45 protein-coding genes, 2 pseudogenes and 1 riboswitch (1 of these 48 running past the window's edge) are annotated in these 57,671 nt (G+C 47.8%); of the genes and pseudogenes, 6 read left to right on the top strand and 41 right to left on the bottom strand.

From position 1 onward, the window contains the following. The 13 genes and pseudogenes from DP091_RS14235 to DP091_RS14175 form a co-directional block, all read right to left on the bottom strand. A protein-coding gene (locus DP091_RS14235; RefSeq protein WP_113058917.1) for a PTS sugar transporter subunit IIC crosses the window boundary here: on the bottom strand, positions 1–829 show its 5' portion. The gene continues 413 nt to the left of window position 1, outside the view; only the first 829 of its 1,242 coding nucleotides appear in the window; the start codon lies at positions 827–829; the stop codon falls past the left edge of the window. Positions 830–1,035: 206 nt separating this feature from the next. Further along, entirely contained in the window at positions 1,036–3,534 is a 2,499-nt protein-coding gene (locus tag DP091_RS14230) for a GH39 family glycosyl hydrolase (protein ID WP_306438119.1), read from the bottom strand. Positions 3,535–3,691: 157 nt separating this feature from the next. Beyond that, on the bottom strand, positions 3,692–3,892 hold the full coding sequence (locus DP091_RS14225) for a hypothetical protein (RefSeq protein WP_113058915.1): 201 nt from the start codon (positions 3,890–3,892) through the stop codon (positions 3,692–3,694). 176 nt (positions 3,893–4,068) lie between these two features. Beyond that, entirely contained in the window at positions 4,069–4,746 is a 678-nt protein-coding gene (locus DP091_RS32260; protein ID WP_181469805.1) for a CD3324 family protein, read from the bottom strand. An 11-nt stretch (positions 4,747–4,757) separates the two neighbouring features. Further along, entirely contained in the window at positions 4,758–5,462 is a 705-nt protein-coding gene (locus DP091_RS14215) for a hypothetical protein (RefSeq protein ID WP_113058914.1), read from the bottom strand. A 148-nt stretch (positions 5,463–5,610) separates the two neighbouring features. Next, entirely contained in the window at positions 5,611–6,762 is a 1,152-nt protein-coding gene (gene nagA, locus DP091_RS14210) for an N-acetylglucosamine-6-phosphate deacetylase (RefSeq protein WP_113058913.1), read from the bottom strand. Between the two features lie 17 nt (positions 6,763–6,779). Then, the gene (locus DP091_RS14205; RefSeq protein WP_113058912.1) at positions 6,780–7,547 is read right to left on the bottom strand and encodes a DeoR/GlpR family DNA-binding transcription regulator; all 768 of its coding nucleotides are present in this window, start codon (positions 7,545–7,547) and stop codon (positions 6,780–6,782) included. A gap of 240 nt (positions 7,548–7,787) precedes the next feature. Continuing rightward, positions 7,788–8,261: a GlcG/HbpS family heme-binding protein gene (locus tag DP091_RS14200; RefSeq protein WP_113058911.1), complete on the bottom strand. Its 474-nt coding sequence runs from the start codon at positions 8,259–8,261 to the stop codon at positions 7,788–7,790. Positions 8,262–8,353: 92 nt separating this feature from the next. Further along, a pseudogene (locus tag DP091_RS14195) lies at positions 8,354–8,602 on the bottom strand (alpha/beta hydrolase); the annotation flags it as partial. Positions 8,603–8,664: 62 nt separating this feature from the next. After that, positions 8,665–9,534 (bottom strand): hypothetical protein, encoded by an 870-nt coding sequence (locus DP091_RS14190; protein WP_113058910.1) that lies wholly within the window; start codon positions 9,532–9,534, stop codon positions 8,665–8,667. Positions 9,535–9,932: 398 nt separating this feature from the next. Further along, positions 9,933–10,292, bottom strand: a pseudogene (locus DP091_RS14185) (short chain dehydrogenase); the annotation flags it as partial. Between the two features lie 19 nt (positions 10,293–10,311). Then, positions 10,312–12,585, bottom strand: a complete 2,274-nt coding sequence (locus DP091_RS14180; protein ID WP_113058909.1) for an FIMAH domain-containing protein — start codon at positions 12,583–12,585, stop codon at positions 10,312–10,314. Between the two features lie 292 nt (positions 12,586–12,877). Beyond that, the gene (locus DP091_RS14175; protein WP_113058908.1) at positions 12,878–14,248 is read right to left on the bottom strand and encodes an extracellular solute-binding protein; all 1,371 of its coding nucleotides are present in this window, start codon (positions 14,246–14,248) and stop codon (positions 12,878–12,880) included. Between the two features lie 245 nt (positions 14,249–14,493). Here DP091_RS14175 and DP091_RS14170 point away from each other — a divergent pair, with 245 nt between their 5' ends. After that, positions 14,494–15,366 carry an AraC family transcriptional regulator gene (locus DP091_RS14170; protein ID WP_113058907.1) on the top strand — a complete coding sequence of 291 codons (873 nt, stop codon included), beginning with the start codon at positions 14,494–14,496 and terminating at the stop codon, positions 15,364–15,366. 110 nt (positions 15,367–15,476) lie between these two features. Here DP091_RS14170 and DP091_RS14165 read toward each other — a convergent pair whose 3' ends face one another. The 10 genes from DP091_RS14165 to DP091_RS14115 form a co-directional block, all read right to left on the bottom strand. Further along, the gene (locus tag DP091_RS14165) at positions 15,477–16,406 is read right to left on the bottom strand and encodes a dihydrodipicolinate synthase family protein (RefSeq protein WP_113058906.1); all 930 of its coding nucleotides are present in this window, start codon (positions 16,404–16,406) and stop codon (positions 15,477–15,479) included. A gap of 40 nt (positions 16,407–16,446) precedes the next feature. Further along, entirely contained in the window at positions 16,447–17,415 is a 969-nt protein-coding gene (locus DP091_RS14160) for a phosphoglycerate dehydrogenase (protein WP_113058905.1), read from the bottom strand. Continuing rightward, entirely contained in the window at positions 17,415–18,242 is an 828-nt protein-coding gene (locus DP091_RS14155; protein WP_113058904.1) for a carbohydrate ABC transporter permease, read from the bottom strand. Before DP091_RS14155 ends, DP091_RS14160 begins: the two co-directional genes overlap by 1 nt. A 12-nt stretch (positions 18,243–18,254) precedes the next feature. After that, positions 18,255–19,178 carry a carbohydrate ABC transporter permease gene (locus DP091_RS14150; RefSeq protein ID WP_113058903.1) on the bottom strand — a complete coding sequence of 308 codons (924 nt, stop codon included), beginning with the start codon at positions 19,176–19,178 and terminating at the stop codon, positions 18,255–18,257. A gap of 107 nt (positions 19,179–19,285) precedes the next feature. Further along, positions 19,286–20,611: an ABC transporter substrate-binding protein gene (locus tag DP091_RS14145; protein ID WP_258394509.1), complete on the bottom strand. Its 1,326-nt coding sequence runs from the start codon at positions 20,609–20,611 to the stop codon at positions 19,286–19,288. A gap of 202 nt (positions 20,612–20,813) precedes the next feature. Then, positions 20,814–22,463, bottom strand: a complete 1,650-nt coding sequence (locus tag DP091_RS14140; protein WP_258394516.1) for a response regulator — start codon at positions 22,461–22,463, stop codon at positions 20,814–20,816. Beyond that, on the bottom strand, positions 22,438–24,174 hold the full coding sequence (locus tag DP091_RS14135) for a sensor histidine kinase (protein WP_113058900.1): 1,737 nt from the start codon (positions 24,172–24,174) through the stop codon (positions 22,438–22,440). Before DP091_RS14135 ends, DP091_RS14140 begins: the two co-directional genes overlap by 26 nt. A gap of 34 nt (positions 24,175–24,208) precedes the next feature. After that, positions 24,209–25,513, bottom strand: coding sequence for an ABC transporter substrate-binding protein (locus DP091_RS14130; RefSeq protein WP_113058899.1), 1,305 nt, complete (start codon positions 25,511–25,513; stop codon positions 24,209–24,211). 509 nt (positions 25,514–26,022) lie between these two features. Then, on the bottom strand, positions 26,023–27,399 hold the full coding sequence (locus DP091_RS14120) for a sensor histidine kinase (RefSeq protein ID WP_113058897.1): 1,377 nt from the start codon (positions 27,397–27,399) through the stop codon (positions 26,023–26,025). Beyond that, complete coding sequence (locus tag DP091_RS14115; protein ID WP_113058896.1) at positions 27,399–28,112, bottom strand: response regulator transcription factor; 714 nt, start codon at positions 28,110–28,112, stop codon at positions 27,399–27,401. Before DP091_RS14115 ends, DP091_RS14120 begins: the two co-directional genes overlap by 1 nt. Before the next feature lie 159 nt (positions 28,113–28,271). Here DP091_RS14115 and DP091_RS14110 point away from each other — a divergent pair, with 159 nt between their 5' ends. From DP091_RS14110 to DP091_RS14100, 3 genes are read left to right on the top strand one after another with little or no spacing between them, the layout of a single operon-like run. Continuing rightward, positions 28,272–29,189 carry an ABC transporter ATP-binding protein gene (locus DP091_RS14110; RefSeq protein ID WP_113058965.1) on the top strand — a complete coding sequence of 306 codons (918 nt, stop codon included), beginning with the start codon at positions 28,272–28,274 and terminating at the stop codon, positions 29,187–29,189. Continuing rightward, positions 29,189–29,938 carry an ABC transporter permease gene (locus DP091_RS14105; protein WP_113058895.1) on the top strand — a complete coding sequence of 250 codons (750 nt, stop codon included), beginning with the start codon at positions 29,189–29,191 and terminating at the stop codon, positions 29,936–29,938. Before DP091_RS14110 ends, DP091_RS14105 begins: the two co-directional genes overlap by 1 nt. Before the next feature lie 11 nt (positions 29,939–29,949). Continuing rightward, complete coding sequence (locus tag DP091_RS14100; protein WP_113058894.1) at positions 29,950–30,681, top strand: ABC transporter permease; 732 nt, start codon at positions 29,950–29,952, stop codon at positions 30,679–30,681. A 240-nt stretch (positions 30,682–30,921) separates the two neighbouring features. Here DP091_RS14100 and DP091_RS14095 read toward each other — a convergent pair whose 3' ends face one another. The 6 genes from DP091_RS14095 to DP091_RS14070 all read right to left on the bottom strand — a co-directional run bounded on the left by DP091_RS14095 (position 30,922) and on the right by DP091_RS14070 (position 41,527). Continuing rightward, a complete protein-coding gene (locus DP091_RS14095) occupies positions 30,922–31,746 on the bottom strand; it encodes a GNAT family N-acetyltransferase (RefSeq protein ID WP_113058893.1) in 825 nt (274 codons plus the stop codon). A 204-nt stretch (positions 31,747–31,950) separates the two neighbouring features. After that, positions 31,951–36,390 (bottom strand): S-layer homology domain-containing protein, encoded by a 4,440-nt coding sequence (locus DP091_RS14090; RefSeq protein WP_113058892.1) that lies wholly within the window; start codon positions 36,388–36,390, stop codon positions 31,951–31,953. 153 nt (positions 36,391–36,543) lie between these two features. After that, entirely contained in the window at positions 36,544–39,138 is a 2,595-nt protein-coding gene (locus DP091_RS14085; RefSeq protein WP_113058891.1) for a winged helix-turn-helix domain-containing protein, read from the bottom strand. A 76-nt stretch (positions 39,139–39,214) separates the two neighbouring features. Further along, positions 39,215–39,817 carry a histidine phosphatase family protein gene (locus tag DP091_RS14080; protein WP_113058890.1) on the bottom strand — a complete coding sequence of 201 codons (603 nt, stop codon included), beginning with the start codon at positions 39,815–39,817 and terminating at the stop codon, positions 39,215–39,217. Positions 39,818–40,070: 253 nt separating this feature from the next. Beyond that, complete coding sequence (locus tag DP091_RS14075; protein WP_113058889.1) at positions 40,071–40,724, bottom strand: M48 family metallopeptidase; 654 nt, start codon at positions 40,722–40,724, stop codon at positions 40,071–40,073. Positions 40,725–40,726: 2 nt separating this feature from the next. After that, on the bottom strand, positions 40,727–41,527 hold the full coding sequence (locus tag DP091_RS14070; RefSeq protein ID WP_113058888.1) for an AraC family transcriptional regulator: 801 nt from the start codon (positions 41,525–41,527) through the stop codon (positions 40,727–40,729). A 116-nt stretch (positions 41,528–41,643) separates the two neighbouring features. Between DP091_RS14070 and DP091_RS14065 the strand changes: the two genes are divergently transcribed. Next, positions 41,644–42,903: an MFS transporter gene (locus tag DP091_RS14065; RefSeq protein WP_113058887.1), complete on the top strand. Its 1,260-nt coding sequence runs from the start codon at positions 41,644–41,646 to the stop codon at positions 42,901–42,903. Positions 42,904–43,145: 242 nt separating this feature from the next. On the opposite strand, the gene DP091_RS14060 is transcribed toward DP091_RS14065, so the two are convergent. The 9 genes from DP091_RS14060 to DP091_RS14020 all read right to left on the bottom strand — a co-directional run bounded on the left by DP091_RS14060 (position 43,146) and on the right by DP091_RS14020 (position 51,403). Next, positions 43,146–43,937, bottom strand: a complete 792-nt coding sequence (locus DP091_RS14060) for a DUF2935 domain-containing protein (RefSeq protein WP_113058886.1) — start codon at positions 43,935–43,937, stop codon at positions 43,146–43,148. Positions 43,938–44,096: 159 nt separating this feature from the next. Then, on the bottom strand, positions 44,097–45,014 hold the full coding sequence (gene hprK, locus DP091_RS14055; protein WP_071218491.1) for an HPr(Ser) kinase/phosphatase: 918 nt from the start codon (positions 45,012–45,014) through the stop codon (positions 44,097–44,099). A gap of 245 nt (positions 45,015–45,259) precedes the next feature. After that, positions 45,260–45,706, bottom strand: coding sequence for a nitroreductase family protein (locus DP091_RS14050; RefSeq protein ID WP_181469804.1), 447 nt, complete (start codon positions 45,704–45,706; stop codon positions 45,260–45,262). Continuing rightward, positions 45,703–46,287 carry a nitroreductase family protein gene (locus DP091_RS14045; protein WP_113058885.1) on the bottom strand — a complete coding sequence of 195 codons (585 nt, stop codon included), beginning with the start codon at positions 46,285–46,287 and terminating at the stop codon, positions 45,703–45,705. The genes DP091_RS14050 and DP091_RS14045 overlap by 4 nt, the downstream gene beginning before the upstream one ends. Positions 46,288–46,362: 75 nt before the next feature. After that, positions 46,363–46,839 (bottom strand): MarR family transcriptional regulator, encoded by a 477-nt coding sequence (locus DP091_RS14040; protein WP_113058884.1) that lies wholly within the window; start codon positions 46,837–46,839, stop codon positions 46,363–46,365. A gap of 402 nt (positions 46,840–47,241) precedes the next feature. Beyond that, positions 47,242–48,405, bottom strand: coding sequence for an MFS transporter (locus DP091_RS14035; RefSeq protein WP_113058883.1), 1,164 nt, complete (start codon positions 48,403–48,405; stop codon positions 47,242–47,244). Positions 48,406–48,474: 69 nt separating this feature from the next. After that, positions 48,475–48,574: riboswitch (purine riboswitch) on the bottom strand. 33 nt (positions 48,575–48,607) lie between these two features. Beyond that, positions 48,608–49,033, bottom strand: coding sequence for a VOC family protein (locus DP091_RS14030; RefSeq protein ID WP_113058882.1), 426 nt, complete (start codon positions 49,031–49,033; stop codon positions 48,608–48,610). A 120-nt stretch (positions 49,034–49,153) separates the two neighbouring features. Further along, on the bottom strand, positions 49,154–49,966 hold the full coding sequence (locus DP091_RS14025) for a helix-turn-helix transcriptional regulator (protein ID WP_113058881.1): 813 nt from the start codon (positions 49,964–49,966) through the stop codon (positions 49,154–49,156). 168 nt (positions 49,967–50,134) lie between these two features. Further along, entirely contained in the window at positions 50,135–51,403 is a 1,269-nt protein-coding gene (locus tag DP091_RS14020; RefSeq protein WP_113058880.1) for an aminotransferase class I/II-fold pyridoxal phosphate-dependent enzyme, read from the bottom strand. Between the two features lie 132 nt (positions 51,404–51,535). On the opposite strand from DP091_RS14020, the gene DP091_RS14015 reads away from it, so the two are divergent. Beyond that, positions 51,536–52,741, top strand: coding sequence for an MFS transporter (locus DP091_RS14015; protein WP_113058879.1), 1,206 nt, complete (start codon positions 51,536–51,538; stop codon positions 52,739–52,741). 833 nt (positions 52,742–53,574) lie between these two features. On the opposite strand, the gene catA is transcribed toward DP091_RS14015, so the two are convergent. The 3 genes from catA to DP091_RS13995 form a co-directional block, all read right to left on the bottom strand. Further along, complete coding sequence (gene catA / locus DP091_RS14005) at positions 53,575–54,228, bottom strand: type A chloramphenicol O-acetyltransferase (RefSeq protein WP_113058877.1); 654 nt, start codon at positions 54,226–54,228, stop codon at positions 53,575–53,577. Between the two features lie 400 nt (positions 54,229–54,628). Then, positions 54,629–56,839: a stalk domain-containing protein gene (locus DP091_RS14000; protein ID WP_113058876.1), complete on the bottom strand. Its 2,211-nt coding sequence runs from the start codon at positions 56,837–56,839 to the stop codon at positions 54,629–54,631. A gap of 182 nt (positions 56,840–57,021) precedes the next feature. Continuing rightward, complete coding sequence (locus DP091_RS13995) at positions 57,022–57,636, bottom strand: histidine phosphatase family protein (protein ID WP_113058875.1); 615 nt, start codon at positions 57,634–57,636, stop codon at positions 57,022–57,024. Positions 57,637–57,671 lie beyond the last annotated feature (35 nt).

Genomic DNA, 57,671 nt, shown 5'->3' with positions numbered 1-57,671 from the left:
TCCCTCCGATTCCAAGCCATCCGGAGAAGAATGTTTCAAAGGTATTAATGTTAACGGGATCCAGTCCCTGCGCCACCAATGCGGCATTTTCCTCAATCGCCGGAATCCATATGGCATACCAGATGGGCATAAGCACCCATGGGCTAACCCCGAAGGAATACAGGACAACCCCAATAAAGTTGAACAGAACAAATCCAAACAAGCTTTGACCCATAGCATTAATAGGCTCAAACACACTCACAATCAGTCCAAAGATATCAAAATGGAGCTGATACACAAGAACCCAGCCTATGCCCATAATCACGGCAATCGGAACCAGGAAGTCAAACCAATCCATAATAAACTCTGGCATGGAAGACCCTTTTTTAAAGAATGAGAACTTACCGCAGACATTCATGATGACGGCGATGAACACGCCGACAATAAGTGCCGTTACCATGCCCGCAGGACCGAAACGCTCAAGAACGAACTGAACGGTTCCGTCCTCGTTTACGACGGGATTAAGCAGCATGAGGAATAAGGATATGCCGGTCATTCCCGCCAGCAGCTTGATCTTGTGTCTCTCCTTTTTCTCCATGACCGTATACGGCGTTAGAAATGCAATAAACAAACCGAGAAGACCGAAGCTGAATGTTGTAATTGGCGTTAAATCCGGCATTCCAGGTATGAAGTCTTGCAAAATTGAAATCAAAGTAATAATGGAACCAATAAAAATCATCGGGATGGCAACCATAATGGCTTCTTGAATCGATGCTATCCAAATGTTATTTGTAATCGCATCCAATCTTGGCGCAAAGGATTCCGTCATCCATTTCATGAAACGCTTCATCTGTTTATTCCCTCCTGTGTTTCTGTTGTGGACATAGCTATAGTATAGAATTCATTGTTAACGCTTACTCGTTGTAAATTGCCTCGTGTATGGTCGTTTTTTGTTCATTTCTCGTCTTTGTAGCCGGCAAATTGAAGCGACCTGAAATGGACAGCAAAAAACACCCCTCTCTTATAGAGCGGTGGTGTTCTTGAAGGTTCCAGTGTTTAAAACTGTTTCTCTAAAGTGAGCAATAGGACACCATGAGGTGGAAGAATGAGCTCTTTATACCAACCCTGATTCTCTAATATCTCCGTCCGGATGACCGGGCCGCTTCTTCCGCGAAGATACGCAAGTTCCTCCTCCGTCAAGATTTCGGGTGCCCCCATGCGAACCCACTCGTCAAAAACGGAGCCATGATCCCGGTCCATCTGATAAGTTGTGCATTTATAGGTTCCTGAAAGATTTGGAATGTTGACTTGGAACACCTTGCTTCCCTTCTCTTCGAACACGCCGTAACGGTTAAGATTGGACATCTCCGACCAGTCCCCGCTTGAAAACATATGATCCATATGGACGTAATGATACAGCAGAAGCTGCATGCTCCCATCTTGATTCTGAGTGCCCACATAACCATCACCCTTAACGGTGATCTCTTCACCCAGCTTCTGGAGAAGCTCAAAGGCGTAATAGCTCGGCTTCTTAAGTCCATCCCGATTCATTAAACCAAAACCTCCGTAGAACGGAGAGGAGGGAACAAGACTTTCCTCAAACACATCCGTAAAGCACCAGAAAGCCATGGCCTTTACGTCTCCCAATGTATTCATCGCATGATACATCACAAACGGGGCCATAAACATGGTATCGTGCAGCAGATGCCGGTCATAGAGCGAGAAGTTCCATTCGGTAATATGCAGCTCCAGATCGCGGAAAGACGCACGCGCCATTTTGTCCTGCAATCGATGGATACTCTCCTTATAGAAGGTTGGCGGCATCATCTTCGTCAATATGTTCTGCTCTGCTTTAAGCTGAGGATATTCCGAATAGATATGAAAGGAAAAGAAGTCTAGGGGCACCTGACGTTTATTGCAATATGCCATAAATTCCTCGGCCCAGCTGTCGTTCCATATTGAACCATAACCTAGAGCAGGTCCTCCTGTTTTTAGTTCTGGAAGAACCGACTTGATCACTCGAACGGTAGATTCATAAAAAGAAAAGTATTCCTCCTTGCTTCCTGCCCAGCAGACGCCTGATAAATCCGGTTCGTTCCAGACTTCAAAGTACCATTGTTTTACTTCCCGAGCCCCATAGCGATTTAAGCAATGCCGAACGAACGCACGAACAAGCGCCTCCCATTTTGCCTGATCGGCTGGTGGGGAGATATTCCCTTTCCACCAGAATACCGTTTCGTTGGAACGGCTAAGCAGGGTCGGCATGAAACCAAGCTCCACGAACGGCCTGATGCCCAGCCCAATAAGAAAGTCATAAAGCTTGTCGACATATGCCCAGTTATAGCTGGGAGTACCGTCATCCTCTTCGTTATATATCATCATCTCATCATTAAAGATGCCATGGAAACGTATGTATTCAAAAGGAATTCGTCCTTTAAGCTCGGTCAGCTGCCGACGCCAGTCATCGCGCAATCCTTCTATTGCCCTGCCCGCTGTTGTAGTAACATTCCAGTGCTTTTTGTACCTTGCTGACGACATTCCTGGCCGAATCTCAATTTGCTCATGATCCGTAACCACCGCTGTTAAAGGGTTTGCCCTCTTCTGTTCCTGAACTGGCTTCACTTCCAGATATCGATATAACGACCCCATCGCATTGATCGTATCTAATTCATAATAGTCTCCACTCGAGGACTCTTCATAGGTAAGCGGTTTTCGATTAGGCTTATCCTGAAGCGAAGCAGCGGCTTCACGATACGAGCCTGGTGTGCAGCCGTACTTTTCTTTGAAGTACTTATTAAATAACTTTACGTTCGCAAAACCGCAATCCATGGCAATTTCGGTAATGCTCTTTTCGGTTCCCGATAACTCCGACTGGGCTTTCTCCAAACGGATCAACGTTAAATATTTTTGGAAAGGAATACCGATTTTATCGGTGAAAAAGTGAGAAAAGTAATGCAAACTTAAGTGCTCCTGTTCGGCCATCGTCTGCAGCGTTATCTTCTCTTTGTAATTTTGATCGATATAGGTAAGAACCCGATTCAACCTTTTATAGTCATAGCTCTTGCCGCCTTCTTCAGCTTCCGGGTTGATTCCTTCCGCAAAATACCGTAATAAATGACCGCATAACGTTTGCAGCCTTCCCATGGTAAAGCTTCGATAGCCTGGAGACTTCTTGTTCATCTCCCATACCATCTTAGCAAGCTCTTGCTTGATCGTATCAAATCGGAAGCCGATCGGCTCGGCCTCAGTCGCTGAGTTGCAAGAAATAAAAACGTTATTATGCAGCCACTCCGGGCCAAACTGAAGCGTTAATAATATATTGTCATGGTTATTCTGCTCAAACTTATGGATCGACATGCTGTTCACCACAATGACATCGTCCTGATGCAGGGTATACTCCTTCTGATCAAGATGCACGATAACCGAACCTTGGAGCACATAGACAATCTCCACCTCTTTATGCCAGTGAAATGGAACCTGCTTCACGCTGTTGACAAACAGCTTAAAAGGTATATCCTCTTGGTGCTCGATAAATTCATATAGGTAACGCATCATTTGCCCTCATTTCAAATGAACTGAAAACGATATATCCTTATTTAACATATCGAATGCATTATAGAGTCTCGCTCAGATTATTAAATTATAGAAGCTTATCATTATAGCATGTATAGTTTACGACTTTTACATACATTAGAAAACAGGCTACCCGGTACTAGATTCGTTGCATTGTAAAAAAAATGCCTGCGGAGAAGTTTTTAAATGCTAGAATCACGCCGTACATCGGGACATAGTTGTTGATGAACAAGTAGTCAATCCCCTGCAGTGTCATTAGCAGCAGCCACCTATACTTCTTCAGCCTCTCTTCCTTAAATGAGACGATCCCCTCTGTACCAGTCCCTTCTTCTGATAACACAATGGTGACTTCTTCTCATCCGGCTTCCCCCATTCCAAAACCATAGAAATACTATTGACGTTATTCATTGCAAAAAAAGGGTGTCCCAAGAGGTCCATTGACCTGGGGCACCCACTGTCTGTGGTATGATGCTGTTCGTATGATTTCTTCCTCCACTCGCTGTTAGCCCAGCAAAGTCATGCTTGATTGATATAAAACAAAACGTTTTCATAGTATCTCATAAACCTTTTATAATCCGCTGTTTCTTTCAGTACAATTATGGTGGGATAAGCATTCACTTTGCGTTGTTTTAGTGCTGCTAATACGTTCTTCTGTTCAATGCAATGAAATTTGCCTTCTATATACTGAATAAGAAGCGGTGGATCTTCATCGGTACAGTCATTCCCAGGCATGCTTTCATCAAGTTCGATGAGACGCAAGGGAAACTTAACGACACCGAAGTACAAACACTCTTTACTCATACAATCATGTAAACCAGGAACTGCATTTTGGGTATGGAGCATATAACAATAAATCCATTCTTCGAGCATTCCGATATTCGCATACTGCACAGCGGATAGCACAGTTGGAGCATAAGTGAATTGTCGGTCATCTTTCTTCGAATAAATGATTTTCTTAATGGAATCCAAAGATAAAAAGTACTCGTCCGCAAGTTCCGAAACCGTTACCCCATTGGCATACTTGTTGCGAATCATAATATTACGCCTCTGTAATTGGTTTCGGTAACCCGACTTCTCCCCCCAGCCCCTTTTTTCCTCTCCAGTAGGGATATAAAGAAGTTTTCCAGCAGCGTATTTCTGAATTTCTGTCAATAAATTCTCAGGTATGATATCGCTGGCATTTTCATAATTCATAGGATCACCCTTTATAAGGCGTATATTCGATCCTTCAGTTGACCGATAGATTTCATAATAGATTTGCAAGATTCTATATCATCGATCGATGCATGCCACCGCAAAACATCGATTCCCTTATAATAAGCCATACATAAAAATCTCTCTTTAAAATCCGGTATGACAATGTTCCTTTTTTTGCAATACTCGAATAACAATTCAGGTATGTGCAAGTAAGGCTTATTTAAGTCCATAATGGCAAAATCTAAAAGGAAGTCGCATATTCCCGATCTGCTCCAATCTGGGAAACCAACCGTCGTTTTTCCATCTGTGATCATGATTTCAAAAAACGTGTTATTGTTTACCAAATAACGTTTTCCTTCACAATAATCAATTCTGGCGTCCATTTCCATCCAGTACTTTTCGACAAAGTCACGGTCTAAAATGGTTGTATCATAGAGTTCCTTCCAATTAAACCAATATCCTTCTTTATCTTCTGCAAATGTGTCGATTAGAAATTGCCTGCAGGTACTATATTCCGTTTTACAATCCTCGTTGAACTCACCATAGCCTTCTACTGCCGTTATGTCCGATGCACTAATTTCCAAGACTTTGTCAAAAAACAACTCGTAACAATCTGCAAACTGATCGGGGCTTAGTTCATCTGCGACAAATCCATTGGGTGTCATGCTTACCTGATCCGAAAGCAGGGACTTGATTATACTGTCTTTACTCATGCTCGTATCTTCTCCTTCACACCAACAATTGTTATGCACACATCAGCTGCGCACCTGATATGGGGTAATGATAACATTGGCCATGGATCGGATATAGGTAACGAATAGGTTTAGTCAACTTTACACCCGCCGCTTGATCACTTCCATACTAACAGTAAAGTTTCCCCTCAATCATCGTCCATTGCACTTGATACCTTTTATCCATCAGCACAAGATCCGCATCGTATCCTACCTCGATTTTTCCTTTGTGAGATAAACCTAGAATACGGGCCGGCGTTGTTGAAGCCATGTACACGGCATCCTCCATTGAAATACCGTTAGCTTCGGTCAGACGTAACGCTTCATTCATAGTCACGGTACTCGATGCTAAGGTGCCATCCGCAAGCCTTGCAATCCCCTCGGATACGGTGACGTGATGACCACCAAATATATAATGACCGTCGCCTAATCCCATCGCCTGAAGCGCATCCGTAATAAGCACCATGCCTTCAGGCCCTTTGAGACGATGCATTAATCGGACAATGGCTGGATGTAGATGGACTTGATCAACAATCGCTTGGAGGCTTACATGCGGCTCTTCGAACGCAGCTACAATCAGTCCGGGATCTCGATGGTGAATCGGTCTCATGCCGTTAAAACAATGGGTTACATGACTCGCACCGGCTGCAAAAGCCAGCTTGGCTTCCTCGTATGTGGCATCGGAATGAGCCACGGCAATCACAACACCCTGCTCTTTCAGAAAGGATATGAGATCCAAGCCTCCAGGCAATTCGGGTGCGATCGTTACCATTTTAATGAGCGATCCCGCTTCCTGAAAAATGATTTTCATTTCATCCAGATTCGGGTGGCGAAGGTATTTCTCATTTTGCATCCCTTTGCGCTTCGGATTCAAATAGGGTCCTTCCAGATGAATGCCGGCGATCCTTGCCCCTTGTTCTCGTCCGATTACAGATTTGACACTGCGAATCATGTTCAGCAGGTCTTCTATCGTCGAACTCACAGAAGTCGCCAGAAACGAGGTGCATCCGGTTGCCGCGCAAGCGCGTGATACTTCTTGAATGCTGTACTCGGTTCCATCCATCATGTCATAACCATTGGCCCCATGAATATGAACATCGATCATTCCTGGTATGAGCCACATTCCGTTCCCATCAATCAGTTCAGCATCACTTTCGATTTTATTGAGCTCTTGTGTCGGTTCTATTTTCTTCAGCTTTCCGTTCGAAATCCAGACCGTTGCAGAAGGAAGTATTTGATGAGGCAGGTGGACTTTGACATGTTGAATGATTTGGTTGTTCATTACTACAAGGCTCCTTCCTATTGGTTATGAGTCAGACATTCTATAAGCGTAATATTTTTTTGATCTAATATTTCTTGGATGTCAACGGGAATCGATTGATCCGTTACAATAATATCCACATGATCAAAGTCTAACTTGAACCTCGATTTCACCGCGAATTTGGTATGATCCGCAACAAGGATGACCTGATCTGAGCGCCGAGCCATTTCCCTTTTCACCCGAACATCTTCTTCATATGGATAATAGAGTCCGTCTGGCTGGATTGCCGTCGCGCCGATGAACGCCTTGTCGGCACGGATTTCACTGATTTTATCGATGACGGAAGGACCGTATAATAATCGATTATGGGTATGCAGATAACCGCCGAGCACGTAGATGCTCAGATCTTCTCGTTTGGAGAGGATCCCTACATTATCGATGGAATGCGTAACCGCTGTTATCTGTTTCGCTTGAATATGTTCCGCAACGAATTGTACGGTCGTAGATACGTCCAAGAAAACCGTTTCGTTTTCCCGAATCAGTTTAGCGCCATGCTCGCCGATCACGTTCTTGCTCGTCGGCTCATCTATAAGCCGTTCCTGGTAAGAAGTCAGTTCCTTTTGCAGTTCAGGCAAGGCTACCCCTCCGTGCGTTCGAACAACTACTCCTTCTTGAACTAATCTGACAATGTCCCTGCGTGCGGTATCCCTCGACACTTGAAAGAACGAGCATATCTCTCCAACACTCATCGTTTTATGTTGTTTTAAGTAATCCAGAATTTTTACTAATCGTTCCTCTTGGAACACATCCTATCCCTCCTTGATTAAGCATTTATATCTTAGTTATAAGTATATATAAGTAAATTGCTTCATTCAATAAGTATATGTAAGTTTATTCTTGTGTTACAAATAAACATATGCAGCCCATTGACCTTTCTATTCCGACTATCATACCGTGAGGCTAATATTCGCTATTAGATAGAAAACAGGCAGGCCGCTTCTTGCAAAGAAGCAGCCTGCCCTTACAATCGATGCATGAGAGCCAACTTAATAAGTAAACGACTGTTGTACCGTGCCAATTCGTGCGTTTGCATACTGAATATTATTACGTCTCATACTTTCAAACGCTTGTACTGCTGCATTGGCAACGTCAATATCTTGTGCGCTTGTTCCTCCGCTAACGCCAATGCCACCGACAACCCTTCCTTCATGAACCAGGGGGATTCCGCCGCCAAGGATCACGATTCTCCCCTGATTCGTCGTATTAATGCCAAATGTAGCCCCGCCCGGAAGCGCGGATTGCGCTAAATTCGCTGTCGGCATTTGCATTGCTACGCTGGTCCAAGCCTTGCCGATGGCAATATCGATACCTGCTATTCTGGCATTGTCCATTCGGTGAAAGGCAATGAGGTTCCCCCCTTCATCGACGATCGCTACATCAGAATTCAGACCCATTTGTCGAGCCTGATGTTCAGCAGTTTCCAATAACTTCTTTGCCGCAGTTAAAGTGAGTTGGTACATGGTAGCTCTCCTTTGCATAAAAGAAATACTACATTATATTTCCATTGCCTATATAGGTGAATTGCCCAATTCCAATACTTGCGGAATGCATGCTAAAGAAATGTCTCGGACAACCATTCAAAAAATTTTTCCTTCTCTTCAAATTGCGGATAATGCGCAGATTGATCAAACGCGATAAACTCCTTCTGATCGGCTTCAAGCCTATCGAATAATTCTTTTGCTGCATGGGAGGACGTCATATAGTCATAATCGCCCATGATAAAGTAGCACGGTATTTCAAGTTTCGTTACAAGCGTTGGCAACGGATGTTCTATAACTTCCTGGAACAAAACCTTTTGAGAAATTCGAACAAAGCTTCCACAAAAAAAGCCGCTGATCTGGATACAGATCGGCGGCGTAGCAACTACCAGGAGGAAAGTTCGGTCCTTTTCCAATGGTTTTGAGCAACGCAAACATATACATATTGGTCGTCCCAAGAGATCTGTCCCTGGCTGCAGGCAGCAGTGGACGAAGCGGGTGTGTACTTTTCACGAAGACGCAGCATATCCCCGTTTACATCGAGCTTGGTATCGGGTTCGCTCGTGCCGATCCCGATATTACCGTCGCTGCGCTGCAAGGTGAGCGGAGAATCGAGCACTTTTCCGTCATCTCCATAACGGACGAACTGCAGGTTGGCTCCCGTATTGTCGCCCGCTTCCTCTAAGCTGTCGGCCCGGACGGCCCATCTGGGTGTCGTCTCATTATCCTTGCCGACTGCACTTAACTGGATGTCCCGGTTCGTTCCGCTTTCGCCCGCTACCCGCAATATACCGCTCATTACATTGAAATTGGACGAATGAGTACGGATCTCGCTTATATCGGTGTCGAACGGAATTTCAAACCGGGTAAACAACTGGTTAGGGTATTGACCTGTCGGGGACATGGTCGTCTCGAACGAGATATGCTTATGATCCTGCTGCTCCGGATTGTTTGCCTTATCATGGGAAATGATCGCCGTCTTGTCCTTGCCATTCTCGTCAACCCAGACAATCGCCGGCTTGGCCCTTTCCGCCGTCCATTGCAATCGAATCAGATCAGACTGATGCCCTTCTTCCTCGATCCACTTCTTGTCGGTGGACAAATGAAGCCGCTCGTTGTGCGGAACGCGTATATCGTCGCCTTTCTGTTCTGATTGTCCAAGCTTCGTTGCCACTCCCTGTTCCTGATCCGTGCATCCTATGCCGAGCAAGAAGAAGCTCCCCACTACAATCATAATGGTCCCTAATAATTTCACAGTGTTTCCCTCCGTTTATATTCGTGTTTCGAATTCATTCGTAGTAATGAATAAAAATACTTTGTCTGATCGTATTATATCCAACACGCAGCGTACACCCATTTCATTAAACTTCCCGGAAAAATGATGCTTTTCGTCTATAAAGTTTTGACGGAGCTCGTCCGAAAGGTGTGCTTTGGTGAGTCATACTAAATAGCCCAAACTTTGATTCTTTTGTAGGCTCAGCAAGAGGGACTTTTGGGTCATTTGGTAGTGACTGGCTGGTTTGAGCTTAGAACATGAAGTCATGGTCTTCCATGATTTTCGGCATCGTCAATACAAAAAAAGCCGCGATTTCCGCGACTTTCGATGACTGCATATACTCATCCCCGACCAAAAATTCACAAAAGAAGATTTAATTAATAGACTTCATAATTTTGTCCAGTTTGAGCTCCTTCTACGCTTTTTTTGAAAGCAAGGGCTACGCGACTAGCAGGAACAGCTTCAAAGCCCGGAAAAAACTCGCCATATTTTCCCAGTGATTCTTGTAAGATATTCGGGCTTACACTATTGATACGGATTCCCCTAGGCATTTCAATCGAGGCGGACTTCACGAACGCTTTAACACCGCCATTTGCCATGGCTGCCGATGCACCTAGAGGAATTGGGTCATCCATCATGATACCCGTTGTTAAAGTAAAGCTTCCCCTGTCATTAACATAGTTCATTCCCAACAGGACTAAATTGATTTGTCCTTTCAGTTTACTTTCAATTCCTAGACTTTTATACGTGCCAAAATCAGGACCATTCACCAATGACCGCTTGTATGCGCTGCTCCACTTCCAAACGTTTCTCTTCCGTAATACTTTCCGCCTTGGCTTTATTCAGATGTTTAAGTGCATCGTTCAGATGCTTTACGGCCTGATCATTCTTGCCCTGCTTCTGCTTCAGCTCCGCTTGCTTCAGCGCATTGCCGATCTGCTGACTAAGCGGATGGCTGATATCCCCCTGCGACTTCCAGGACTGAATATCGTCCATCAGGGAGCCCAGCTTATCCGGTGTCACCGCATCAGACACTTCAATCTTCATCAGCTGCGTATCGTTCGTGTAATAAATGTTGCCGTCATGTCCTAAATTCACGTGTTGGGATTCCGCCAGCGTCTTGTACTCCATCGTTTCCGGATCGACCACGGTGACATGACCGGCAAGCGTCAGATACATGAGGCCGTCCGCGCTCCAGCGAATATAGACCGGACGCCAATTGCCGTATTTCTCAACACCTTCGTAAATCGTTTTGCTTTTCACAATTTCCTGGGTGTTCGGATCCACAGCGAATAACGTTCCGTCAAAAGCCGCCCACAGCAGACCGTCCGGACCAAAACTGGTACCGCTAATGATATGGGGCGTAGGAGAAGCGCCTTCAATGGAAGGTACCCATTCCTTCTCCACTTTACCGGTCGCGATGTCCCAGATAAACAATTTGGCCGCCGGTTCTGAAGGAGTGATGCCCAAACCGCCTGCAACGGTAGTGGAACCGTAAACCTTGCCGTCTTTCATCGCAATGCCGACAATCGACTGATTGTTGATGACGTTCTTGTATTCGGTATAATTGCTGCCATTGGCCGGATCATAAATGGTCAGGGATCCGCCGAGTTTGCCGTAATCCGGAATGGTACCGATAAACAGCTTGCCCTCCGCAGCTCTCATGATGAACGGACGGTCCTGCCCGGTAATTTTGAACAGACTCTTGCGCTGCGTCGGATTACCCGCATTGTATTCAAAGATATCCGCGCCAGGATAAACGCCCATATACATCTTGCCGTTCATGGACACCATCCCTTCCGACTGACCCATAGGGAAGGTCTCGTAGGTACCGGTCTCAATCGAATACGCAGACCCAGTTCCGCCGGGGTATCCGCTAATGAACAGACGTCCATCCGGACCGTTCTCCATCGTCTGGACAGGAATCGGGTTGCCCTTCACCGGATATGGAATCGCCTTGACCTGCTTGGTTGTAAGATTCATGAAGGCTACGCTGCCGCCGAATTGAACGGTTGCAAGAGAAACACCTGGCAGATCCGGATCGTTCGGAACCTCCACCCAGGCCGTATTACGCAGAAACGTTCCGTACACCACACCAGTGTCAACGGCAGCAAGGGTATTCAGATCCACTTCCATCAGATGGTTATTCTGCACGAAATAGATTTTATTGCTGCCATCTGGTCCGTGAGAGAGACGAATGCCTTTATTGTTCAAGTGGTATGTCTCGCTCCACTGCTGCAGCTCCAGATCATAAAACAGAAGCGCGTTGTTTCCTTTGCTGATGCCCGCAACCAAATATTTGCCCGCGACATCCAGCTGGTTCACCATGCCGATGTCAACCGCTCCGTTGTAGCTCGGAAGGTGGATGGTCTGCTTCTCGCCAGATTCCACATTGACCTTCACAATGCTCCCTTCTATCCCGATGCCGACATACAGATATCCGTCATGATACGCAGTGGAGCGGCTGTAGCTTTGGCCCGTGCCTACGATGCCGTAGTCCTTCATTTCCCCTGTAGAAGGATCATAGCGGCCCGCTTTCGCATTGGGATAAGAACCGAAGTAGACCCGGCCCTCCTCATCGTGAGACAAGCCATATACGACCTGCTCACCGATGCCGCCCAGAACTGTCAATTGTTTAGTCACCGGAGAGTAGGAGTACAGTGTGCCGTTCCCCCCGATATACACCGTCCCGTCAGGGGCCGTTATATGCGTCCAAGAGCTTTCGGATCCTGTTAACGGGTGCGTGCTCAGCACTTCTTTGGTTTTCAGATCAATGACATGAAAGATAGCCGGCTTGCCGGATACCGTTGTATACATAACCTCGCGCCCGTCCTGAATTCCAAATGCCCCGTCATAAATCGCAACGCTTTGCATCGGAGATCCCAAATCGATAGGATGACTGTACTTTTTTACAATGTCTGCTGAAGCGCTTGCCGGAAAGAAAACCGCCGTCAGTAACGTGACACAAATCGCAAGGCACAGGCGATGGAGTCCCTTCTTCACGTGAGGCTTGCTGTGGGTTACGTTCATTAATTCATCCTCATTTCTATAATGGAATGTACTGTAGACAAAACAACTTTCCGACCTGCAGCGATATAATTGATCGTTTTACCAAGTAAGGATCGCGGCATCCCTCCCCGTTTATGAATGGGTACACCATGATGTTCTGGTACCTATGTAGTTCATATATTTGCAAAGAATTTAGCATATCCCCTCTATAGTGTCAATTGGTTCTTATCTGGTCATTATCTTAAAAATAATAGAATCGTTCAGCATCGCTAAAACTTGTATGATTTTATAAAAAAAGCCGTGACCAAGGTGGTCACAGCTTATGAATCCATTTGTCTCTGGTTTTTACTTCAAGCACGGACATCAGCTCTTCCTCATCGATCAGATAAGAGAAGTATTGCTTCAACTGGTCACGGAACAACAGCATCTCATCCAGGCTTAGTGGTATATCTTTGCAGGTCTTGAATAGATGAGCCATTTCACGGTGCAGGTTGAGACGGGATGGCCGTCCCTCCAGCTCCGGATCCACATTCTCGGTAATATAGCGGTTTGCCGGTAGGCTGTACGAATGCCTGCGGATGTATTCCTGCACCTCGTCGGAGGCCAGAAAATCAGCAAAGCTTTGGGCCAGAACCCGCTCTTTGGAGTGGGCGCTTACCCCGATCCCGGTGCCCAATAGCAAAGTTGCCCCATTATCAAAACGCGGCAAAGGCGCCACGTCATAAGTAAAGGACGCCCCCTTCAGCTGGTTGAGCAGATAATACGTCGTCAGAATGACGGAGACCTTCTGCTCGCGGAACAGATTCTCCGCTTCAAAAGCACCTTGAGCCAGCGCTAACGGGAACATGCCGTCTTCATGAATCAGCCCGCGGAGCCAGGACAGACCCTCAATCGCCCGGCTCCAAGACGAATCAATCTCCATATCGCCTCTACTCTGCATGAGGAAGATGGGCCATCGGTTCAGCGAATACAATTGCAGGGCCAGACTGTAACGTCCGGGGCTTTTCAACTCCTGCAGCATTCGCTGAAGATCGTCCCAGCTCCAACCACTGTCCGGCTCAAACTGGCGTTTTTCCCGAAGATGCTCTTTGTTGTAAGCCAAAATCACAGGAGAATGAATGAACGGCTGTGCCGCCAGCCGGCCTTCAGCATCCACGAAGGGAGCATGCAAAAAAGTGTAGGTTGACGCATAGGGCTGCTGCGGAAGAAACAGACCGGTATGTCCGCTCTCCTGAAAGTGCATCATATCCTGGATGTTGACGGACAGCACGTCCACAATACCAAGCCGCATCAGGTTCGCGATGCTTTCCGCATGTTCATAGGGCAAGTCCACGATTTCCACTAAAATATCCGGGTGCCGCTCCTGAAATAGGGAAAGCAAGGCTTCCATTTCCGCCTCTGCATATAGAGATGGATACATACCGAAACGAATCTTACGGACTTGTCCGGTAGAGGCAACCACTTGGGTGCCCACACGGGGCACTTTAACGATCACCCCTTCCTGGACCAGCTGGTCCAGCGCTTGCCGGACTGAATTTTTGCTTAGACCGTACAGCTCAATCAAAGATATTTCCGACGGAAGATAATCGCCCTGAGCGTAAATACCGCCTTTAATTTTTTGGCGCAGGTCGGTCACCATACGCTTCATTTTATTTTGAAAAGTATACCGGTCGGATTTAGCCATATGTGTCCACCTTTATTTACCATATCTGGTTTACTACATCAATCCATTCTTATAGTATACTCACTCTACCGTTCGTTTGGCAAAATGAAATCCCATGGAAACGGTATCTGAGCAAATCATCGTTGAATTAATATCAGCAAAAAAAGGATTTATCCATATCCTCTCGAACATGATATTTCGGTGCAAGGATTGCAAGGTTTCATGGGTTACCATCCGCTATACTCAAACTTGAAAGGATGGTCTGTATGGATTGGCTGGATCGTATGAACAACGTTATGGAATATGTAGAAAGACACCTGTCCGATACGATTGATTACGATATCGTGGCTAGAATTGCCTGCTGCTCAACATACCATTTTCAGCGAATGTTTCCGTTCATAACGAATGTGACGCTTTCAGAGTATATTAGGCGCAGGCGGCTGACCCTTGCCGCATTTGAACTGCAGCAGAGCCGCACAAAGGTCATCGATATTGCTTTAAAGTATGGTTACGAATCGCCTGAGGCATTTTCCAGAGCGTTTAAAAAAATGCACGGTGTGATGCCAATGTCAGCGCGCGACAAAGGGGTTACCCTGAAGGCCTATCCTCGGTTATCCTTTCACATTTCGATTCGAGGAGATGTTGAGATGAATTACAGAATAGAGGAAAAACAGGCTTTTGAGATGTTCGGCGTATCAACCTTGGTGAATAGCGATGGCGATCATCCTTTTGTTGATATACCTGCTTTTTGGACGAAGTGTATATCCGACGGCACCGTTGATCGAATCCGTACAGCTGCGGGGCTGGGGGAAAATGGTCAGATTCATGGGGTATTATACAACAAGGAAGGTGGAGAATTTTCCTACATGATCGGTTACTTTATACCCCAGAGTGGCATACCGGAAGGGTTTGAAAGGCTATCTATCCCACCTCAAACCTACGCGATATTCTCAACCGGCCTTTATCCCGACGGGCAAAGCGGGATCCATGCATTGTGGAAGCGCATTTGGGCAGAGTGGTTTCCAACCTGCCATTACGAACCGGCAAATGGGCCTGAGTTTGAAATGACGTACGATAGAGGCAATAGCATGTATGAAATGGAGGTTTGGATCCCTGTCGTTAAGAAAGCAGGGGTTTAGAAGGAGAAAAGCAGCACGAGGGTCAATCACTCGTGCTGCTTTCATCATTCACTGCGTGATTGAGCGCCTGTAAAAAAGCCGCCATGATAGGCGACTCTAACTCTTCATCGTTAAGTGAAAACGGGATACTTCCGGGCATATTGTTTGGACACCCGGTACAATTGCTCGACCTCCAATCGGTTGGTGGCACTGAACTCCTCATGATTTTTCGAACGGCAGCGATAGTTCGTCAGTACGCCCTCCAGCATGAGATAATACTTGGCGTTCACCGGGTAGAGCTGCCTTTCAAGAAATGACGACACACTTAGAAAATCGGACAGTTCCCCTGCCGCTTCCGGTTGACTTTCCCAATTTCGGAACAGCCACGTATACAACTCAGGGTGGAAGTTGGCCATCACGCCGCTGAAGCCGAAAGCGCCGATCCGGTAGCTGTCCAGGAGCGTAGCCGTGTTGGCGTTGAAGATTTTCAGACTCCCGCCCTGGACCGCCTCGAGTTTATCCCCGATCAGCTGCAGGTCGCAGCTCACGTCCTTGATAAACCGAAAGCGTCCGGTATCCGAGCATGTCTTCAGCATTTCGGGTGTCAGAAGGCGCCTATACGGGGCTGGACACTCATACAATCCGAGAGGTACGTGTTCCGGAATGCGCTCGAGCAGCTTATTGAGATTCGCCAGCCACACATCATCGGATTCCTCAGCCGCGGCGAGCCGGTTCGTGATTAGGACCACGGCGTCGACGCCGGTTTCCGCGATTGCGTTCAGCTCCGCTACTTGATCATCAAACGCATCCGATACATGACCCGATGCAATGACCGGTACCCTGCCGGCCGCCTTCGCTTTGACGAAGGCGGCGATCAATACGCGCTCCTCCAGGGTCAATGTATACATTTCGCTGGATTGACATACGGCAAACAGGCCGTCGGCCCCCCGCTCGATATACCAGTCGATAAGCCGCTCTAAGGCCTCGTAATCCACTTCGTTCTGCTCCGTAAACGGCGTTAGCATAACCGGCCAGTTGCCGTCGGTAATGATCTGATACATATGCGTCCCCTCCCAAGTGGTTCGTATCAATGGTTGAACATTATTCTTTTGCTGTGAGTATATTTTGCGGTTCCCTTCCTTCGAATATATCCAGCAATGCCTGAGCGGTTATCATGCTGACCCGCGTATACGTCTCGAAAGTTTCGGCTGCGGTGTGCGGTGTCGTAATCAGGTTTCCGATCTGCAGAATCGGATGGTCGGCGGATACGGGCTCGAACTCGTAGACATCGATTGCCGCTCCAGCGATAACTCCGGAAGACAGCGCCCGCGACAGCGCCTGTTCATCCACGACGGCTCCTCTCGCGGTGTTTATGAAAATGGCGGATGATTTCATCCTCTCAAAAGCCTTGTCATTCATAATATGGTGCGTCTCTAGCAGGCTAGGTAGATGCATGCTGACGATGTCGCTATGCGCCAGCACATGCTCGAAGGTTGTCAATGTAACGCCGTATTCGGATGCTTTGGCTTTATCTGGATATTTATCATAAGCGATAATCTCCACATCAAAGCCCTTCAACTTCTTCGCGGTGAGCTGGGCGATATTACCGAACCCTAGAAGGCCTATCGTTCCCCCGGCAAGCTCGGAGCCGACAAAGCGTTCCCAGCCGCCGTTCTTCGTCGATCGATCCAGTGCCGGAATGTGTCGTCGGACCGAGATCATCAATCCGATCGTAAGCTCGGCCACTGCATTGGCATTGCCCCTTGGTACATTGGTCACTTGTATTCCATATTTCCTTGCAGCCTCCAAATCGATATTGTCCACGCCGACGCCGAAACGGGCAATGCCTTGAAGCTGCGGCGCAAGCTTGAATACCGCCTCATTCCAAGTGTCCACGCCGGCAATGACGCCGTCGACCGATCCTACCACTTCCTTCAGCTCCTCGAACGTCAGCGGACGTCCGAAATGATTCTCGATAATCTCGCATCCATGGCTCTCGAGCAGCCGTTTCGCATCCGCACACAGTTTGGAATAATTCGTAGCCGTTACTAATACCTTTTTCGCCTTCATTATTTAACTCCTCCTACCGTCATTCCGCTTACCATATATTTCGATGTGAACAGATACATCACGATGACCGGAATCGATGCAATGATGGAGCCGCCCATCAGGGGTCCCCATGCGAATACGTCGCCGACGATCATATCCGACAGCCCCAGCGTGATCGTCTTGTCTGCGCCTTTAGTGACAACGACCAAAGCGTACAAGTATTCGCTCCAGCATAACGTGAACGAAAAAATGAAGGTAGCCGCAATGCCTGGCGCCGATAATGGAAAAATGATGTGGGTCATCGTACGGATTCGCGAACATCCATCGATCATGGCCGCTTCCTCGATTTCATCCGGGATGGATTTGAAATAGGAAATGAGCATCCACGTAGCATACGGAATCGTGATCGTCGGATAAATCAGCATGAGGCCGTAAATGGAATTGTTAATGCCGATTGCCGTCACCAGCATGTACAGCGGGATAAACAGAACGGCTCTCGGCATCAAGTATGCATAGAGAATGCTCTTAGAGATGAAGCTTCTCCCCCTAAACTTGAGCTTGGAGATCGCATACGCTGCCAGCATGCTGACCGTGATCGAGAACAAGGATACGATCAATGAGACGAACAAGCTGTTTTTGATATTCGTCATGAAGCCCTTTTCGTTGATCAGCTTATCGTAGGCAGTGCCGAGAAATTCCTTCGGCCAAAACGAAGGCGTCATGGAATAGATCTCCCCGTTGGATTTGAAGGAGGTAATCACCATCCAATATAAGGGAAAGAGCGCGAATATTAGCAGCAGCGCGAGCGTCGAGTATACCGTAATTTGTTTGCCGAGCGAATTCTTCATCAAGATCACTCCTTACTTGTCGGACGCTAGCGAACGCTTGGTCACATAATGGATCAGCATGATCAGCGGCGGCAGCGTAATGAGGGATATCGCAATGGCTTTACCGAGACTCATGTTCAGAAAGCCGACGGTATAGCTAAGCGTGGACAGCACCTGCGTGCCGTTGTCCGGGCCGCCGCGTGTCAGAAGCCAGATGATCTCGAAGTCGTTCAGCGTCCAGATGGTGGTGATGACGGAAGATAGAATGGTCACTTCTTTTACCGAGGGGAGCGTCATGTAGAAAAACCGCTTGACTGCTCCCGCTCCATCCAGCATGGCGGCTTCATACATCTCTCTGGACACCGTCTGCAGGCCGGCCAGAATGGCAATGCCCATGAACGGAATGCCGCGCCACACGTTGACGAGAATGACGGAGAACATGGCCAGGTCCGGTGTGGCCAGCCAGCCGACGGGACTGTCGATGAGCCCTGTTTTGAGGAGAATGGCATTCAGCACACCTCCGACGTCGGAATAAATCCACTGCCAGGTAAATACGGAAACAATGGTCGGAATGGTCCATGGAAGAAACAGCATCACCCTAAAAAAGTTTCGGGCAACGATATTCTCGTTGAGCACGAGCGCCATAATCATCCCGAACACCGCTTTCAGAATAACCGCCACCATCGTAAAGACAGCCGTGTTCCATACCGCCTTCCAAAACACGGAATCGGTAAACAACTCCACATAGTTCCGCAGCCCGATGAATGTTTCGGGAACGCCGACCACTTTATTCGTCAAGCTAAGATAGACCGCCCAGCAAAAAGGGAGCGCCATAACAGCCAGCAAATAAATTAGCACCGGACTCATAAGGAGGTAGGCCAGCCTGCTGCTTGTATCGCCTCGTTTCCGCCTCGGCGGAATCTTCCCCGGTGTTGTTTGGACTTCCAAGCTTTTCATTGAGAGCACCTTCTTTCTGTCGCTTCAGGATCGTCCGCAGCCACGGACCTTGCATCGATGCCTTGTATTCGGACTGCGGTAACCTGATGCGCGGCTAAGTCATAACCCTACTTCGCGTATACCGCCTCGATCTTACTCTGTAAATCGTCCACTGCTTGCTGAGCCGTGAATCCTGAATCCAGCAGCATTTTTTGGAAGACGTCGTTGACATATCGAAGATTATAAATCTCTCCAGCCTTCGGATTATACTCCCCTGGGTATCCAAGGAAAGCGAAATGTGCGATAGAGTCGACGAATCCCTTGTTCTTCTCCTCCTGCCACACGGATTCCTTTGCCAGATCCGTGTAGATCGGACCGGTCAATGGAGCCCCGTTCTGCACCCACTGGCCGTACCACGTTTTGTCCGTCATATATTCGATGAAGGATTTGGCGAGCTCCTTGTTCGGGGATGTCTTGAATATGCCCAGATTGTTGCTAATGCCAGGCACTACCGCTCCCTTCGGTCCTGCAGGCAGCATGGCAATCCCCGTGTTCTCGTACAATTCGGGATTATCATTCTTGATCGTCGCAGCCAAGCTGCCAACGTTGAAGATCATGGCCGACTGGCCGCTTAAATACGATTTGTTGTTGCCGCTGTCATCCCATCCGATGGAGCTTGGAGGCGTAACCTTATCTTCGATGAAAATGTCCCTGATCAGCTGAATCGCCTGAAGTGTTTCGGGCGACTTCACCGCCACGCTCTTGCCATCCTCGGTATCGAGAGAACCTCCGTAGGACCAGATGATCGCCCGGGTCAGCCATTCGGCATCCGAATTGCCTTTCCCGTAACCGAGCCCTGCACCGTATATCCCTTTGGAAGAATCCGTGAGTGCCTTCGCCATTTCACGGAACTCCTCCCAGGTTCCAGGCGGCTCGCTGTACCCGGCAGCCTGAAGCATGTCCTTGCGGTAATATAAAGCCGTGGACTCGGTCCAGAACGGCACCCCATATAGCTTGTCTTCGAACGTTACGGAGGTTTTCAAGCTGTCCTGTATTTCCCCGTTGGTGTTCTCCACCCTATCCACAACGTCGGTAACATCCTCGAGAACGTCCTTGGCGTAGAATTGTCCGACTTCCTGGTAGCCGAAGAAGGAGACGTCCGGCGTTGTACCCGACTCGATGGCTGCCGACCACTTCGGATAAAAGTCCTCGTACGCGATAAACTCCACGTTGACATTCACGTCATGCTCTTCCCCGAACTGCTTTGCCCTCTCTTGGATCATCTGGTTTTGCTCTTCGAACATTTGCTTCTTCATCCAAAATGTAATTGTTTCCTTCCCGGGATCGGCATTCCCTGATCCGCTGCCTCCCGTTCCCCCTACACTGCATCCTGCCATCAATATCATAGCTAAAGCTGCCGTTACCCATCGTATGGAGTTTTTCTTCCTCATCATCATGTTCACCCCTCAGCATATAGTGGAATGTCCTTACACCATTCATTGTAAGGGCTTCATAAACAGGGTTAAATGATATAGGCTTAACATCCGCTCTCCTTACTTAACATGATGGCCCAATCGAAAACAGCGGCCGAATAAGACAAAAAGGTCCGCTTCCAGCGCAAACGCATGGCTGGAAACGGACGGTATACAGTCTTTATTAGGGCTTTCCGGCTTCCAAGCTGTTTCGGTATTCTTGGGGCGTCACGGAATAATACTTTTTGAACACCCGAATAAAATAGTTCGGGTTGTGGTATCCCAGCTTCAGGGCAACTTCGAAGTTCTTCAAGGAGTGATCGGCCAGCAGCTCAGCTGCTTGCTCCATCTTTAGCCGGAGCACATAATCACTCAAGTTCGATCCGGTCTCCATTTTAAAGAGGCGGGACACGTGAACCGGATGCATATACATATGATCCGCAATGGCTTGCAGGGAAATATCCTGAGACAGATGGTCCCGTATGAACCGTTTCATCCGGGACACGGCAGCGCTCCGGTCGCTGCTCGTTGCCTGTTCGGCGCTCGACTCCAGTAGAGGCAGCACTTGGCCCACCCATTTGCCGAGCGTGGCCGCTGTCGTGCATTGCGACAGTCCCGTTACGTCCGCAAGGGACGCTCCGACGATATCGGCCAGACTGCGTCCGTTCTTGTGCGCATAAGTGCTTAGAGAGGAATATATAAAGAAAAAGGCCTCGATTACATGCGCCTGCGATTGGCTGTGCGCGAGCGACAATTCCTTCAGGATCTGCTCAAGCTTCTCTTTGACTTGCTTCCAACTGCCGGATTCCAGCAGATGATGGAGCAGCGGAGGCTCATAACACTTTTGCAGGGAACGGACCGGATGAAGCTCCTCTACATCTTCTGCGTAAACGAACATATCGCTGTGGCTGCCGATGTGGCGGCGCAAAGCGAAAAGACTGTCCTGATACAACTTTCGGACATCTTCCGGAAAGGAACCTCGTTTTCCTATCAGGACGGAGATCGTTCCTTTCAGGTAACGGCTGACGTTCATCTGTAACTGCGCCGCCAGATGCTTGAGTTCATTTTCCTGCGCATGCTCATGGGCGTGCATCCTATCCGCGGAATCATCGTTTTCAAAAATAAAAAAGACGAGATATCCGTGTATGTCCCTGCATCGCCACAACCGAAACCGTTCCCCGAAGATCTCGTCCGCCATGTTACCGATCGCGTACTCCATGATGGAGGAGTCATAAGGACTCATTTCCGTCAGACGGTCCTCCATCCGTACGAGCATCAAAGCCGCTTGATTCCCGATGGCGGATTTCATTTCAAGCAGCTCCAGTTTTTCGGCCCAAACGTTCTTTGGTGATTTCATGCCTTGAAGCAGCTGATTCAGAAATTCGCCTCGAATCTGAGGCAGATTAGCCCGAAATGCCTGGACCGCACGGTTGTAGGCTTCGCTGGACTCACGCTCCTGCCGCAGCGATTCCACAGCTCCGCCTACTTTTTCAAGAACGACTTCGTCGCTGACAGGCTTAAGCAGGTACTCATAAGTGCCAAGCGTTATGGCTTCCTTCGCGTAAGCAAACTCGGCATAACCGGACAACAGGATCGTTTTGATCTTCTTCCATCTCGATCTCGTGATTTCGACAAGCTCGAGGCCGTTCATCCGTGGCATCGTGATGTCGGATATCATAATGTCGACCGGCTGCGTCTGCAGTATTTCCAGCGCTTCGAATGCGGAGTATGCCTTGTGCACCCCTTCGATCCCGATTGTCTGCCAAGGTATCGTATGCGCCAACCCCTCTACCACGCTTGCTTCATCATCAACGATCAGCAATGTATACAACATCATCCCCCCTTGCCCTACTTGGATCTTCCCAGCATAATTCTACGCGAAGCCCCCCTGACGGCGATTCCGAGAAGGTCAAGCCCGCATGTTTGCCGTACCGGGTAATCAGTCTCTGATGAATGTTCCATAGACCGAATCCCCCGCTTTCGTTCAAGGGCTCCTCGACCTGCCGCTTCAGCTTGTCGATGATGCCGACATCCATGCCCTGACCGTTGTTGTCAATTCTAATTCTGCATCGACTCCCTTCGGTTTCTCCGGAAATATGAATCATCGCGAAATCCAATTGATCCTCGACGCCATGGATGACGGCATTCTCCACGATTGGCTGGAGCAGTAAGCGCGGAATCTCGAGCTGCATCATACGTTCGGGAAACTCGATCTCGAAGGTCAGGCGCTGAAGTCGCAGCATCTGAATCGTTAAATAATTGTCCACCAGCTTCACTTCCTCTTCAAGCGGCGCGGTCGGCTTTTCTAATCTCGTCGTATACCGGTAATACTCCCCCAAATTCAGGGCCATGGCCACGACAGCTTCCTTCTCACCGAGATTTGCCATGTTTTTGATGTAGAACAGGCAGTTATACAGGAAGTGAGGGTTGATTTGCGATTGGAGCTGCTTAAGCGTAGCTTCCTTGGATCGCAAAGACTCTTTGTATACCCGTTCGATGAGCTCCTCGATTTGTTCCGCCATATTATTGAAGGAGTGAAACAGATACATGAATTCGTTTTTCGGCGGATCCTTCAGGCGTGTCATATATTGACCATCCCTGATCCTTCTCACCGCATGAAGCAGGCGGGAAATCGGACGCTGAACATTGCGGTACAACAATAAGGTCAGCAGTAAGACGAGAACAAGCAGGAGCGATACGGAAATGTAAAAGAGGGTGCTGCTTAAGGTAATCGGGGAATATACGCTGTCCAGGCGGACGAAATCTACCAGATACCAACCCAAACTGCTGGACAAAACGTAATTCATTACATATTTGCCTTGCCCGGATTGCACGATACGGCTGCCCTCTTCCCCAAGCTGCATCTCGTTCAGGATGCCGGCCGCCATTTGAATCGTCTCCTCGACCGATGTGCTGTTGGTAATAACGGTTCCGTCAGATGCATACAGGAATGGCTCGCTATCCCCATCCTGCTTCAACCGATTCAGCATATTGACAAGATTCTGGTCGGTGAAACGGACCTCCACGATCAGATCTTGCGATGAAGCGGACGTTCTCATCCAGCTGAAAAAAGATTGTCCACGCGAATCCCGATGATAAGACCAGCTCTGCTCATGGGCATGAGCCAAGTATTCGGCATCATACCTTGCAGACAAATCGGTAGTCAGCAATTCTTGATGCTGCATCAGGTACATTAGGATTTGGCTGTCCCAGCTGCTAGTTGCAATCTGCATATTCAACATATCCGTGATCCGCTGCTGGCTGTCGATTCGTTCCATGAGGGTGCTCCGTGAGTACTCCGTCAGATAACTCTTGATCCCGTCATCATTGCTCGCAATCACCGAATATTTGGTAAGCTGATCGATCATGTTGTCCATCTGACTCATGAAGAACGTCAGTCGGTTCCGCTGGCCCTCCTCCACAGCTGAACGAACGACGTTGATGCTGACCTGATGGGAGTAGGCATACAGCAAAATAATCGGAATAACCAGGACCGCCAGCAATGTTGTTAGCTTCGCAAACGTACTTGTTCTTAACCGCTTCATCAAAAAACATACCCCCGTGTCAGAGCGATTCGCTCTACTTCTCGCTGTCGATCAGTTCTTGCAATTGAACGTTTGCCGACTCGGCAGCAACTCCGACATCTTCGCCGATGAGTCCCTTCACCACGATGCCGCCGATAATGTCCCTTGCTTCCTTCACGTGAATGACTTTTGGACGGTCGTAGCTCATTCCGATCGGGATGGATTCATTGATCACCGGAATCAGCTCCTCCGGAAAGCCGGAGATGCCTTCCTTGTCATGCCACAGCGAGCCCCGGGCTCCCGGGTTACCGATCTTCTGGGCTTGCAGCACCATGTCCCGGCCCGAAGCCCACTCGATGAAAGCCCAGGCCGCATCCTTGCGGGCCGATTTCGCATTGATGCCTATAGCCCATGCAGTGGTGCTATACGGCTTACGACCCGCATCGCCTGCCGGAAACAGCGCATACCCAATCTTCTCCTTCGCCAATCCTGATTGCGTGAGCATGGGGTAGATCGCGCTGGCATCGGTGAAAAAGGCCGCTTTTCCTTGAGCGAACAAATCCGCAGACTGAGTCCAACTGTAGTTCAGGGCATCAGGTGGACCATATTTTCCAAGCAGCCTTACATACCGTTCTATTCCCTTGACCGCTTCCTTTGAGTTCAGTACCGCCTGATCTTCGTTCGTAAAATTTCCGCCTTCGGAGTAAACGAAGGACGAGAGCTGGGTGACGAGAGCGCTTCGCTGCCCTCTTGCAACAAATCCGTAGACGCCACGCTCGGGAACGTGCACCTGCCTGACCGCCGCTTCCAGCTCGTCCAAAGTCTGCGGCACTTCGATTTCTTTATTCTCCAGCAAATCCTTGCGATAAAATAAAATCTGCTGCTCGGTTGAAAGAGGGACGGCAAGCAGCTTTCCGTCCACCGTTACCGATTCCAACGCCGTTGACGAAAAATCGGCAAAGTCGTAACGTGGATCCGATACGGCATACGATTCCAAGGGCGTTAGCCAGCCATTGTTCTCATACAGACTCAGCTCTTCCAAAGGCCGGATCATGAACACGTCGGGACTTTCGCTACCTACCGTCATCTGCACAAACATCTTTTGGCTGAGCTGTTCATTGGTTAACGCTTGAAAATCAACCTTGATGCCCGTCTCCTTCTCGAATTCGGGAAGATGGGCGCGAAGGATATCCGCAACCGGGTTTTTGGCCATATATGCGGTAATCCGCACGTTGTCAAACGGTCGTTCCGATTCGGACATTCTGCTGTCGGCTCCGTTCCTCCCCGCCATGCATCCAGCCGCCGACACCATCATGACGACGATCCATAACACCTTGCAGAAACGTCCTGCAACCTTCATAACTCCCCCTCCTGTTCAGTCGGTCATAAATCGATATTAAAGCGTTTACAATGAAGAAGACACTGAAAAAATTTAACATTTGGTACACTTATTTAGCATTTCATGCAAAGCGGCCAGAAGATTGGCCCCCATCTTGGCGAATAATGGCCCAGATCCATAAAGATGTAGATACTCAACTAAGCGGATAAGAAAGTACGCGCGCTTGTCTTCCTCGGCTGATGATAAAAAAAAAACCGCGATTGTCGCGGCTTCTTAACGTCTTTGACCCATTTTATTCTTCGTTAATAACAAGGTATCCTTTAATTCCTCCAAAGCTATTCTTTGTCTCTATTCTTTTTACGTACAATTAATAGAAGCAACGATGCCCAAAATAAAAGGTTCGAAACCTTTACCAACCAATTATATCCTCCACTTTGGGATCCCAAATCAAAGAGAATATGAGCGATACTAACTAACGCCGTCATGATAAATATAATGAAAATCATTTGAAACATGGCTTAATCCCCCATCTAAGAAGCCGGCAGTTTTACAACAGCTGTAAGTCCTTTCCCTCGATCACTCTCCAGTATCAGTTCTCCCTGATGAGCCTTGGCAATTCTCGCCACCATGGGGAGTCCCAGTCCATGTCCCTGTCGGGCCGGGGGAGTTCGTCCAGAACTATAGGGAAGCAAAATCACGCATTTAAGTTCTTCTTTCGGGATGCCTTTTCCGTTATCCGATACCACAAAGCTGTAGAACATCCCGTCTGCCGGACCCGTTTTCATTTCAATTTCACATCCGTCCGGATTATGCCTGATACTGTTCTGTACCAAGTTCGTTATCGCCCGATACAGCAGCCGTTCATCCCCACTCACGATCAGACTCTCGTCCATCTCCTGAAGAGAAATGTCATAGCGCTCATCAAGGCCGTTGTTTAAAAAGTCGGATACGACCTGCCTGGCCAACGCGGAGAGACGGATCGACTTGAACTGTAATGGCTGCATTTCATATTCCAGCATCGATACCAAATTCAGATCGCTCACCAGGGAGCGCAAGCGTTCCCCTTGGCGGCGGATGATTGCAGCCTGCTGTTTATGCTCGGCAGACAGTTCCGGCTGGTCCTCCAACTCGCTCGCATAACCCAGAATCATGGACAGCGGTGTCCGGATATCATGGGAGATGCCTGCGATCCAATTCGATCTTGCAACGTCCCTCGCTTTGAGTGCATCATTCTTCTCCTGGAGCATCTTTGAGGTTGAATTGATACTTTGGGACACATCATTGAATATCCCCCCGGTATCCACCTGGACCGGCTCTTCCTTCGAAAGAGCATGGATGCCATGAATCAACGGTCTTATCCCCCGGACGATCCGGGTCCCGATTAACACGGAAACCAGCAGGGCAAGGGCTGCATTGCACAACAGTACCAGCAAAATTCGTACAGGCAAAGACCTTAGCCACTCGATCAAGAAGTCGAATTGGTATTTCCCGTATGTGTTTTTGGGATAGCCCAATACCATCAATCCATCTTCTCGTTCCCATACGTATACGGGGTATTCCATCAGATAGTAGCGGGAGAACTTGGCTACGTCCGTTACATCATAGGATCTTGGAATGTCCGCTGGCAGTCGTTCGCTCCACTGTACCTCCCCCTCCCGATCCATCAACATGGCCCATGCTTGGTGTGTATCCAGCAGCTCCACCCCCTCAACGCCAAGCGCATAGTTTCCCTGCTGCAGAACCAATTCATTGGCTAATTTCTGTACAGTTGCTTCAGGGGAAAGCCCTTTGTGTTTTTCCTGGAATATCAATGAACCGAGTAATACCAGATTGAACAGTAACAAAAGAAAGGAAACGAGAATCGTCGAACCGACAAACCGCCTTAATATCCGGATTACGCCATCCATCATCGGGACTCCTGTGTCATGAGTTTATAGCCGAGTCCGCGCACGGTTAACAAATGTACCGGATTTGATGGGTCTACCTCAATTTTCTCCCGAATGCGTCGAACATGCACCATCAAAGTGTTCTCATAACCGTAACTCTCATCGCCCCATACGGCTTGGCATAAAGCGTCGCTGGTTACGATCCGGCCCTGATTCTCATAAAGCTTCATCAGTATAGAGTGCTCTTTGGCAGTCAACGGGAATTCTTTGTGCTCCCCCAATACGACCGCGCTATCCAAATCAACCGTTAGAGCACCCAACCGGAATACAGGCAACCGTTCTACGATGTTGGAGGCATACACCCGCTTCAGAATGGCCATCAGTCGGAGAATGAGCTCCCTGGGCAAAAAGGGTTTGACCATATAATCATCTGCACCCAGGCCCAGCCCGAGCAGCCGATCTTCATCTTCACCCCGTGCAGACAGAAACAGCACAGGCATATCCGTGAACGACCGGATGGATGAAAGCAGCGAAAAGCCGTCTCCATCCGGCAGCATGATATCCAATATGGCGGCATCTGGTTTTTCCGATCTGCATACAGACAGGGCGTCCGTGAAATTGCCGGCAGTATAAATCCGGAAGAATCCTTCCCTTCGCAGGAAACGTTCGATCATCTCTCTTATTTCGGGTTCGTCGTCAACAATCATTATTTTTTTATTCTTCATCAAATCCAATGTACATCACCCAATTTAGTATACATGACGAATGCTTGTAGACGGTATTTTCTTAATCTGATTTAAGGTAAATGTAAGGTTAACTTCAGCGAGGCGCAAGAATCCTGATCTATAGTGAGCAACAGAGACTATTATGAAATGGAGTTGAAATCCATGTTAATTACGTCGTCCCCCATCGTGGAGACCTACAATCTGTCCAAAACATACAATGGCACACACCGTGTGAACCAAGTGAATCTTGCGGTGCATCCCGGACAAATCTTCGGCTTCCTGGGCCCGAACGGAGCTGGCAAAACAACCACGCTTAAGATGCTGCTCGGGCTCATTAAACCTACCGGAGGCAAGGTCAAAGTGTTTGGCAAAGACTTGGACAATCATCGCCCGTCCATTCTGAACCAGACCGGTTCCCTGATCGAATCTCCTTCATATTACGGCCACCTGACAGGACTTGAGAATTTGAAGGTCATGCAGCGCCTCCGCAGCGTTCCGAACAAAAATATTGACGAGGTACTCCGAATTGTAAGACTCGAAAATCATAAGCATAAAAAGGCAGACCAATACTCTTTGGGTATGAAACAACGGCTAGGCATTGCCATGGCTTTGCTCGCCTTTCCCAGCTTGCTGATTCTGGATGAGCCAACGAACGGCCTTGATCCGGCGGGGATCGGCGAAATCCGTGAGTTAATTAAATCCCTTCCCGGACATTACGGGATTACCGTGGTGTTGTCGAGCCATCTATTGTCCGAGATCGAACAGATTGCTACGTCCGTGGGCATTATCAATGACGGTAAGCTTCTTTTTCAGGGGACGATGCAGAATCTCCAAGCCAGCAACAAAGCGACAATACGTTTCAAGACAACGGACGCAACAAGAGCGGAGAAGATTCTGCTAACCCAAGGATATTCACCCAAAATTCAGGGGGAACAGCTTGTGTTTACACATCTCCCGGATGAGGAAGTTTCACGTATAAATCGGGTAATGGTGGAGCAAGATCTTCCCGTCATCCGAATAGAGGAGCATAAAAAAAGCCTGGAAGACATTTTCCTTGACTTGACCGGAAGGGAGCGTAGCCTGTAATGAAAGCTCTGTCCCTGGAGTATTTCAAAATTCGCCGCAAACGGATATGGGTCATGCTCACGCTCTTTCTTGCAGCAGAGATGGCTTGGGCCTCCATGTCCATGAGTATTTCGATCTCAAGGAGCGAAGCGAATGCGAGTTGGGAAGCCTTGATATTCGGCATCTCTTCCATGAACGGTTTGTTTCTACCTATAATTTCAGCTATTGTGGTTTCCCGCATTTGCGATATGGAGCATAAAGGTAACACATGGAAAATGTTAATGACAACCCATATAGGTCGAAATCAAATCTACGCTGCAAAATACATATGCGCCAACAGCCTAATTCTATACGGCATTGCAGCGCAGGCTGTATTCATCGTGGGATTCGGCATATCAAAAGGCATTGGAGGAAGTTTACCTCTTTTCCTGCTTGTTCAATTTACCCTTGGAACGATGTTAACGACGTTTGTCATCATCGCTCTCCAGCAATGGTTGTCCCTTATTGTACGGAATCAGGCTTTCTCCTTATGTTTGGGCATGTTGGGCGGTTTTATCGGAACGACATCCGGTCTGTTTCCGTCCGGCATTCGTCACCTGTTGATTTGGTCCTACTACATGGATCTAAGTCCAGTTACCTATGTGTACAGCTCCACTTCAGGTTCATATCGATCCGGTATGCTGCCTGCCGGATTACTATTTGCTTCCCTTCTTCTGGCAGCGATTTTCTATTTTGCAGGAAGCATTCACGCTTCAAAACAAGAGATCTAAGGAGGAATCCCATGTTAAGGAGCATTTCCGCCGAATGGCTCAAACTTCGACATACCCGCATCGGCCTGGTACTTGCGATACTGCCCGTATTCAGCCTGCTGATCGGATGCTTTAACTTTTATTTCAACCAAGCGGCCTTGCAGAACGGGTGGTACAGCCTGTGGACACAAGTCAGTTTGTTTTATGGAGAGTTTTTCCTGCCCATTCTGATTGCCATCTGCTGTGCCTTTGTATGCAGATTGGAACACGCAAATCGTAACTGGAATATGGTTCTTGCTTCCCCGATGCCCATCACCAGCCTGTTTGCTGCCAAATTGTTTACCGTCAGTCTGCTGATCCTCGCGGCTCAGGCCTTCTTTATGTCCATGTACTGGACAGCTGGCCGATTGTTCTCCATTTCGGATGCATTCCCAATGGAAACCGTAGTATGGAGTCTTCGCGGATGGTTCGCTTCCATTTCCATTGCGGCACTGCAGTTGGGGCTATCCATAAGGATCAGAAGTTTCGCAACGCCTATCGGTATCAGCCTTTGCGCCGTTTTTCTGGGACTCGGCTTGTATGTACTGAACTTTGGCCTGTTGTTTCCCTACTCCTTGTTAACCATAGGCATGGGCGTCCTGAGTCAACAAGGACTAACCCCCGCGGAGAACCTGGTTTTTATGTTCATGAACAGCGCCTTTATTCTGCTATTCGGAGCATGGTCCATCCGTTGCTTGAAGTATAAAGATATCGCTTCATCCTAAATTCATAAAGAAAAAGGTTAAGCAAAACGATTTCAAACGGAGCTTATCTGAGTCTGGGGTGTATGTCTCTATCATTCGAGGAGTAACCTACTGGGAAGAAGTTACGGCAGACGAAATTCCGTCCCGGCCGCAAACATCCGTGCCACACTGAACTTCAACAGTATACGTTTAATTGAAGATTTGGCAGTTAAAATAAAAAAGTCGCCCTAATGGCGACTTTTCTGCACAAATATCATTTTGTCATTTGCATTCATATTTATAATAATTTTGTACATGCACTGCCTCAAATCCAACCGACTCATATAATCTCAAAGCGTGATCGTTTCTCGTTTCGACTTCTAAGTGTACCGTATAACCGGCAGAGCTTTGCTTTTTAACGACTTGGCGAAGCGCTTTTCTGCCTATGCCTCTGCCCTGATATTCCGGCAAAATGGAGAAACCATAAATCCACGCCTGCCCCTCTTCACGGCTCACCCGAAGTTTCCCAACCGTTTCTTCGTTCACGTCAATCATGAGCATATCCGTATGATCCGCAAAACGGTGGTTTTCCATCGCTCTGGCGTCATCTTCGTCCAATCCGAACGCCGTTACGGACAAATGAACGCTCATTTCGAAATCCTCTTCGGTTGCCTGTCTCAGAAGAATATCGTCCGTCTCCTCCAGAGGCGTATGCCGCCATTCCATTTGATGCTCCGAGAATGCATATTCAGCACCTTGTTTATTCAAAAAGAATACTGCCGCATCGGATCCTGCAGGCGCGTTCAGCAAGATTTTCTTGTATCCATTTGATTTTACATGTTCCATTGCCAGGTGAAACAACCGCCCGAAATGCCCTTTTCGACGTTCACTTGGCTTTACCATGCCACATACCTCGACAGTAGAACCAAACGCATACAGACCTAAAAATGCCATAAGCTCGCCATTCGCATCATAATGAAAATAATCGAACGGCTCCGTTTTGCGTTCTCTAAGCATGTCCCAGTTAAGCTTCAGTTGTACATGATCATGAATTTCACACTCTTTTTGCAATTGTTCAATTGCTTGTAGTTGTTTAGTCGTTAACATGTTTCCTCCTTATTAACTGCCGCATCAATAAACTCAGTTAGATATATTCATACCCTAGCCGGGAGACAACATATTTGTCTGTTGAGTTCTACTTTATCATCCTTACATGATGAGAGGACGTTGACTGACTGCCCACAGAAAAAAACTTGTGGCTAAATGCCAACAAGTTCTTCTCTTATTCAACACTCGTTATTTCATGCCCTTTTATTTTACCTCCATCGCGCGCCAAATCACGGTAATCGCTTCAGCGCGGCTAGCATGAGATTGGGGTTTCAACATGTTGTTGGTATAACCCTTCATGATTCCATGATCTACTGCAATCATCATCGCTTTCCGTGCCCAAGACGCAATCTTATCCTGATCGGCAAAGGTTTTGCTGGTAAGCGCATCGTCCAATTGAAATGCTTGAACCACCATTTGCGCCATTTCTTCGCGTGTAATGAAATCGTCAGGGCCAAAGGTAACCGAATCGTATCCTTGAATAATTCCGTATGCATACGCCGTTGAAACGGCTTGCCTCGCCCAATGATCCGTTGTATCGGCGAATTCCTTATTACCTTTACTAGCGAGACCCAATGCTTGAACCAAGATCGCTGCGAATTCTGCTCGACTCATCATACGGTCAGGTCTGAAGCTTCCGTCTGTATAACCGTTCACGACGCCTTTTTCTGCAAGATGCTCAATGTTCTTTTGCGCCCAATGACCTTTGATATCAGTAAACGCAACACCGATTTCTACAGGCACAATCGTTCTCGCAAAAATTGCAAATGGAGTAAAGTGGTCGGTAGTACCGCTTATTGTCCCCGCATTCCAGTCTATGTTGACGTTATCCAGCGCTACCCATTCCTTCGTTTCTTCGTTAAACTGACGAAGTCGGAGCACATGACTGCCTTTTTGTATGGTGTTGGCGTCAAATTTCAAGCTGATGGTTACGTCTTGATCGAATGTTCCGGTTACATCTTTCTTAAACTCAACGACTTTACTTACTACTCGCTCTCCTTCAGATAGTAGAAATTTATCACCATCTGGAAGTGTTAGATTTATGGATAAACAAAATGGTCGATTCAGTGCTTTAGCAGGGATGAGAATCTGTCCCCCTTCAAAAACAATGCTTCTCCCTTCCAAGGCAACAGGAAAGGCGTTGTTCGGGAGTGAACAAACATGGCTACCGTTAGTGAGATTTGAATCGCTTGCTTCACTCGGCTTCTGCGTTATCAAACGATACCGGCTGGACGTCACGTTAACGGCATTACCTGTTTGGTCTTGTGCTCTTACATGCAAGTACCAGTCACCGTCAACGCCGCTTTTCATAAGCGTGGCCTCGTTCGCAAACGGTCTCCAGCCTGTGGCTGGCATGGACGAATCGGTCGTCCACTGAAACTCCAGCGAGGCTGTATCTATGCTGCTACCAGCATCAATGACCGTTACTCTCGGTGTTACCGATGTAACCTGCATTTCGCTTCCATTAGGGTAAATCGTAATCGATGGCGGCGTATGGTCAATCTTCACCGTGATGTCAAGGAATAACATATTGCCTGCTTGATTGGACGCCTCAAATCGAATGTTCGTCTCGCCTTCGCTCGATATATCGATGGGTGCTTCGTTCTCGTAGACTTGTGAAAGCCCCCCGTTCAGCGTATAGGTCAGATTGGAGATCTCGCTGACTGCCGATTCGGCATAGACGCTCAAGGTTACGCTCGAGCTGCTCCATTCACCGCTCGTATATTCACTTCCGTCCGCCTTTACTAGTGTAGGTGTCAAGTGTATACCTGTCGTGCTGATACAGACTGTACGTCCTTCAATCGTTTCATTTCCCGCTGTATCAACGGCTTTGAACGAGATGTTATGAACACCTTCATCGCGGAGGACGATATCAGATAAATAAGGGCTCCACGACACTCCGTCATTAAGCGAATACGTAAATGAAGTGACGCCAGACTCGTCAGATGCCTCTGCACTTACGTTAACCGGTTGATTGCTCCATGTGCGATCAACGTATTTCATTCCATCCGCCGTGGTCATCGTAATAGCGATGGATGGCGGTGTATGGTCAACGGGACGAGTCAGGTTATCGACCATTCGATCCGTTAAACTGAGCAACGCATTGTTTGCTAGGTCGGAAATGTTTCCGGATGGTTTATCGTAGGACAGGAGAACTTGCTGGTCTTCTTCAATTGCTTTCTCTACGTTAAAGACAAGCGTATCCGTTCCCGATCCGTTCACCCGAGTAATAGTAGAAATTTTTCCATCCGTTGTAATCGCAATTCCCCCGGCGTCTGTGAGGTTGACTTCTTCATCAAAGGTCACGATGACGCTGTTCGGATGCCCGCTTTCGATCTTCGCACTGGAGATGGTTGGCGGAGCAGCATCCCATTCTAGATTAGCTGCAATTCCTTGTAAAACAGGAAACATAGCTCCTTCATTTAACACCCAGATTCCGCGGAAGTCCCACTCGGTACCGAAGAGTGCGTACTGTTTCAGTTCTGACGTGACCCTCGGTTCACCTTTGCCCGTATCAGATTGCCCGGTTGTTTCCTTATTATAGAAGCTCGCCGTAACCGTGCCGAAATCCCGTCCGACCAGGCCGCCGACTTCGCCGCTGCCGCTTACCCTGCCGACGGCATAAGCAGTCTTGATGTCTCCGACATTCCTTCCCACTAGGCCGCCCACGTCGTAACGACCGGAAACGGAACCGATTGCGTACGAATCATGCACCTTGCCGCTCTCATTCCTTCCGACGAGACCTCCTACAAAATGCATTCCGGCAACGCCTCCGGCGGCGAAGGACAGGTTAACTTGGCTATTCATATCATGGAGTCCTACCAATCCGCCGACATTGTATTGACCATTAACTTGACCCGTTGCATAGGCATTATTTACCAAACCCGTATTCAAGCCGATTAATCCACCGATGTGACTGTTTCCGCTAACGCTCCCGACAGCATACACAGCTTCAGTTACACTCCCCATGCTGTTCCTTCCAACCAAACCGCCGACTTCGTCTTTTCCATTGACCGCAGCACTTGAACTAGAACTGCCGATCGTTCCGTCGTTATTCCCGACCAGGCCACCTGTCTTGTCCGCTCCGGTAACATTTCCCGTAACATGGACCTTTATAATCTGACTGCCGGGACCGTTCTGTCCCGACAGCATGCCTGTCTGAACGCCGCCGGTGACATTCCCGTTCTTCAAATGAACGTCTCGAACCTCACCACCAGCAATAGTCCCGAACATTCCGACGCTCATTAAACTGCTCCTGTTGATGTAAAGGCCTGTAATATCATATCCATGACCGTCGAGTCTTCCTGTGAACGGAGTGCTCCCATTACCGATGGGTTCGAAGCCGAAGCCTTGCCCTGCACTTGTCGCCCACATATCGGAGCGAGTGTTGTCAGTGAACGTCGTATCAAAATCAATCCCCTGCTTCAGTGCGTAATTCGACGACAGATCCATGGCCATCAGCTGCAGTTGATGCGAGTTCCAGATTACGGCCGACCATTCGGAGCGAAGGAATGGTCGCGTCGAGTCTTCGACCATAAACCAGTCATTCTTGAAATCCCAGCCGGAATAGCTCGATTGGGTTAGTGCCTGTGCAGTCGTGAGGCTGCTTGCGGTACAGGATCCGTATGTATCGTATCCACAGGCGCTATTCAAACCGACAGTTTCAGCATCCCAGAAACTGCTTTTAAAAGTTCCACTGTTACTCCCAACCAGTCCGCCCACGGATTGATCGCGCCCACTAACGTAGCCGGTGGCGTATGACTGAACAATCAATCCGTGGCCCGTGCTGCCCACAAGACCGCCGACAGCACTTTCACCATGGACTGTTCCCGTGGCATATGACTGGCTAATGAGAGCAGAAATATTATAACCGACCAGTCCGCCGACGTGTCCAGCGCTCCCGCTGACGGCACCCGTAGCGTATGAACGGTTTATTTCTCCACCTTCATTGTCCCCTACTAACCCACCGACTATAGAGGCGCCACTGATCCTGCCGGCCGCATAGGAATCACTCACCGTCCCGTCATTACGCCCTACCAAACCACCGACATAATCAGCGCCGGTGACGGCATTCGTAGTGTAGGAGGAGGTTATTTTACCGTGAATGCCATTGTATCCTGCCAACCCTCCGGCTGTGGCCATATGGCTTCTAACCGTTCCGGTAACGTAGGATAAGTGAATGGTTCCATCGCTACGTCCTGCCAGCCCACCCACATGGTTGTTTCCTATGATTGACCCTCCTTCGAGAGCGATATGTTCGATCACCCCGTTAGAGCCTACCATCCCGAATAGGCCGACCATGTCCATCTTGGGCTGATTAATGGTGAGATTACGGATGGCATGACCCGCTCCATCGAAGACACCGGTGAACGGGTCATTTCCGCTTCCGTCGTAGCCGATAGGTACAAAGCCAGCCCCATTACTCCAATTTGCCGTCTCCGAAGCATCGACATCCGCTCCGAGCCTGTAATGAGCGTTCAAATCATTACGCACAGCGTTTAATTGATTTAGCGTTGTAATAATGTAAGGATTGTTCGCCGTCCCATCACCGGACATGGGATCATTCGGAAGAGCGAATGCTTGAAACGGGATGATGCCTATCACGAGCAATAATGCCATCAAAATAGAGAAGATGCGTCTCATCTGGTCTTTTCTTCCTTTCGTTATTCAGTTGCCACGATGAACATTATATTGGATTTTTCGCGAGTTCGAATCTAACCCCGGTTATAGGCCCGGTTATAGTTCACAAAAAGAGACCCGCCACACTGGCGGATCTGCTGTTACCACCTATGATGATTAACCTTGAAACTCTTGACCTCTTGTAATCGCCTCGACTCGGTTTTTCGCCTGCAGCTTGCTGTAAATGCGGTTGATGTGCGCCTTCAAGGTCCCCATTCCGATACCGAGCGTTTCAACGATCGCCGGATTGTCCATCCCCTCCTCCATATAACGAAATATTGCATATTCGCGTGGTGTCAGAAGCTTTTCTAAGGTTGCTTTGCCTTGTACCGAAGATTCGGCTGTTCCTCCGAAAGCGGACAATATTCTCCGCACATAGGCCAGTGAAGGCGCGTTTTTATCTCGAATATTCCCTTTTTGACGATGTTGGACATATTCCCCTAACAGCTGCGCCACCAGATGTCCTTTATCAACAAACACACGGATATAATCATCGGGTTTCGCAAATATAAGCGCCTCTTCCAGCTTGAGCAGCGCTTGTTGCGGCTTATCCATCATCTGCAGCAGCATCGCCTGAAGCACTTGGATCTCCAAGGCGTCCATCGGACGATGTCCTTTCACCGCGATTTGCAGCAATCTCTCAGATAACGCCCATGCCTCCTGGCTCTTGCCGGTCTCCATCAACACCCTAACGAGGAAGATATAGACGAATAGCTGATAAACGGATACCGGATCATCCGACGAGACCTTGTAACGATCCCTCCATTCCACAGCTGCTGACAAGTCTCCGGATTCCATTCGCAGACGAGCCAATTCGACATCGAGCAAGATAGGGGCTGCCTTAGCGCCATCCTCAATCGCCCTTCTATAGGCATCTTCCAGCCATTTTTCGGCCTGACTGATGTCCTGCCTGGATGTGCTGATCCGTGCCAGGAAAAGACTCGCGGGAACGTATACCTTCTCTGGTTGGTAATGCGCCTGACTCGTCCCATGTAATCCCAGCTTCAAGTAATCCTCCGCCTGCTCCAGCTCGTTGCGTTCGTAGAGTAATTCGCCATAACAAACTACGACCGAATCCTGCAGACCCATGGGTTTCATGAATTCGATCATGCTCAAAAAGAACGTATCCGAAAGGCCCCGAGGCAAATGCTGGCCCCGCTTGCCATTGTATGACCTGTATATAGAAGGAGATAGCGGCATATGAGGAGACGCAAAGATCAGATCCGTCCCTGTAGGACTATGCTGAAGTGACAGACGGATATACTCCAGCCCTTTGATCATGTCCATGTCGTATTGGGTTGCTTTAAAGTTCCTGACATAATACAAGTATCCCAAATAGCGATCCTTCTCTTCCGGACTCCAGCTTGCCGAGGAAGCAGCATAATGCTTCTCCGCTAGCTGTAAATACCGTTCCGACAGCTCCAGTTCCTGAGACCACAACAACGAAAATATATACGAAAAAAAGAGGTAAGGATACTGCATAAGCAGTTCCTCGGGAATCGCCGACAACCAAACCTTCATGGTCGAGAATTCCCGGCGGACCATTAAACTTCTCATCTGTTCTAGCAAATGAATCGCTTCCGAATAATAGGTACCAGCCAAGTAGTAATCTATCGCTTCTTCTAGCAACCCCTGCGATTCACACCAGGCTGCGGCCGATTGGAAGAGCACATTCGTCTTAGCCGGATCCAGGCGTCGCTGCTGCTTCAGCAAAAACTCGCCGAATACATGGTGAAATCGGTACCAGTCCCTGTCCTCATCCAGCGGGATAAGGAACATGTTGCGTTTTTCCATCTCCGCCAGCATCCGTGCGCCGTGTTCGCCAGCTATAACCTGACATAGCTGCCCGTTCATCCGCTGTAAAATGGAGACGTTCAACAGAAATTGCCTCGTTGGCTTATCCAACGACTCAAATACTTCCTCGAATAAATAAAGGTCGACACGTTCAGGGGTGGATTGAGCGTACTTGAAAGCTCTCCTCCCCTCATCTTGATGAATAGACAACGAGACCAGCCTAAGTCCTGTCACCCAGCCCTCGGTCTGGAATTGGATTCGTTCAATCTGCTCCCTCTGCAGCTCCCCCATCTCCACGGTGTGGAAGAAATCCACTGTCTCCTGCAAATTGAAACACAAATGCTGGGTATGGATTTCCTGGATCCAGTCCCGACTAATCCATCTCGACTTCAGAAATCCATGGATGCTTCGACTTGAGAAACAAAGATGCACGCTTGAAGGCAAATACTCTATAAAATACGACACGGACGCCTGGATATCCGTATTATGTATGACATGCCAGTCATCCAATATCAGGATAACCGGCTCATTCAAGCCGCTTAATTCGTTTAACAATGCAACCATAAATGGTTCGTACTGGCCCGGGCTCAGCATTGCGTTTGAAGCACGGACGGAGTCTGACAAACTACCGATGGCCTGCTCGATCGCTTTCATGAAGTAGTTCCAAAATCTTATGAGGTCATTATCCTTGTCATCCAGCGATAACCACCCGACGGAGCGGTCCAGTTGTCTGGCCCAATCACTAACCAGCGTCGTTTTACCGTATCCGGCGGGTGCCGTCACGAATGTCGCCCTGTGGTTTAGTCCCGCATTCAATCGCGCAAGCAGACGGGGACGCGTAACTGTTTGATAATGGGGCTGGGGCAGTTTCAATTTCGTTAGAAGCAAGAAATGGCTTTCATCTCTCTCTTGTATCATGCTGCCTCTTTTCGTTAGCCTCTGTGGGCCTTATAGTTGGTTTTATTCTTGATAAAACCCGAAATTCGGATTTTTGTCAACGGGTTAAGTGCGCTGTGTTGGCAAAATCGATTAATGTAAAGCGGTCATTACAACACCTAATATGAGTTATAGAACATTCTGGGACCAGATTACTTTGTGAAATGATAAAGTTCGGGTGTTTATGATTCAACTCATCCTCGGTAAATTCGTTTACCATAAAGTCTGTGATCAAACCACCATGAGTCACAATAACCATGGTTTCGTATGGATGTTGATGGGACAGCTCTAATAAGCAGGAAGCCAACCGCTCACCGGCTTTTCTTGCGGAATCTCCAACAGGAGGCATATAGTCTCGTTCCTTGGTGCAGCGATTCCACATCTCAATAAACTCCTCAAACGTTTGACCAGGCGAGTCTCCCCAATTCGCACGTTCCCGTAACCGACTGTCCTCGGATACGGTTATATGAATTGCTTCAGCCACAATCTGAGCGGTCTGCTTGGCTCTATTCAGCGGGCTGCTAATCATTATATCAATGGACATTTTATTAAAATGATTTGCCGTTTTACGAGCCTGCTTTATCCCTTCGGGTGAAATGGAAACATCTCCAACACGCTTTTCTTTCTCAGCATGTCTGACAAGATAGAAATCTGTGCTCATATCATCAGTTCCTTTCATACATCATCAATTAGATAGTGATTAAATTAAACAAATATCTAATTAGATATTACATTGTTTTAGATTATATGGAAAGACACAGCGCCGCGGTTAACGGATAATAAACAAAAAACCGCCAAATTGGCGGCTCGAGCTTGCAAGTGTTTTTGTTATTAAAACCTTGATTTGTTTCCTTAGGCCAGATTTCAGCTCTTGTTTATGTCCATGCTAACGCATTCTGTTGTTCTCCATCATATTATAAAGTCATGGCGTGTCCATACTTCGCGAGGAACGCTTCCTTCGCTTTGTAATCCTTCATCACGCTGCCAACAAGTCGCCAGAAAGAGCGATCATGATTCATGTGAATGAGATGACATAGCTCATGAATGACCACATAGTCAATGACCTCAAGGGGCGCCATCGCAAGCCGGTAATTGAAGGTGAGATGTTTGGATGAGCTGCAGCTGCCCCACTTTGTTCGCGACTCCTCAATGGTAAAGGATTTAGGCGAAACTTTCAGCTGCTTCTGATAGATCTTAATCCTCTCCCCGATCACCTTCTTGCAGCTGGCATAGTAGAACTTCTTCAGCTCATGTTGGAGCGCATCTTCCGTCAGCCCATGGGTCTCGATTAACTCGTCAAGCGAATAATATTGGCCAAGATGCAGAAACTTGCCACTCTCTTCGTATGCTTTCACCTTCGGAGCATTTCGAGCGGCCTCAATCGCTTGCAGTTGTTTCAAAATTTTATCCCCATACTGCCTTACGGCGTTTATCACGGCATCATCACCTGTATGATTCGGCGCCTTCACCGTAACCAGACCTGAAGGATCGATATGGATGGACATCTTTTGGCGCGGGCCGTATTCTACATGACATTCTATTTGTTGTTGTCCTAATTCAATTTTCATATTCAACTTCGTTTCCTATACTGCTCCGGCGTTGTACCGGTGAATTTTGCAAACGAGCGAAAAAACTGGCTTGTACTAGAAAAACCCAGATTGAAGCTGATATCCGTAACCGTCTCGTCGGACTGCTGTAGTCGTATCATTGCTTCTCTTATACGGAGTTGCAGTACGTACTGATATGGAGTGACACCCGTCAGGGACTTGAAAGACCGGATAAAATGATACCGGCTCTGCATCGCCAAGGAAGCCAGCGTGCTGATGTTCAAATGTTCCGTAAAGTGGGCATGCATAAATTCCAGCACACGCTGATGATATGGGTTCGAGTCCGTAAATGAGAGGGCCAGCTGCGGACTTATCGGCACGTTCCCTTTCCAAATCAACTCCCGCAGGTCGCTTATGATCCGGGTCTCCAGCTCTTCCTCCACCAGAGGGTCGGCTAAATCGAGTGCCATCATGCCTGAGGTCCACTGCCCTACATATTTTGAAACCCGGTTAACGTCAAACTGATGCCTGTACCTTGGTTCTCTGTGGATCGGAAACTCCTGGGGATATAAACGCTCATGGCTAATTCGAAGGATCACCAGACCCGATCCGTCGCCGATATGCAGTGAATGCCTGTCCCTGGGCTGGAGTAAGATGCCCTCGCCGGGCGGGAGTGCCATATCTTTAAACTCATGCTTAAAATGACAGGTTCCCTTGATCGGAATCGTGATCTGAAATTGATCTTCATGCGCATGCGGTGTATTTTCGAACGAGCTGTAAAACCCGTGTATTTCCAGCTGCGGCAGTATGATCTGCATTCTCATGTACTCACCCCAATTAAGTATAGCATAAAGTGCTTCCTCCAAAAGGCAATTTTCGCTACGACTTTTGCGGCAATGATCCGCTATGATGGGTAGAAAATATAAGGGGATGTGGGGATATGTCTCAAACTAATATGGCGGTGGACACGACGCCTAACAAAGCACTGGCAGTTCTGCTGGGGGTCAGCTTTGCACACCTGCTCAACGATGCGATGCAGTCGGTAGTTCCAGCGGTGTTTCCGATGTTTCAACAACAGATGCAGCTAAGCTATACGGAAATCGGCTGGATTGCTTTTACGCTAAATATAACAGCTTCCATTCTGCAGCCAGCCATCGGTTTTTACACTGACCGCCGACCCCTGCCGATTCTTCTACCTCTAGGGATGTGTTTTACCCTGTTAGGCATGGCAGGGTTGGCCCTATCGCCATCATTTGGCTCTTTGCTGCTATCAGCCGCCTTAATCGGGGTCGGTTCATCAGTGATTCATCCGGAGTCTTCACGCGTCGCCCATCTGGCGATGAACCACCGTAAAGGACTTGCGCAGTCCGTGTTTCAAGTTGGGGGCAATGCGGGGCAGGCATTTGCTCCACTGATGGCCGCCTTCATCATCAGCCCGCAGGGACAGGTCGGCTTCCTCTGGTTTATCCTACTGGCTGGTCTCGGCATCGTACTGCAACTCGGCGTCAGTCGTTGGTACAGTTTGCAAACACGACCATCCCGGATAACGAACAGCACCATCCACGGGGTGAGAAGTCGCTTCAGCAAATGGTTTATTGCCTATGTGTTGGGTATATTGATTCTTATGTTGTTTTCCAAATTCGTGTATCTCGCCAGCATGACTGGTTACTACGCATTCTACTTCATGGACAAGTACCACCTGCCGCTAACCACTGCTCAGATAAGCATCTTTGCACTGCAGTTTGCTGGGATGGCCGGTACATTCTTAGGCGGCCCGTTGGCTGACCGATTCGGTCGGCAGAAAATGATATGGTTCTCGATTCTGGGTACCTCCCCGTTTTCGCTGCTCCTTCCTTATGCGGGGGCTGCAGGCTCGGTAGTCTTATGCGCGGTCATCGGATTAATCCTCATGTCTGGATTCTCTGTCATTATCGTCTATGCTCAGGAAATGCTGCCAGGCCATGTGGGAACGGTTGCCGGCCTGTTCTTTGGACTTGCCTTTGGGATGGGCGGGCTAGGCTCTGTGATCATGGGAGGGCTGATGGATACGCACGGTGTAGAGCTCATGACTCAGGTATGTGCTTTTCTTCCGATGCTGGGGTTATTTGCGCTCCTACTGCCTCGTGATTCGGTTTTGATGGGGAAGCCTAATGCTTTGTCCTCCCATAATCGGAAGGACTCTCAAGGAATAACGGATTAGACGAACTACTAGAAAGGTCAGAACTCTAATGTATTAGAAAAAATCAGAAGAATAAAGAGAATAACAAAAAGCAGCTGGATCGTTTTATCAGCTGCTTTTTGTTATTTAGGTGTGTATATCTTCATAAATACTAGTTACTCTTACTAAGTATGAGGAATGGGGACCTGAGTTGTTAGATCTGGTAACTTCTAAGCGCGAGGGAGTTCTATCTTCGACGATGCGCCGGACGATTATTTTACCCCTCAAGTGACTCTCGGCTTCGTCGGATCGCAGTCCGGATTCTGTATTTCACCCAGTGCAGCCAACTTGGACAAATAGTAGCACTCTTCACGATACATATGATCTGGCATCAACGGATTAATCCGGTCCAGCACCTCCCCGCGCAGTTCAAATTCTTCGAGTTCTGCCAGAAAGTGCATGAACACCCTCATTTCCAGATCTATGTCAGCGTGAAATTTACGCATAGCAGGAAAATCCTTTAAATGGGTCCTTAAATAACCCGTCATTTCTACCGCCTTTAGATAAAAGCCTTCAAAATCTTTCTGAAACGCCATGCTTTTTGCGATTAACGGCTTTTCAGCAAAATCAAGATCGGCCGCCAGGCTTGCTGCATGGCCAAATGCATCCTGGAGCCAAACCATATCATAATGCAAGGGATGAAACAGAGGTACGCCCTTACCTTCTTGTAATGCCTGTAATATCCGCAGGTATTCCTCCAATTCATTTACCATATGATTGACAAAGGAAGGTGTCAGAAGGAAATCAATTTTGCCTGCAAGCTGTCGTTCCAGCAATTTCAGCTTGAACTCGCGCAGTTCATAAGTGGCTTTATAGGCATCCTTCGTCAGTTTCTCGATGAATGTGGAAGCATCGGGTCGCCTCGACTCCCCAAGCAGCATATCAAATCTAGCCATTAAGGACTCTGCTGTAGCGATATCCCCTTTTTCCTTGGGGGAAAGTGCGGTAAAAATAAAGCGACAGTGGTCGCCAAGAATCTGTAGCCAAAACCGGTGCTCATACAAGGGATCACTCATTGAAATTGCCCCTCCCAATAGCGTTATTCTCAGAAAATATATGCTGCAGACAGCGGAGTAGAACGCGGAAGGGATAATCATACCATAATTGCGGCTCGAGCATTATTGACGACAAAATACAGGATTGAAAGTTTTCAGTTGTTTGTGTCTAGCGCCACTTTACGACTGCATTTCGTTTTCGATCCGTTTCATAAAATCCTCAGCCGCACTGTATCCGAGTTGTTTCAGATACCAATTGTTGGCCGCCGCCTCGATCAGACTGGCGACGTCGCGTCCCGGCTGAAGCTGAACCTCGATATGCGGAATTTGAATGCCTAAATACTCTGTAAACTGAGGCACCGCCTCCAGCTCGTTGTTTAGGGAATTTTCACGCCAAGGCGACAGCTCAATATCAAGCACGATACGCGTTTCGTCCTGAAATGCCGTGCGCCCGTATTGACGAACGACATTGATCAGACCGATGCTTCGCAGCGCCAGAAACTCGCGGGTCGTCTCATTGTGTGTGCCAAGAAGAGTCGAAGGGCCCAGCTTTTTAAGCACAACAATATCGTCTGCCACAAATCGGTGACCTCGTCTGATCAAGGTGTGAGCTGTCTCGCTTTTGCCAATCCCGGATTTACCCCGAAGCAGGATTCCTATGCCCGATACATTCACACATACCGCATGGATTGACATCTCCGGTGCCAATGTCTTCACCAAATAACTGTCCAACTTGGCGATAAATTCCGTAGTCGTCTCTGTTGTCCGCAATAACGGTATGCCCTCTTGGTTACAGAAAAGGGTCAGATAAGGAATCTCCTGCTGTCCTGACGTGACAATAAAGCATGGCGGATGATATTTGACGATATTCCCGATATGTAACTTGCGTTCTTCTATGGTAAGCGTCAGCAAATAGTTGATTTCCTTGCGACCGAGCACCTGCACGCGCTCCATAGGAAAAAAATCGAAATACCCGACAAACTCCAGTCCCGGCCTGTGCGTCTGTGGACGGGTAATCATGCGATCCATGCGATTGGCTCCTGCCAGTACTTCCAAATGAAAAATTTCCGTAATACTTTGAACGGTGATCGACTTCATGTTGTTCTCCTCCTGCGATTGCAGTATGTATTCCGATATATTCAACGAACAACAGGAAATTTCCTGCCTATTTGCTTCCATACTATAAGACAGCGTCAATCTTCCAAGATCATCAGCGATCAATGACGACTACGACAATCTATATTCATGCACCGTTAGTGACACATAAAATACGAAAAGCCGCCTATTTGGCGACTCTTGTGAGTATATTATGTGATCCTAATCGTAGGCTTGCAGAGCATCATCTACAACAACTCAAAGGTAAGGTCAGGTGTGTCCTCTACCTTCACAGGCTCTATGGATTGTCCACCATATCCCATTTCCAGCACGGCAACGATCCGTTCACCATCATGAACACCAAATCGACGGGTGCATGCTCTATCATAAATCCAGTCATTCATCGTCATTCGTACATGGAGCATGCGATCCTGAGCAAGCAGACGGAAATTTTGCATGAGGCAGCTTGCTGCTGCGTAATCCTCTTCTCTTTTATGCGGATCCTGATCTTCCTTAATGACCAATATCAGATAAGCTGGAGCCTGGTCCTGTAAATTAGATAGCATGTTTGTGTTGTCAGAACCGATAAATATAAACCGCCAAGGTTCCCGCATTCCGTCATTAGGAGCCCATACAGCAACATTCAATAATTCCAAAATATGATTCTCGGAAACAGGTCTAGCGCTATAACTCATCCAATGCCCCCTCCTCCGCTCGTTAATATCGTCCATTTCTTTTCTGCTTGTGTTCGTGCTCTGCCTTTAGGAGCCTTATCGAAATAACCCAGATGAAAAATCCCAACCAGTCTCTCATTGGGCTGCAGCTTCAACAGATCGAATAATTCCTTGCTCTGCATCATCGGTTCGGTGTCCCACAATGTACCGAGCCGACGTTGCCAGGCAAGAAGCTGAAAATTTTGCATGATCCCGCAGACCGCTGCATAATTCATATCCCTTTTCCTTCTGTCCGCATCAGTAGAGGCAATAATAACGAGGTGGCCAGGTATATCGGTGACCCTCTTCCGAACGAAATCCCGAACCTTCTCCGGCAGCCATTTAACCAGCCTGTTCTTCACCAAGGGTTCCAGCATACTGGAAGCCAAACGTTCCTTCGCATCCGCCGTCCCCGCATAAACGCTTCGGAAGACCACTTCCTCTCTGGAAGGGTAAAGCTGCCGTGCACCGTAGAGTAAATCTATCACCAGCTCCTGGTCCACGGGAGTGGAGCTAAACTTGCGGATGCTTCTTCGTTCTCTGATCGTCTTCATGTAATTCATGTTTTCAACCCCCAGCCATTGCTCGCTTGAATCCCCCTTCAACTCTCTTCAAGGATCGCAACAGCGAACATATTCTTAATGATAAAAGTCAGCCAAATCTCCAAATAACCGCTTAATGAAGTCAAGCTCGGAATCGCTATATCTTTCCAAAAACTCGTTCATCCTCTGCTGCTCCTTGATATGGAACTCATCATGAATAGCAAAAAGCCTTTTTCCGGCCGCTGTTAGCCGGAAGTACACTTCTTTTTTGTTATCATTGAGCTGGGCCTTGCGCACCCACCCCGCCTTCAATAATTTATTGGTTATCTTCGAGGTGTTCCCTTTGCTTAATTTCATTGTCTCGGCAATGGAAGTGACATTAATCGGTTCTTGCTCCCCAATACACGCGATCGTATGCAGTTCCGTTATGTTTAGGGTGGCTTCTATCTCTATTATTTTCCGGAGTTCTTCGATAAAAGCGCTGCTTAACCGATTCTCATATTGTTCTTTTTGTTGCAGAAATTGAATGAAATTTTCATGGATAGCGTTTTTTATCATTTTGCTCGTACTCATGATTATGCAAGCTCCTCGACTCAATGTTTTCTTCATTATAACCAAAATTAGTTTCGTAAGAAACAATATGAGCACACAGTGGAAGTTACACCCCGGAAAGAAAAGATATTCCCAGTCATCCAGCCATATTACGCCCCCTTTGTTTCGGGTTATTGTTTCATTTGAATAAATAAAAATCTAGGAATTAAAAGTGTATTCTAATTACAACATAAAATATTTATTCATACGAAACAATTTAATATTAAGTCTATTTTGATGCGGTGTCAATTCTACCCATTCACCATAACCGGTTGAAAGGCAGTCGTATCTTTTCCTTCAGATCGAGTTTATCCCTTATGCTTCCAATGGAGAAAAAAAAGGCAGCTGCGCGGTCGCAGCTGCCTTTTGATTTGCAGAAATGGATTATTTGCTTGTTTTCAACGAAAGCGCAGGTCTCGTTAAGGAATAAACGGCGCAAATTAGCGACACCATGACGATTCCACCGCCTACCCAAGACGTACTGGCTACGGTGCCTCCCTGCTCTAACACGAGGCCACCGATAGCGGATCCCAGTGCAATACCGATTTGCAGCGCAGAATTGTTAAAACTCTGCTGGATATCGGACGAGCCCGGATCCACTTGAATCAAATAATTCTGCAGCGGAGGAGCCAGACTCCAGCTTAAAGCGCCCCATACCATCATCACGACTAAAAATACGCCGATTGAGAATGTAGAGAACGGGAGTAGAAACAACACCAGCATGAATGACGTAATGATGATTACAATGCTCTTGTGCGAGCCCAGCCGGTCGGCGAGCGCGCCTCCAAACGCCCCACCGCCGACTGCGGATAGGCCGAACAGGAAGTAACAGATGCTGATCCAGTACGGACTCAGCCCAAGCTCCGATTCAAGAAACGGCGTGAAGTATGCATAAATGGTGTAGTGCCCTGCAAGCATGAACAAGGTGGCGAGATGCGCTCCGGCGATTTTCGATTTGCCGAGCGCCTTGAGCTGAACGGATAACGGTGTGATATTTTCAGGCTTGATCCGATCCAGGAACATATAGATCAAGATCATGGAGCCAATCGACAGAATGCCGATACCGAGGAATAATATCCTCCATCCAAAAGCTTCACTGATCAAAATGCCGAGCGGTACGCCAAGCACCAATGACGAGCTGATCCCCATATAAATCACGCCTAATGCTTTCGCCCGATGTGCAGGCTCAACCACCTTGGCGGTAATGGTCAACGATAACACGATAATCAGCGCTGTGCTCATGGCGGTTAATATTCTGGCAGCCATTAACAGCGGAAAACTTGGACTTAGATAAGCCAGCAAGTTACCGATGAAGAAAACGAATAAAGAAATCATATAGAGCCGTTTCCGCTCCACTCTTGCCGTCAGCGCAAGGAGAACCGGTCCAGCTATGGCATAGACCAGGGCGAACACGGTAATGAGCTGACCAGCCGCACCGAGTGAGATATTCAAGTCGTCCGCGATGAGCGGCAGAATTCCGCCAACTATAAGTTCAACCAGCCCAACGGATATCGTCGAAATTGCAAGAATTAATACCTTCAGATTCATCTGGAATGGAATCCCCTTTCTTCGATGTCATATTTGCTTATGATCAACAAAAAAAATCCTGATTACAAAAAATGAGTAAACATTTTCTGTAGTCAGGATTTTCCGGTTCCTGGTAGAGACCCTCAGACCATATTAATGAGGTTATACATTCTAATATGTTTATTCAGTTGCACAACAATCGTTGATTAATTTATCACATCCGTTACGAAATATCAAGATCCCAGGCAGGATTCCAGCAAATCTCCCATAAGTGCCCGTCCGGATCGAGAAAGTGGCCGGAGTAGCCCCCCCAGAATGTGTCTTGTGCCGGCACGGTTACCTTCGCACCCGCCCTGCTGGCTTGCTCCATCACCTCATCCACTTCTTCCTTGCTGCCGACGTTATGACCGATGGTAAACTCCGAGGAACTTGGAGGAGACAGAGGAACATTCGCCTCAACTGACAGATCTTTGCGATTCCATATCGCCAGTTTCACGCCTGCTTGCAAGTCAAAAAATGCTACAGCCCCATGTTCAAATTCCGTACCAATAATCCCTTCGGTCGATAGGCCGAGTCCATCACGGTAAAACTTCAATGACCGCTCCAGGTCATCAACGCCGATTGTAAGTACGGATATACGTGCCTTCATAATCGCATTACCTCCTATGCATCATCATCGTTACCTCTTTTACATTTTCGCCGATGGCTCTATCAAAAGATTGTAAAAAACGGACAACGTGCGCCTACACGTCGAGAGTTCCATCATCGATCACTTCAAAGCCTGTTTCGGTGACATGCCATATAAACGCCTGAAGTTGTTAATAAAATGGGGTTGATCATAGTACCCGTAGCGGGCAGCGATATCAGAAAACCTTGTCGGCTTGGCCTGATGCAATTCCTGCAGCATGTTTTGAAAACGAATAATCTCCGTCATGACCTTCGGGCTGACGCCGAGTTCCTTCTGAAATGTTCTTCTTATGTTTCTCTCACTATAATTAAGTTTTTCCGCCAGGGCGCGAACCGTTATTCTCCCCTTAGCGGCGTACAGATACTGCATGCTGTGCTCGAGCAGCGGCTCGGTACGGACGTTGCTCCGGCCTAAGACGCCCATTAAGAATCTTTCAACCAATTCCATTCGGTGAGCGGAATCCAGAGCCGCGACCATTTCTTCGTTCAGCTGATTCACATCCAGCCCCCATGCTTCCTCCAAGTATACAGGACCCTCACGGAAATCGGAAGCTGGATAATGGATGAATGGGCGAACGGTTTCCGCAAAAAAACGAATACCGAACAGTGACTGATCCTGCGTGAGTCTCATGGCTTCGTAAGATGACATCAGTCCGGTAATGAAGCCGGAGGTTGAAGCATCCCGTGCCTTTAGATTAAATATAATATCGACGCAGCCGTCAGGAAGAATGCGATGAAGCGGCTGCTGAAGTGACGAAGCTTGATAATCCAAGGTCCAATAACAGGCCACATAAGGAGTTAATAACGGGCTTGGCAGATATTCTTGATAAGTATAAGAAGAATCCGAAGATGGGTTCTCTATCGTTGGTGCTTGTATAGGGACATAGTTCCGCAAGTGTGCTCACCCTTATTTACGTTGGATATACAAATGACTCGAACGAACAATACAATTATAGCAACTAGATTAATGCTCCCTGCTTGTACCTGTAGGTACATAACATGGCCGTCACGCGTCGTAATGTAAACCTTCCAATCCGATCCCCCGTTACTCCGCTCCCGTCTTTCATGACAAAGGTTCGGATGTCCTCGGTGCCGGCGAATTACATCCCTGAATAAACGTTCCTATTCGCAACGCCGCTTCGCGCAGGGCCGCCTCTTCCTGAACTAACGCGATTCGCACGTAGCCTTCTCCTTCGGAGCCGAAAGCATCCCCAGGAATAACCGCAACGCCGGTTTCCAGCAGTAACTCGCGGGCGAAACGGCGCGAGCTCCATTGAAGATCACGGAATGCTTCAGGAAGCCGTGCCCATAGAAACATCGTGGCCTGTGGCTTAGGAACAACCCATCCCGCTTCGGCTAGCGATGCCACGAGGACATCACGCCGTTGTTCATATAGCGAAGCGACACCCTGTTCCTCATCGGCAGATGCCATAGCTTGACTCAGTGCATGGACAGCCGCAATCTGTACAGGCTTGAATACACCGAAATCAATGTTGCTTTTGTACTCCCGCAGCGCGCTCACTGCTCCCTCATGACCGGCAAGAAAGCCGATGCGGCACCCTGCCATGTTAAAGCTCTTGGAGAAAGAGTGGAATTCTACCGCAATGTCGATGGCACCCGGGACCTGCAGAATACTCATGGGGCGGTAGCCGTCAAAACCCATTTCAGAATAGGCAAGGTCATGAACGATCAGGACGTCCCATTTTTTCGCCAAACCAACCAACTTTTCAAAAAAAGCTAGATCGGCCCGGACCGCAATCGGATTCCCCGGAAAATTCAGCAGGATGAAGGTCGCTTTCGCCCAAATCTCTTCCGGAATGCTCTCCAGATCCGGCACGAATCCAAACTCCTCCTTCAGTGGAAGATACCAAGGCGTTACGCCTGCAATCGCAAGCGCACCCGCATAAATCGGATATCCCGGATTCGGCACAATGGCTACATCCCTCGGATTACATATGGCCTGAGCCAGATGCGATAGTCCATCCTGGGAGCCCATCAAAGCCAGGATTTCGGTATCCGGATTAACATTCACGCCAAATCGATGCAGCATCCAAGCCGCCGATTGCTCTCGGAACTCCATGGTTCCTCTTGTGCCTGGATATGTATAGTTATCTGCTTTCAGCGCTTCTTGGCTAAGCACCTCACGGATATCCTCGGAAGGGCCACGGTCAGGGCTGCCGATGCTTAAGTCGATAATATGTCTTCCTTCTTGAAAAGCCTCTTGTTTCCACTCGCTGACCTCGGCAAATATGGAAGAACCGATCTGCGATAGTTTGTCCGCACGCCATGAGCGTTTGGAAGTTTGATTCGGCAAGATATCCACCCACTCCACTTTTTTTCCTACATTATAGCATGAAGGCGGAGGAGCATCTCTGTGAAATCCTCATTTCAAGCTTGACTTGAAAAGCCTTTCATAACGTAAGATCAAAGCATACAAAAAGAGAAATCAGGAGAAGAGACAACCATGACCAGAACACGAGAGACCATCTTTATTATCGCCTTTACGTTTGCCGCCTTTGTACTGGGTACTACCGAATACGTCATTGTTGGATTATTAAAAGACATTAGCGTAAGTCTCAGCATTTCGCTTGCCGCTGCCGGCGTCCTCGTATCCAGCTTCGCCATTGCATATGCCCTCGGAACGCCGTTTGCCGTGACGCTGCTCGGACGCATACCGCGGCATGTTACCATTCTGACAGCGTATATAGCAGTGTTAGTGTTTAATTATTTGACCATCTTTGCCACTACGTACCCCGTCATGTTATTCATTCGCGTCATGACCGCGATGCTGTGCGGACTAACCTTATCGCTGGCGATTGCCGCGACCAGCGAGCACATGAGCGCTTCCCGCAGAGCCGGTGCGGTTGCCTGGATCATCGGAGGTTTCTCGATTGCCAATGTCCTTGGCGTTCCCGTCGGAACGCAGATCGGCCAGATGGCAGGATGGCAAACGGCTTTCATCGTTACATCATTGGTCGGGATCATCCCGCTAGCCTTGATGCTGGCGGTCATACCCAAGAGCAATACCATTAGCGTAAGCTCCATGAAACAGCAATTTGCCTTGTTCAAGAACAAGCGAATACGACTTGCCTTCTTCATTCCGGTCCTTGGGGTAGGCTCCGTTTTTATCGTATACACGTACATAACGCCGCTATTGGAAAATGTGATGGGGATTCCACAGCAATGGATCAGCACTGTTCTGCTCGCTTACGGCGCTTTCACAATTCTTAGCAATTGGCTCGGGGCCAAGGTAGCACAAGGCAATTCAAGGGTAAAATTGAAAGTGATTTTCACCATCCAAGCGATGATTATGATGGCTCTTGCGCTTACCCTATCCCTCCCCTGGACGGCCTTAGTGTCGTTAATGCTGGTCGCCTGCTTTTCCTTTGCGCTCAGTACCGCCGTTCAGCTATATCTGATTGACCTGGCGGATGAATCTTCTCCCGGCTCCAAGGACTTCGCTTCCACGCTCATGCCGGTTGCATCCAATTTGGGTATCGCCATTGGTTCCCTATTGGGCAGCCTGGTCGTGGATAACGTCGGTCTTGAATACCTGCCTTGGGCTGCCGTAGTGTTCGCTATCGGAGCATTTGCCGTTACTTCCCGCTGTCATCAGCTGGATCAAGAACAACTGGACATAACGCTGTTAACATCAGCAAAAGCTTCATAGAACGCTATTCCCCAATCCTTCTCATATTCCGTTGAGAGGGATTTTGGGATACCGGCCGGAAATCGGTCGCTCTCTTAAAAACAGATACCTTTTCGGAAGAATGCCACAGTAACTAAAAACAAATACCTTTTCGGAATAACGACACAGTAATAACGTTTTGTTTCAAAGGAAAAATAATCCAAGAAAGGAGGGTATTTCAAAAAAGCATACCCGTTGTGCAACGGAGTAAGCATTTTATCTTGCCTCTTCTGCCTTCTACCCGCGTGTGTCCAAAAATAGGCCGAGTCCCGCGTACAACTGTTATTCAGCTCTGCAGCGTTTAACCGTGAACAGAATCCCTCATTAGATACCACCACCCGGCATTGTTAACATCCGTAGAGTTGCCCTCACTAGGATACCGCCATCCGGTATCGTCAATATCCACCCAATTGCAATCTTTGAGGACACTGGTTCCGCTATTTCCTTGTTTTTACCCATTTCACAGCAATATGTGGACAAGAGATCCGCTATTGCGAGATTTTTGGTGATTAATCCGTGAATACGGTGCAATAGCGGATCGTGTGTCCGCGTAACATCCATAATCGGCCGATTTTCGCGAAATAACGGATCCTCTGTCCTCTTGACCTCCATGATGGGCGAATTCCAGTATATAGCGAGTCCCCTTTCGCCCTTTTGGTTTTAGTGATCATAGGGATTACCTTTTCTCAAGGTTGTATGTACTTAACCAAAACTCGTGAAAATAATATGAGGATGTTATACCCTTTCGCTACCATTGGTAAAAAAGAAAAGACGACTGCATCGCAGTCATCTTTCTTGTTCATTTTTATCATGAATTATGTCAACCAATCTTCAAATGAATCCGCCAAGCTCTGCAACTCTTGAAAGAACATGCTGGCATGATAACCATCACACACAGCATGGTGCACCTGCAATGAGACTGGAAGCAGAATACGGCCACCCTGCTCCGTATATTTTCCGCCGGTTATGATGGGAAGAAGATAGTCTGCTTCATTGACAATGTTTAGATTAAATCCGCTAAAGCTTGCCCAAGGTATCATGGATATGGGAAACGTGTTCGGCGGTGGATTCTCTTTAACGAACAGCCCTTTTGCATCCCGATATTGCTCCATGTCCTGCTCGTAATGATCATGGAATCGATAGAAATCATTCGAGAATGCTGTCCATAAACAGGAGAAGGTATGATCATCGTTATGGAAAAAAGTATAACTCGGCGTCATCCGATCCCAGTAACCCAATTCCCCTTCGGGACTAAAGGAAGTTTTGAATTCAACCCGGTCGTTGACAACTCTCGTAACCATATAAATAAAAGCTGGATAAAGCTTGAATCCATCAGCTTTTAACGAATACAACAAGCGAGTAATGTCGATATCCACGGTGATGCTGAAGGTGCATTTATTTGATCGAAGATAATGCTCGTAATAAGGCTTTCTCGTCCATTGTTCAACATTTATATTGTGAAACTTCATCGTTTTTGCCCTCCTAAAAATAATATCGTTCTATTTTCAGGAGGGAACATCCACTGATCTAATCACACGCCATCACTCCAAAATTCCGTATTGGCAGATTTCTGTTATATCTTCGTTCTTATCTGATTCTGCCCAGCTTCATTATTATAAATGATACAGCCATCAAAAAAAATAGGTTTCTGTTTATGAGCCCACTGGGTACTTGTGCACTCAACACATGCACAGGATACGTATGATATACCAATTCGAGGGGAGGCGTTCGAGTGCCCAGCGGAAGGAAACGATCAAAACCATGCATTCACACCACGCTCCTTACCTCTTGTTATTCTCCTAAAACAACAATAAAGGCTTCACTCCTCAAGCGGATGCTCAAGTCGTGAAGCCTAATTGTAATCAGTTCTTAATGATGTCCTTCAGGCATTTGGGTAAACAGCAGGTTTACTGGCAAATTGCTTCCTGGCGCAGCCGTTAGCATGATTTCAACCTTTTGTTCGTAATCGCCTGTACGATAGAGGACCGCTTGCTCGCCAGGTGCAACCTGCCCAAGGGAATAAATCGGCACAATCGTTCCATTTACCATGGCATAGCCCGAGTACTTACCGCCCCGCGGGTTAAACGAGATCAGAGTATCCGGCGCTACGCGATCCAATGTTATTTTATACAGGACACCAAAGTTACCCGTGTTGTGCGTAATGTCCCCCACCATAGGGTCCATACCTTCCAGGTTAGGGTCATCCTGATTGTCTCCAAGTACGAGACGCTCGGAATTTGCACCCACCAGTTCGGAATAACGGATGACTCGTGTTGAATCCGGATAGGTTCCACGGTTGTGAACCCCATCGCGATTCAGGATGGGCAGCGTGCTTAAAACCTTCAATGGATCGGATTTTTCATCAATCATCACGACATCGAACTGAATCGGCAGATCACTGTACATATCCGAGTAGAGGGAAATGACATGTCCTTGCTTCATTCTCACATCGCTCAGTTCCGTCATAACCAGTTTCTGTTCGCCTGGTGCAAGCGTCACTGAAGTCCGCTTCGAATCGTCCTGCATGGATTGGAAGTAGTTTAGCACAGATTTCTTGCCTGCTGCCGTCGCAATCGGCGATGGACCAGCAAATCCCAAGTAATCTTGTCTGAGCGTTACCGGGGTGCTGTTCTTGTTCGTTGCAATAACGTACATTTTCACATTTTTATTCAAATTATTGACATGGTGAATCATAAAGCGCATATCGCCAACCGCCGTCTCTTGGTACACAATACCTTCGCTGTTGACGGTTTCCGGACTGTTACTGCGAATCAACGTGCTTGGCTCGTCGTAAAAATCGTAGCTAATCTTCGGACGCGAAGTCACATTGCCGAGGAACGTGAATTTCTCCCCTTCCGGGATAAAGAGCATATTGAAATCCTCTTCTTGATATAAGGTCTCATTCGTCACGTTAATCGTCGTCTCGTAGGTGGAGCTAAGTCCCTTCTTGTCCGTCGCCGTTAACTTGATCGTATAAACGCCCGGTGTGAAGAAAGCATATTGTTTATTCTCCCACTTGTAGGTCAGATCCTCAGGATTGTCCTGGTCATCTGTAGTTTGATTCGTATAGGTAATCAACTCACCCATTTTATACTCGGACTTATCGGTCTCGAACATGGCAACAGGCGGAAGATTCGGCTGAATGACCGTAATCGTTTGGCTATAAGGCTCACTCCACGCTCCTGTAGAATCTTGAACCGAGTAAGTGACTATGTATTCGCCTGGCGCATCGAAAATATCCTGTTTGCCTTCCCAGCGTTCATTGATGATTTCACCTTGTACATTCTCCAGCTGCGGTGTATAGGTCACTGTAGTTTGTCCTGCATAAATTTCCTTAGGCCCCACCGTAAACTTGGCTACGGGCTTGGTTTCCAAATTCATGATGACACGCTTGCCTACATTATCCACTTTGTATTGAATATCGAGCGCTTGAGTTATAGCTGTCAACGGAACCATGAAGGTGCTCTTCGTCTGGTAGGAGGTTCCTTTCATCTCTTTCGTTACGCCATTCACGGTATACTTGCTGCTGTCTGTTTTAAAGCGAAGCTCATTGGTTCCTTTGGTAATAACGGTCTCTTTGGTCTTCTTATCGTAAGTGACCTTGAAGCCTACACGGTCCACAAGGGCACGAATGGGAACATAAGATACTCCCTTTTTGACTTGCATCGGCTGCGGTGCATTGTAGGTAACGCCGCCTTGTACCATTTTTGTACTATTAAAATACAGAATAAGTTCTTTACCCGTCACGGTTTGCTGGTTATTCTGGTTGTCCTGCTCTCCCGTAGTTGTTGCCGGATCTTGCACTTCGCCAGTTTCCTCAACCGGTACTTCGGTTGTTCCTGCTTCATTCGGTTCTTGCTCTTCTGTCTCTGTCGTAGTGGTTGTTTCTGTTGTTTCTTGAGCAGCGTCTGTACCCCCGGATGTTACTGCTTTGGTTGCCGCAGCGTTCTGCTCGTACACTTCTTGGGTGACTGACTGTTGTGGTTTGTCTGCGGTATTTGCATCCGCGCTCGCCGGATAAGCTGCCGCTAATTGGGCAACAGCCAATACGGTTAGCAATGATCGTTTCTTCAGTTTCATTCCATAACTCCTTCTAATCCTTTTTTGATATTTATTTAGGTCATACTATTAGACGCAAATTTTGGTAAAAAAGTTTCTCTTATCTGTTAATAATATTTACGATAAAATAGATTATTGTAAAACCTATGAAAAATCCCTCAATAGCACGATGGCTATAGCGGAATTATGGTGTGCATATTCACTCAAGATAGATGCCCCTGCAAATTCGTAGCCGCGATTATCTTTTTCCCGCTCCGATCATATCTCCATAGATGAACGCCTGTATCGCCTGTCAGAATATGAATATCCGTATGATAAGGAAGATTCAAGAAACTTCGGAATAACATCGTGATCATCCCGCCGTGTGAGACAATACAAACCCTTTTCAAATCAGGCTCGCTATGAATTGTAGTAAACAGCTTAGATATGAATTGTTCGGCTCTTGCTCTGAACTGTACTTCAGATTCTCCGCCTTCGATCGCATCGTGCCGTTTTCTTCCTCCATCAGGCAGGGGATATTTAAGTAAAGCCTCTTCTCTTAGCATACCGGCGATGACCCCATTATTTTGCTCCATTAAATCATCATCGTAGGTAACGGGGACTTTTGTCGTATCAGCTATGGCTGCCGCTGTCTGCTTGGCCCGTTTTAACGTGCTGGAGAAAATGGCATCCAAAGTATATTCACGATGAATCCATTCTGCCAGGAGCCGTGCCTGCTGCTGGCCAAGATCCGTCAGTGCGTAGTCAGCCCTTCCTTCACACCGATTCATAATATCCGCTTCCGATTGTCCATGTCTGACGACCAGAATTTCAACCACGTCACATCCCCCTGTTCTCCTTTACTCTCTATAAC

Origin of the sequence: Paenibacillus sp. MDMC362, from assembly GCF_003269305.1 — a bacterium.
Taxonomy (GTDB): domain Bacteria; phylum Bacillota; class Bacilli; order Paenibacillales; family Paenibacillaceae; genus Paenibacillus_AQ.
Note: the sequence above shows the minus strand (reverse complement) of the source record. Positions and strands in the feature narration are given on the sequence as shown.

Coding starts and splice junctions, on each gene's coding strand:
- DP091_RS14230 (WP_306438119.1), bottom strand. CDS start 3,534: ATGATGCGTTACCTATATGAATTTATCGAGCACCAAGAGGATATACCT.
- DP091_RS32260 (WP_181469805.1), bottom strand. CDS start 4,746: ATGAATTATGAAAATGCCAGCGATATCATACCTGAGAATTTATTGACA.
- DP091_RS14215 (WP_113058914.1), bottom strand. CDS start 5,462: ATGAGTAAAGACAGTATAATCAAGTCCCTGCTTTCGGATCAGGTAAGC.
- nagA (WP_113058913.1), bottom strand. CDS start 6,762: ATGAACAACCAAATCATTCAACATGTCAAAGTCCACCTGCCTCATCAA.
- DP091_RS14200 (WP_113058911.1), bottom strand. CDS start 8,261: ATGTACCAACTCACTTTAACTGCGGCAAAGAAGTTATTGGAAACTGCT.
- DP091_RS14180 (WP_113058909.1), bottom strand. CDS start 12,585: ATGAACGTAACCCACAGCAAGCCTCACGTGAAGAAGGGACTCCATCGC.
- DP091_RS14175 (WP_113058908.1), bottom strand. CDS start 14,248: ATGGCTAAATCCGACCGGTATACTTTTCAAAATAAAATGAAGCGTATG.
- DP091_RS14170 (WP_113058907.1), top strand. CDS start 14,494: ATGGATTGGCTGGATCGTATGAACAACGTTATGGAATATGTAGAAAGA.
- DP091_RS14165 (WP_113058906.1), bottom strand. CDS start 16,406: ATGTATCAGATCATTACCGACGGCAACTGGCCGGTTATGCTAACGCCG.
- DP091_RS14160 (WP_113058905.1), bottom strand. CDS start 17,415: ATGAAGGCGAAAAAGGTATTAGTAACGGCTACGAATTATTCCAAACTG.
- DP091_RS14155 (WP_113058904.1), bottom strand. CDS start 18,242: ATGAAGAATTCGCTCGGCAAACAAATTACGGTATACTCGACGCTCGCG.
- DP091_RS14150 (WP_113058903.1), bottom strand. CDS start 19,178: ATGAAAAGCTTGGAAGTCCAAACAACACCGGGGAAGATTCCGCCGAGG.
- DP091_RS14145 (WP_258394509.1), bottom strand. CDS start 20,611: ATGATGAGGAAGAAAAACTCCATACGATGGGTAACGGCAGCTTTAGCT.
- DP091_RS14140 (WP_258394516.1), bottom strand. CDS start 22,463: ATGTTGTATACATTGCTGATCGTTGATGATGAAGCAAGCGTGGTAGAG.
- DP091_RS14135 (WP_113058900.1), bottom strand. CDS start 24,174: ATGAAGCGGTTAAGAACAAGTACGTTTGCGAAGCTAACAACATTGCTG.
- DP091_RS14130 (WP_113058899.1), bottom strand. CDS start 25,513: ATGAAGGTTGCAGGACGTTTCTGCAAGGTGTTATGGATCGTCGTCATG.
- DP091_RS14120 (WP_113058897.1), bottom strand. CDS start 27,399: ATGGATGGCGTAATCCGGATATTAAGGCGGTTTGTCGGTTCGACGATT.
- DP091_RS14105 (WP_113058895.1), top strand. CDS start 29,189: ATGAAAGCTCTGTCCCTGGAGTATTTCAAAATTCGCCGCAAACGGATA.
- DP091_RS14100 (WP_113058894.1), top strand. CDS start 29,950: ATGTTAAGGAGCATTTCCGCCGAATGGCTCAAACTTCGACATACCCGC.
- DP091_RS14095 (WP_113058893.1), bottom strand. CDS start 31,746: ATGTTAACGACTAAACAACTACAAGCAATTGAACAATTGCAAAAAGAG.
- DP091_RS14090 (WP_113058892.1), bottom strand. CDS start 36,390: ATGAGACGCATCTTCTCTATTTTGATGGCATTATTGCTCGTGATAGGC.
- DP091_RS14085 (WP_113058891.1), bottom strand. CDS start 39,138: ATGATACAAGAGAGAGATGAAAGCCATTTCTTGCTTCTAACGAAATTG.
- DP091_RS14080 (WP_113058890.1), bottom strand. CDS start 39,817: ATGAGCACAGATTTCTATCTTGTCAGACATGCTGAGAAAGAAAAGCGT.
- DP091_RS14075 (WP_113058889.1), bottom strand. CDS start 40,724: ATGAAAATTGAATTAGGACAACAACAAATAGAATGTCATGTAGAATAC.
- DP091_RS14070 (WP_113058888.1), bottom strand. CDS start 41,527: ATGAGAATGCAGATCATACTGCCGCAGCTGGAAATACACGGGTTTTAC.
- DP091_RS14065 (WP_113058887.1), top strand. CDS start 41,644: ATGTCTCAAACTAATATGGCGGTGGACACGACGCCTAACAAAGCACTG.
- DP091_RS14060 (WP_113058886.1), bottom strand. CDS start 43,937: ATGAGTGATCCCTTGTATGAGCACCGGTTTTGGCTACAGATTCTTGGC.
- hprK (WP_071218491.1), bottom strand. CDS start 45,014: ATGAAGTCGATCACCGTTCAAAGTATTACGGAAATTTTTCATTTGGAA.
- DP091_RS14050 (WP_181469804.1), bottom strand. CDS start 45,706: ATGAGTTATAGCGCTAGACCTGTTTCCGAGAATCATATTTTGGAATTA.
- DP091_RS14045 (WP_113058885.1), bottom strand. CDS start 46,287: ATGAATTACATGAAGACGATCAGAGAACGAAGAAGCATCCGCAAGTTT.
- DP091_RS14040 (WP_113058884.1), bottom strand. CDS start 46,839: ATGAGTACGAGCAAAATGATAAAAAACGCTATCCATGAAAATTTCATT.
- DP091_RS14035 (WP_113058883.1), bottom strand. CDS start 48,405: ATGAATCTGAAGGTATTAATTCTTGCAATTTCGACGATATCCGTTGGG.
- DP091_RS14030 (WP_113058882.1), bottom strand. CDS start 49,033: ATGAAGGCACGTATATCCGTACTTACAATCGGCGTTGATGACCTGGAG.
- DP091_RS14015 (WP_113058879.1), top strand. CDS start 51,536: ATGACCAGAACACGAGAGACCATCTTTATTATCGCCTTTACGTTTGCC.
- catA (WP_113058877.1), bottom strand. CDS start 54,228: ATGAAGTTTCACAATATAAATGTTGAACAATGGACGAGAAAGCCTTAT.
- DP091_RS14000 (WP_113058876.1), bottom strand. CDS start 56,839: ATGAAACTGAAGAAACGATCATTGCTAACCGTATTGGCTGTTGCCCAA.